49 protein-coding genes, 2 tRNA genes and 3 pseudogenes (2 of these 54 cut by a window edge) are annotated in these 56834 nt (G+C 61.7%); 35 read left to right on the plus strand and 19 right to left on the minus strand.

What is annotated here, in order from left to right:
- From parE to ACGLHT_RS03350, 5 genes are all read left to right on the plus strand, one after another.
- Window positions 1-120 carry the 3' portion of a DNA topoisomerase IV subunit B gene (gene parE, locus ACGLHT_RS03330; RefSeq protein WP_015272020.1) on the plus strand. The gene continues 1785 nt to the left of window position 1, outside the view, so the window shows 120 of its 1905 coding nt (coding positions 1786-1905); the start codon falls outside the window, past its left edge; it ends in the stop codon at window positions 118-120.
- Window positions 117-1103, plus strand: coding sequence for an esterase-like activity of phytase family protein (locus ACGLHT_RS03335; protein ID WP_025340841.1), 987 nt, complete (start codon window positions 117-119; stop codon window positions 1101-1103). Before parE ends, ACGLHT_RS03335 begins: the two co-directional genes overlap by 4 nt.
- Complete coding sequence (locus ACGLHT_RS03340) at window positions 1100-1618, plus strand: TIGR02281 family clan AA aspartic protease (protein ID WP_025340840.1); 519 nt, start codon at window positions 1100-1102, stop codon at window positions 1616-1618. Before ACGLHT_RS03335 ends, ACGLHT_RS03340 begins: the two co-directional genes overlap by 4 nt.
- 10 nt (window positions 1619-1628) lie before the next feature.
- Window positions 1629-3887, plus strand: a complete 2259-nt coding sequence (parC, locus tag ACGLHT_RS03345) for a DNA topoisomerase IV subunit A (protein WP_274078198.1) — start codon at window positions 1629-1631, stop codon at window positions 3885-3887.
- 172 nt (window positions 3888-4059) lie between these two features.
- Window positions 4060-4770 (plus strand): membrane integrity-associated transporter subunit PqiC, encoded by a 711-nt coding sequence (locus ACGLHT_RS03350; RefSeq protein WP_025340838.1) that lies wholly within the window; start codon window positions 4060-4062, stop codon window positions 4768-4770.
- Window positions 4771-4930: 160 nt separating this feature from the next.
- On the opposite strand, the gene ACGLHT_RS03355 is transcribed toward ACGLHT_RS03350, so the two are convergent.
- Window positions 4931-6388 carry an AhpA/YtjB family protein gene (locus tag ACGLHT_RS03355; protein ID WP_025340837.1) on the minus strand — a complete coding sequence of 486 codons (1458 nt, stop codon included), beginning with the start codon at window positions 6386-6388 and terminating at the stop codon, window positions 4931-4933.
- Window positions 6389-6523: 135 nt separating this feature from the next.
- On the opposite strand from ACGLHT_RS03355, the gene serB reads away from it, so the two are divergent.
- Window positions 6524-7738, plus strand: coding sequence for a phosphoserine phosphatase SerB (gene serB / locus ACGLHT_RS03360; RefSeq protein ID WP_025340836.1), 1215 nt, complete (start codon window positions 6524-6526; stop codon window positions 7736-7738).
- Between the two features lie 159 nt (window positions 7739-7897).
- On the opposite strand, the gene asd is transcribed toward serB, so the two are convergent.
- From asd to ACGLHT_RS03375, 3 genes are read right to left on the minus strand one after another with little or no spacing between them, the layout of a single operon-like run.
- On the minus strand, window positions 7898-8761 hold the full coding sequence (gene asd / locus ACGLHT_RS03365) for an archaetidylserine decarboxylase (RefSeq protein ID WP_085587903.1): 864 nt from the start codon (window positions 8759-8761) through the stop codon (window positions 7898-7900).
- Window positions 8762-8770: 9 nt separating this feature from the next.
- A complete protein-coding gene (locus ACGLHT_RS03370; protein ID WP_025340834.1) occupies window positions 8771-9580 on the minus strand; it encodes a rhodanese-like domain-containing protein in 810 nt (269 codons plus the stop codon).
- 44 nt (window positions 9581-9624) lie between these two features.
- On the minus strand, window positions 9625-11160 hold the full coding sequence (locus ACGLHT_RS03375) for an HDOD domain-containing protein (RefSeq protein ID WP_274119857.1): 1536 nt from the start codon (window positions 11158-11160) through the stop codon (window positions 9625-9627).
- Between the two features lie 130 nt (window positions 11161-11290).
- Between ACGLHT_RS03375 and motA the strand changes: the two genes are divergently transcribed.
- A complete protein-coding gene (gene motA, locus ACGLHT_RS03380) occupies window positions 11291-12109 on the plus strand; it encodes a flagellar motor stator protein MotA (protein WP_394518482.1) in 819 nt (272 codons plus the stop codon).
- 3 nt (window positions 12110-12112) lie between these two features.
- Complete coding sequence (gene motB, locus ACGLHT_RS03385) at window positions 12113-13126, plus strand: flagellar motor protein MotB (RefSeq protein WP_137162515.1); 1014 nt, start codon at window positions 12113-12115, stop codon at window positions 13124-13126.
- Between the two features lie 179 nt (window positions 13127-13305).
- Here motB and rsgA read toward each other — a convergent pair whose 3' ends face one another.
- Entirely contained in the window at window positions 13306-14337 is a 1032-nt protein-coding gene (rsgA, locus tag ACGLHT_RS03390; RefSeq protein ID WP_137162514.1) for a small ribosomal subunit biogenesis GTPase RsgA, read from the minus strand.
- Window positions 14338-14480: 143 nt separating this feature from the next.
- Here rsgA and orn point away from each other — a divergent pair, with 143 nt between their 5' ends.
- Window positions 14481-15023, plus strand: a complete 543-nt coding sequence (orn, locus tag ACGLHT_RS03395; RefSeq protein WP_025340831.1) for an oligoribonuclease — start codon at window positions 14481-14483, stop codon at window positions 15021-15023.
- A 99-nt stretch (window positions 15024-15122) separates the two neighbouring features.
- Window positions 15123-15734 carry a trimeric intracellular cation channel family protein gene (locus ACGLHT_RS03400; RefSeq protein ID WP_013974442.1) on the plus strand — a complete coding sequence of 204 codons (612 nt, stop codon included), beginning with the start codon at window positions 15123-15125 and terminating at the stop codon, window positions 15732-15734.
- Window positions 15735-15944: 210 nt separating this feature from the next.
- Here ACGLHT_RS03400 and queG read toward each other — a convergent pair whose 3' ends face one another.
- Complete coding sequence (gene queG, locus ACGLHT_RS03405) at window positions 15945-17009, minus strand: tRNA epoxyqueuosine(34) reductase QueG (protein WP_137162513.1); 1065 nt, start codon at window positions 17007-17009, stop codon at window positions 15945-15947.
- Window positions 17010-17074: 65 nt separating this feature from the next.
- Here queG and ACGLHT_RS03410 point away from each other — a divergent pair, with 65 nt between their 5' ends.
- The 13 genes and pseudogenes from ACGLHT_RS03410 to ACGLHT_RS03470 all read left to right on the plus strand — a co-directional run bounded on the left by ACGLHT_RS03410 (window position 17075) and on the right by ACGLHT_RS03470 (window position 31581).
- The gene (locus ACGLHT_RS03410) at window positions 17075-17935 is read left to right on the plus strand and encodes an NAD(P)H-hydrate dehydratase (protein ID WP_137162512.1); all 861 of its coding nucleotides are present in this window, start codon (window positions 17075-17077) and stop codon (window positions 17933-17935) included.
- Complete coding sequence (tsaE, locus tag ACGLHT_RS03415; RefSeq protein WP_025340827.1) at window positions 17923-18396, plus strand: tRNA (adenosine(37)-N6)-threonylcarbamoyltransferase complex ATPase subunit type 1 TsaE; 474 nt, start codon at window positions 17923-17925, stop codon at window positions 18394-18396. Before ACGLHT_RS03410 ends, tsaE begins: the two co-directional genes overlap by 13 nt.
- Window positions 18397-18407: 11 nt before the next feature.
- The gene (locus tag ACGLHT_RS03420) at window positions 18408-19838 is read left to right on the plus strand and encodes an N-acetylmuramoyl-L-alanine amidase (protein WP_075046528.1); all 1431 of its coding nucleotides are present in this window, start codon (window positions 18408-18410) and stop codon (window positions 19836-19838) included.
- The gene (gene mutL, locus ACGLHT_RS03425; protein WP_025340825.1) at window positions 19835-21730 is read left to right on the plus strand and encodes a DNA mismatch repair endonuclease MutL; all 1896 of its coding nucleotides are present in this window, start codon (window positions 19835-19837) and stop codon (window positions 21728-21730) included. Before ACGLHT_RS03420 ends, mutL begins: the two co-directional genes overlap by 4 nt.
- A gap of 1 nt (window position 21731) precedes the next feature.
- On the plus strand, window positions 21732-22703 hold the full coding sequence (gene miaA / locus ACGLHT_RS03430; RefSeq protein ID WP_013974436.1) for a tRNA (adenosine(37)-N6)-dimethylallyltransferase MiaA: 972 nt from the start codon (window positions 21732-21734) through the stop codon (window positions 22701-22703).
- 94 nt (window positions 22704-22797) lie between these two features.
- The gene (hfq, locus tag ACGLHT_RS03435; protein WP_003258160.1) at window positions 22798-23058 is read left to right on the plus strand and encodes an RNA chaperone Hfq; all 261 of its coding nucleotides are present in this window, start codon (window positions 22798-22800) and stop codon (window positions 23056-23058) included.
- Window positions 23059-23070: 12 nt separating this feature from the next.
- Window positions 23071-24372 carry a ribosome rescue GTPase HflX gene (hflX, locus tag ACGLHT_RS03440; RefSeq protein WP_015272005.1) on the plus strand — a complete coding sequence of 434 codons (1302 nt, stop codon included), beginning with the start codon at window positions 23071-23073 and terminating at the stop codon, window positions 24370-24372.
- Between the two features lie 96 nt (window positions 24373-24468).
- On the plus strand, window positions 24469-25650 hold the full coding sequence (gene hflK, locus ACGLHT_RS03445) for an FtsH protease activity modulator HflK (protein WP_025340824.1): 1182 nt from the start codon (window positions 24469-24471) through the stop codon (window positions 25648-25650).
- Window positions 25650-26519 (plus strand): protease modulator HflC, encoded by an 870-nt coding sequence (hflC, locus tag ACGLHT_RS03450; RefSeq protein ID WP_013974432.1) that lies wholly within the window; start codon window positions 25650-25652, stop codon window positions 26517-26519. Before hflK ends, hflC begins: the two co-directional genes overlap by 1 nt.
- A gap of 301 nt (window positions 26520-26820) precedes the next feature.
- Window positions 26821-28008: an ATP phosphoribosyltransferase regulatory subunit gene (locus tag ACGLHT_RS03455; RefSeq protein WP_013974431.1), complete on the plus strand. Its 1188-nt coding sequence runs from the start codon at window positions 26821-26823 to the stop codon at window positions 28006-28008.
- Between the two features lie 56 nt (window positions 28009-28064).
- Window positions 28065-29357 carry an adenylosuccinate synthase gene (locus ACGLHT_RS03460; RefSeq protein ID WP_137162510.1) on the plus strand — a complete coding sequence of 431 codons (1293 nt, stop codon included), beginning with the start codon at window positions 28065-28067 and terminating at the stop codon, window positions 29355-29357.
- A gap of 1177 nt (window positions 29358-30534) precedes the next feature.
- A pseudogene (locus tag ACGLHT_RS03465) lies at window positions 30535-30675 on the plus strand (hypothetical protein); the annotation flags it as partial.
- 201 nt (window positions 30676-30876) lie between these two features.
- Window positions 30877-31581 (plus strand): methyl-accepting chemotaxis protein, encoded by a 705-nt coding sequence (locus ACGLHT_RS03470; RefSeq protein WP_371053067.1) that lies wholly within the window; start codon window positions 30877-30879, stop codon window positions 31579-31581.
- A 173-nt stretch (window positions 31582-31754) separates the two neighbouring features.
- On the opposite strand, the gene ACGLHT_RS03475 is transcribed toward ACGLHT_RS03470, so the two are convergent.
- The 4 genes from ACGLHT_RS03475 to ACGLHT_RS03490 all read right to left on the minus strand — a co-directional run bounded on the left by ACGLHT_RS03475 (window position 31755) and on the right by ACGLHT_RS03490 (window position 34909).
- Window positions 31755-33320, minus strand: a complete 1566-nt coding sequence (locus ACGLHT_RS03475; RefSeq protein ID WP_013974423.1) for an iron ABC transporter permease — start codon at window positions 33318-33320, stop codon at window positions 31755-31757.
- Complete coding sequence (locus tag ACGLHT_RS03480; protein WP_274119858.1) at window positions 33320-34333, minus strand: extracellular solute-binding protein; 1014 nt, start codon at window positions 34331-34333, stop codon at window positions 33320-33322. The genes ACGLHT_RS03475 and ACGLHT_RS03480 overlap by 1 nt, the downstream gene beginning before the upstream one ends.
- A 314-nt stretch (window positions 34334-34647) precedes the next feature.
- Window positions 34648-34734, minus strand: a tRNA-Leu gene (locus tag ACGLHT_RS03485).
- 88 nt (window positions 34735-34822) lie between these two features.
- Window positions 34823-34909: transfer RNA gene (locus tag ACGLHT_RS03490), tRNA-Leu, on the minus strand.
- A gap of 271 nt (window positions 34910-35180) precedes the next feature.
- Between ACGLHT_RS03490 and rnr the strand changes: the two genes are divergently transcribed.
- The 7 genes from rnr to dnaB all read left to right on the plus strand — a co-directional run bounded on the left by rnr (window position 35181) and on the right by dnaB (window position 42365).
- Entirely contained in the window at window positions 35181-37757 is a 2577-nt protein-coding gene (gene rnr, locus ACGLHT_RS03495) for a ribonuclease R (protein ID WP_025340822.1), read from the plus strand.
- Window positions 37754-38500 carry a 23S rRNA (guanosine(2251)-2'-O)-methyltransferase RlmB gene (gene rlmB, locus ACGLHT_RS03500; RefSeq protein WP_003259007.1) on the plus strand — a complete coding sequence of 249 codons (747 nt, stop codon included), beginning with the start codon at window positions 37754-37756 and terminating at the stop codon, window positions 38498-38500. Before rnr ends, rlmB begins: the two co-directional genes overlap by 4 nt.
- Before the next feature lie 305 nt (window positions 38501-38805).
- Complete coding sequence (gene rpsF, locus ACGLHT_RS03505) at window positions 38806-39231, plus strand: 30S ribosomal protein S6 (protein ID WP_013974420.1); 426 nt, start codon at window positions 38806-38808, stop codon at window positions 39229-39231.
- Between the two features lie 28 nt (window positions 39232-39259).
- A complete protein-coding gene (gene rpsR / locus ACGLHT_RS03510) occupies window positions 39260-39490 on the plus strand; it encodes a 30S ribosomal protein S18 (RefSeq protein ID WP_003249563.1) in 231 nt (76 codons plus the stop codon).
- A 33-nt stretch (window positions 39491-39523) separates the two neighbouring features.
- Complete coding sequence (locus ACGLHT_RS03515) at window positions 39524-40387, plus strand: hypothetical protein (RefSeq protein WP_025340821.1); 864 nt, start codon at window positions 39524-39526, stop codon at window positions 40385-40387.
- A gap of 20 nt (window positions 40388-40407) precedes the next feature.
- Complete coding sequence (gene rplI / locus ACGLHT_RS03520; RefSeq protein WP_003249568.1) at window positions 40408-40854, plus strand: 50S ribosomal protein L9; 447 nt, start codon at window positions 40408-40410, stop codon at window positions 40852-40854.
- 113 nt (window positions 40855-40967) lie between these two features.
- Window positions 40968-42365 carry a replicative DNA helicase gene (gene dnaB, locus ACGLHT_RS03525; RefSeq protein ID WP_015271992.1) on the plus strand — a complete coding sequence of 466 codons (1398 nt, stop codon included), beginning with the start codon at window positions 40968-40970 and terminating at the stop codon, window positions 42363-42365.
- Window positions 42366-42555: 190 nt separating this feature from the next.
- On the opposite strand, the gene ACGLHT_RS03530 is transcribed toward dnaB, so the two are convergent.
- Window positions 42556-43482 (minus strand): RHS repeat-associated core domain-containing protein, encoded by a 927-nt coding sequence (locus ACGLHT_RS03530; protein WP_337993805.1) that lies wholly within the window; start codon window positions 43480-43482, stop codon window positions 42556-42558.
- A 134-nt stretch (window positions 43483-43616) separates the two neighbouring features.
- Here ACGLHT_RS03530 and ACGLHT_RS03535 point away from each other — a divergent pair.
- Window positions 43617-43862: pseudogene (locus tag ACGLHT_RS03535) on the plus strand (DnaB-like helicase C-terminal domain-containing protein); the annotation flags it as partial.
- Window positions 43863-43978: 116 nt separating this feature from the next.
- Here the strand turns inward: ACGLHT_RS03535 and ACGLHT_RS03540 are convergent.
- A complete protein-coding gene (locus ACGLHT_RS03540) occupies window positions 43979-45658 on the minus strand; it encodes an ATP-binding cassette domain-containing protein (RefSeq protein WP_249352796.1) in 1680 nt (559 codons plus the stop codon).
- A 1101-nt stretch (window positions 45659-46759) separates the two neighbouring features.
- Between ACGLHT_RS03540 and ACGLHT_RS03545 the strand changes: the two genes are divergently transcribed.
- Window positions 46760-49060: a YgiQ family radical SAM protein gene (locus ACGLHT_RS03545; RefSeq protein ID WP_025340820.1), complete on the plus strand. Its 2301-nt coding sequence runs from the start codon at window positions 46760-46762 to the stop codon at window positions 49058-49060.
- Window positions 49061-49214: 154 nt separating this feature from the next.
- On the opposite strand, the gene ACGLHT_RS03550 is transcribed toward ACGLHT_RS03545, so the two are convergent.
- The gene (locus ACGLHT_RS03550; protein ID WP_137162504.1) at window positions 49215-49802 is read right to left on the minus strand and encodes a TIGR00730 family Rossman fold protein; all 588 of its coding nucleotides are present in this window, start codon (window positions 49800-49802) and stop codon (window positions 49215-49217) included.
- A gap of 349 nt (window positions 49803-50151) precedes the next feature.
- Between ACGLHT_RS03550 and azu the strand changes: the two genes are divergently transcribed.
- A complete protein-coding gene (azu, locus tag ACGLHT_RS03555) occupies window positions 50152-50601 on the plus strand; it encodes an azurin (protein WP_015271990.1) in 450 nt (149 codons plus the stop codon).
- Window positions 50602-50681: 80 nt separating this feature from the next.
- On the opposite strand, the pseudogene nadE reads toward azu, so the two are convergent.
- A pseudogene (gene nadE, locus ACGLHT_RS03560) lies at window positions 50682-50993 on the minus strand (NAD(+) synthase); the annotation flags it as partial.
- A gap of 352 nt (window positions 50994-51345) precedes the next feature.
- On the opposite strand from nadE, the gene ACGLHT_RS03565 reads away from it, so the two are divergent.
- Window positions 51346-52977 (plus strand): NAD+ synthase, encoded by a 1632-nt coding sequence (locus tag ACGLHT_RS03565; protein WP_054572150.1) that lies wholly within the window; start codon window positions 51346-51348, stop codon window positions 52975-52977.
- Between the two features lie 67 nt (window positions 52978-53044).
- Here ACGLHT_RS03565 and ACGLHT_RS03570 read toward each other — a convergent pair whose 3' ends face one another.
- From ACGLHT_RS03570 to ACGLHT_RS03585, 4 genes are read right to left on the minus strand one after another with little or no spacing between them, the layout of a single operon-like run.
- The gene (locus tag ACGLHT_RS03570; protein WP_061202558.1) at window positions 53045-54739 is read right to left on the minus strand and encodes a DUF2326 domain-containing protein; all 1695 of its coding nucleotides are present in this window, start codon (window positions 54737-54739) and stop codon (window positions 53045-53047) included.
- Window positions 54730-54966, minus strand: coding sequence for an ABC-three component system middle component 6 (locus ACGLHT_RS03575; RefSeq protein ID WP_063977307.1), 237 nt, complete (start codon window positions 54964-54966; stop codon window positions 54730-54732). Before ACGLHT_RS03575 ends, ACGLHT_RS03570 begins: the two co-directional genes overlap by 10 nt.
- Window positions 54963-55553, minus strand: a complete 591-nt coding sequence (locus tag ACGLHT_RS03580) for a hypothetical protein (protein WP_063977308.1) — start codon at window positions 55551-55553, stop codon at window positions 54963-54965. The genes ACGLHT_RS03575 and ACGLHT_RS03580 overlap by 4 nt, the downstream gene beginning before the upstream one ends.
- On the minus strand, window positions 55550-55846 hold the full coding sequence (locus ACGLHT_RS03585; RefSeq protein ID WP_054572147.1) for a hypothetical protein: 297 nt from the start codon (window positions 55844-55846) through the stop codon (window positions 55550-55552). The genes ACGLHT_RS03580 and ACGLHT_RS03585 overlap by 4 nt, the downstream gene beginning before the upstream one ends.
- A 447-nt stretch (window positions 55847-56293) precedes the next feature.
- On the opposite strand from ACGLHT_RS03585, the gene ACGLHT_RS03590 reads away from it, so the two are divergent.
- Window positions 56294-56488: a hypothetical protein gene (locus ACGLHT_RS03590; RefSeq protein ID WP_054572146.1), complete on the plus strand. Its 195-nt coding sequence runs from the start codon at window positions 56294-56296 to the stop codon at window positions 56486-56488.
- A gap of 1 nt (window position 56489) precedes the next feature.
- On the opposite strand, the gene ACGLHT_RS03595 is transcribed toward ACGLHT_RS03590, so the two are convergent.
- Window positions 56490-56834, minus strand: partial view of a hypothetical protein gene (locus tag ACGLHT_RS03595; RefSeq protein WP_054572145.1) — the 3' portion only. 474 nt of this gene lie beyond the right edge of the window; 345 of the gene's 819 nt are visible here — the last part of the coding sequence; its start codon lies off the right edge, out of view — the gene reads right to left on this strand; its stop codon occupies window positions 56490-56492.

Raw genomic sequence — 56834 nt, forward strand, 5'->3', positions numbered from 1 at the left:
ACCCTGGACGATGTGCAGGCCACCTGCGAGCTGATGGACAAACTGCTGGCCAAGAAGCGCGCGGGTGACCGCAAGAGCTGGCTGGAAACCAAGGGTAACCTGGCCGAGGTCATGGTTTGATTCGGCGGCTTCTGGCTGCCTGTCTGGCGCTGGTTGCCCTGCCGAGCCTGGCGGGCAACTGGCCAGAGTTGAAGCTGAGCGCCGAGCACCCGATCGAAGGCATGCGCGGTGGCAACCTGTCTGGCCTGGTGGAATGCCGGGGCGGGCTGTGGGGCGTGTCCGACCGCGACGACGACCGTATCTACCGCTTCGACCAGCAAAACCCGACCTGGCGCGCGCAGCCGCTCACCTTCACCCCGCCAGCGGTGCCGGAAAGTGGCCTGCCGTGGGGTCTGAAGTCGCGCAACTGGGCGGCGTCGTATATTCGTGGCGGCGAGCTGGATTTCGAAGGCATCAGCTGTGACCAGGCGGGTAACCTGTACCTGGTCAGCGAGGCGCATGCCGCGGTGCTGCAACTGCCGCTGGAAGGCGAAGCGGACTGGTTGAAGATCGACCCGGCCATGGTTCGTCAGGCCCGTGCCAGCGGCATGCTGCTGAACTTCAACGCCTTGTTCGAAGGCCTGGCGATCAACCCGGCGGGCGACCGCCTGTGGCTGGCCGCCGAGCGCGAGCGGCGGGGCCTGGTGGCCATCGAGCGCCAGCAATCGGTGTGGACCTGCGGCCGCAGTTGCGTGCTGCTGAGCGAGGCTGGCGTCGAAATGCAGCCGGCGCAGATGCCCAATGCCCAGGCACTGTCGCGCGACTTCGCTGACCTTGCCTGGTTCGAAGGCAAGCTGTTCACCCTCGAACGCAACGCCTACCGGGTCTGCCGTCGGGATACTGACAGTGGCAAGGTCGAGCGCTGCTGGTCGTTCGCTGCCGATGCCCTGGTCGAGTCGCGCCGCTATCAACAGCCGTTCGGCCTGGCCGAGGCCCTGGTGATCGATGCCAAGGGCGCCTGGATCGGTGTGGACAACAACAACGGCGCCCGCGCCGATGGCGAGGCACGCCCGATCGTCTGGCGCTTCGATGCGCCGGAAGGCGGATGGAGCGCCAAGCCATGAGCCAGGCACCGGGCAAGCGGGCTGGCAAGGTATTGATGATCGTCGCCTGGGCGGCGGCGCTGTTCCTTGCCACGCGTTTCTTCGGCCAATGGGAAGACAGCCAGCGCAACCCCAATGCCCAGGTGCAGTCGTCGCATGGCGAAGGCTTTATCGAGGTGCGCCTGCTGGGCAACGGCCAGGGCCACTTCGTGATGGATGGCGCAATCAACGGCCAGGTGGTGCATTTCATGCTCGACACCGGTGCCACCGACGTGGCCATCCCCGAGGCGCTGGGCCGCGAGTTGGGCCTGGAGCGTGGCAGCCCGGTGCAGCTCAGTACCGCCAACGGCCGTACCGAAGGCTACCGCACGCGCCTGGCCAGCCTGCAACTGGGGGATATCCGCCTGCAGGACGTGCGCGCCATCGTGGTGCCGGGCCTGGATGGGCAGACCGTATTGCTGGGCATGAGTGCCCTGAAACAACTTGAATTTACCCAGCGCGGCGGCACCATGCTGCTGCGCCAGAACCTGAAATGACGAGGCCCGCATGAGCGACTCACTGGAACTCAGCCTGGACGGCGTGGAACGCCGCTCGCTGGCTGACTTCACCGAACAGGCCTACCTCAACTACTCCATGTACGTGATCATGGACCGCGCCCTGCCGCACATCGGCGATGGTCTGAAGCCGGTGCAGCGACGCATCGTCTACGCCATGAGCGAGTTGGGGCTCGATGCCGATGCCAAGCACAAGAAGTCGGCGCGTACCGTCGGTGACGTGCTCGGCAAGTTCCACCCCCACGGCGACTCGGCCTGCTACGAGGCCATGGTGCTGATGGCGCAGCCGTTCAGCTACCGCTATACCCTGGTCGACGGCCAGGGCAACTGGGGTGCGCCGGACGATCCGAAGTCGTTCGCTGCCATGCGTTATACCGAAGCGCGTCTTTCGCGCTACGCCGAAGTGCTGCTCAGCGAAGTCGGCCAGGGCACCGTGGACTGGGTGCCCAACTTCGACGGCACCCTGCAGGAGCCCGCCGTGCTGCCGGCGCGCCTGCCCAACATCCTGCTCAACGGCACCACTGGTATCGCTGTGGGCATGGCCACCGACGTGCCGCCGCACAACCTGCGTGAAGTGGCCACGGCCTGCGTGCGCCTGCTCGACGAGCCCAAGGCCACCATCGAGCAGCTGTGCGAGCACATTCAGGGGCCGGACTACCCGACCGAGGCCGAGATCGTCACGCCGCGGGCAGAAATCCTGAAGATGTACGAAAGCGGCCGCGGCTCCATCCGCATGCGCGCCGTGTACCGCGTCGAGGATGGCGACATCGTCGTCACCGCGCTGCCGCACCAGGTCTCCGGGGCCAAGGTGCTGGAGCAGATCGCCGCGCAGATGCAGGCCAAGAAGCTGCCGATGGTCGCCGACCTGCGTGACGAGTCGGACCACGAGAACCCGTGCCGCATCGTCATCATCCCGCGCTCCAACCGCGTGGATGCCGATGAACTGATGCAGCACCTGTTTGCCACCACCGACCTGGAAAGCAGCTACCGGGTCAACGTCAACATCATCGGCCTGGACGGCAGGCCACAGCTTAAGAACCTGCGAGCGCTGCTGCTGGAGTGGCTGGAGTTCCGTACCACTACCGTCCGTCGCCGCCTGCAGCACCGCCTGGACAAGGTGGAGAAGCGCCTGCACTTGTTGGAAGGTTTGCTGACCGCGTTCCTCAACCTGGATGAAGTTATCCACATCATCCGTACCGAGGACCAGCCCAAGCAAGCCCTGATCGCCCGTTTCGACCTGACCGAAATCCAGGCCGACTACATCCTCGAGACCCGCCTGCGGCAGCTGGCGCGCCTGGAAGAGATGAAGATCCGCGGCGAGCAGGATGAATTGCTGAAAGAGCAGGCCAAACTGCTCGCCCTGCTGGGCAGCGATGCCAAGCTGCGCAAACTGGTACGCAGCGAGCTGATCAAGGATGCCGAAAACTATGGCGACGACCGCCGCTCGCCGATCGTCGAGCGTGCCGAGGCCAAGGCGCTGTCGGAAAACGAACTGATGCCGACCGAGCCGGTCACCGTGGTGCTGTCTGAGAAGGGCTGGGTGCGCTGCGCCAAGGGCCACGACATCGATGCCACCGGCCTGTCGTACAAGGCCGGCGATGGCTTCAAGGCCGCCGCCGCCGGGCGCTCCAACCAGTTTGCCGTGCTCATCGACTCCACTGGCCGCAGCTACTCGCTGGCCGCTCACAGCCTGCCGTCGGCGCGTGGTCAGGGTGAACCGCTGACCGGTCGCCTGACGCCACCACCGGGGGCCACCTTCGAGTGCGTGCTGTTGCCGGACGACGATGCGCTGTACGTGGTGGCTTCGGACGCCGGCTATGGCTTCGTGGTCAAGGGTGAAGACCTGCAGGCCAAGAACAAGGCCGGCAAGGGCTTGCTCAGCCTGCCCAACGGTGCCAAGGTCATGACCCCGCGCCCGGTGGCCAACCGCGAGCAGGACTGGCTGGCGGCGGTGACCACCGAAGGCCGTCTGCTGGTGTTCAAGGTCAGCGACCTGCCTCAGCTGGGCAAAGGCAAGGGCAACAAGATCATCGGGGTGCCGGGCGACCGGGTAGCCAGCCGTGAAGAATTTGTTACCGATCTGGCTGTGATTGCCGATGGCGCGACACTTGTATTGCAAGCCGGCAAGCGTACCCTATCTCTGAAAGCGGACGACCTGGAGCATTACAAGGGCGAGCGCGGACGGCGCGGCAGCAAGCTGCCACGCGGGTTCCAGCGGGTCGATGGGTTGCAGGTGGAAGTGCCGGCGTAACCGGTTGAAATGTCTGGAACGGCAATTTCAGCGTCGTTCCGGGCAGAAATGCTGGAGTCGGACGGTTATTTCGCGGATGATATGGCCCTTGCGGTGCCGGCGTGGCCGTGTGCCCGTTTGAATCTATGTGTATCACTGCGGTTGGCCTTTTGGCGACCGCCTGGATGGGATGATGAAATTTCTGCGCCTTCCATTTGCGCTGTTGATGACTGGCCTGCTGGGCCTTGGCGGGTGCACCATGCACCAGCCGGTTGCCCTGTACCAGCTCGACAGTGGTGATCCTGGCCAGCCTTCGCAGAGTGCGGGCATGGCCGTGGTGCTCGGCCCGGTATCGGTTGCCGATTACCTGCAACGTGAAACCTTCCTGCAACGTCAGGCCGATGGCAGCCTGAGTTCGGCGACCGACGGTCGTTGGGCCGGCAGCCTTTCGTCGGATATCGACCAGCTGTTGGTGCGCCAACTCGCCTGGCGCCTGGACAGCCAGCGCGTGGTGCTGGCCCCGGCGGCGACCGGTTTCAACCCCGATGTACAAGTACTGCTGTCGATTACTCGCCTGGACTCGGGCAAGGACCAGCCGGCCGTCCTGGATGCCCAGTGGCGCTTGTTGGACCGCCGTGGTCATGTGCGTGACAATCGCATCGTTCACCTCGAGCAGCCACACGCGGGCAGCGAGGCGTCGCAGGTACAGGCCCAGGGCCAGTTGCTGCAGAAGCTGGCCGAACAGCTGAGCACTGCGGTCAAGCCGCTGGCCAACCAGCCGGCGATTGCCGAAGAGTCGCCAAAAAAGCCGGCTGCTCCGGTGCAGGTGAAAAAGACGCCGGAGAAATCCAAGATCCCGATGGCTGCGCCGATTCGAACCGATATGGAAGTCTACCGGTTCTGATCCAACTGCCAGATACGAAAAAGCCCGCAACGATGCGGGCTTTTTCGTATCTGCTGTTTTTGTACTGTCTGTGCTGGCCTCTTCGCGGGTAAACCCGCTCCCACAGGTTGGCGCAGGCCCCTGTGGGAGCGGGTTTACCCGCGAAGAGGCCAGCCCGGTATCAGGCCCGGCGTTCGTGCATCCGCGCCAACTGCCGCTCCAGCATCGACGGGTAGGGCTCCATCAGGCGCTCCACGCAGCAGGCGCCCTCGGGGCTGGCAATCGGGCGAATGCGGGCGCGCTGGCGAATCAGCGTGTCATCGCTGATCTGCCGCTCCACCAGCAACAGGTTGCGGCTGTGCTGCGACAGCGCCAGGGCGTCCTGGGCCTTTTCGGCCATCAGCAGGTCTACCAGCTCCAGCCCTTGCAGGTCGTTGCCCAGGGCCAGGCCCAGTTGCAGCTGCAGGGTGATGCCGCTGTCCGCCACCTCGATCTGCAGGGCATGGCCCAGGGCGCGCAACAGCTCGCCGCAGCAGATGGCGTTGGTCAGGTAGTCCTCGCCGCAGTCGCGGCTGTGGAACAGCACCAGGGTGCTGCCGTCGTTGAGTGTGTGGGTTTCGCCGTCGTAGAGCGAGGCGGCGTGCTCCAGGCAATCACGGTAGCGCTCGGTCAGTTCGGTCAGGCGCGTGCGCGGCAGGCGACGCAGCTGCTCCTGCGAACCCAGTTGCACGGCAAGCACGGCGCTGTACTGCGGCTCGTCGGATTCGACCACGGCGGCCTTGGGCGCGCTTTCGTCGTCCAGCAGGCCGGCGAAGGCTTCATCGTCATCCTCGTCCGCCTGGGCGGCCAGCTTGGCGCGCGGCGCGGCCTTGGCTGCCGGGGCGGCGTCGTGCAGGTCGTCGAACTGCTCGTCGTCCTCTTCTTCGGGCTCCGGCTCAGGTGGCGGCGGCGGGGCCAGGCGCGCGTGCAGCTGGCGGGCGATGTCGCCGATCTCGTCCTGGCGGTCGGTGGCCGGGGTATAGGGTTGCGGGTCGCGCAGCCACACCCGCAGCTGCAGCAGCGGCAGGGTGATGAAGCGGCCCTGGCGCAGGCTCAGGGTCAGTGCCAGCACCAGCAGGATGGCGGCAAGGATGCCCATGCTCTGCAGGCTGATCAGCATCGGCTGCTGGAACTGGCTCATGTCCAGGCTGATGCGCAGTTGCCCGGCGGTCACGTCCTGGAAGGTGATCTTGGTCTGGTACAGGCCTTCGGCCTCGCCCAGCAGGCTATTGCGCGGGCGCTGGCCGGCCTCGGCGAGGATACGGTTGTCCACGCTGTAGATCGCTGCATGGGCCACCAGTGGGTTTTTCACCAGGTTGCCGAGCAGCACGTTGAGGCTGAGGATGTCGTTGGCCACCAGCAGCTCGGTCGCCGAGGTGGCGGTCTGGGTGGTCAGGCTCTGACCCAGGGCATCGGCCTGCTCGTGCATGGCCTGCTTGAACTGCAGGCCCATCACGCAGGCGTAGATCACCAATGCCAGCGCCACCAGGAAAATGTTGGTGCAGGCGATGCGCAGTGCCAGCGGCACGCGACGTTGACTCAGGGCGCGATAGATCATCAGGAAGAAGTTGTCTGCTTTGACGGGCGTGGGCCGGTTCACTGAGCTCGGCTCTTAATGGCATGAAAGTGTGGGGCAGTATAGCGAGCCGGGTTTTGTCGGCAAAGTATCGTTGGCGCCCGACGGTCACGGAAAATCGGTAGAATGCGCATTTTTCATCGAAGTCGGAGCCAGGTTGTGCGCGAAATCGTCCTGATCAACATCACCGGTGAGGACCGTCCCGGTCTCACTGCGGCTATCACCGGCGTCCTGCTGCAGGGCGGTGTGAGCATCCTCGACATTGGCCTGGCAGTCATGCACGGTACCTTGTCGTTCGGCATCCTGGTCGATATCCCGGACAACGAAGTGGCCACCTCCCTGCTGCAGAGCGTGCAGGCCAAGGCCCACGAACTGAACCTGCAGGCCCGCTACACGCCGATTTCCGAGGCGGACTACCAGCACTGGGCCGATGGCCACGGCGAGGCGCGCCACATCGTCACCTTGCTCAGCCGCAAGATCACCCCCGAGCAGCTGCAGCGGGTGAGTGCGGTGATCAGCCAGTACGGCCTGACCATCGAGCGCATCGAGCGCCTGTCGGCCCGTGTGGCGCTGGATGCCGAGACCGACAAGGGCAAGGCGGCCATCGAGATTTCCGTGCGCGGCGTGCCGAGCGATGCCCAGGCGCTGCGTGCCGACTTCTTCGCCTTGGCTGAAGAGCTGAGCATCGACATCGCCTTCCAGAAGGACGACCTGTTCCGCCGCAACCGCCGCCTGGCGGTATTCGACATGGACTCGACGCTGATCGAAGCCGAAGTCATCGACGAACTGGCCAAGGCCGCTGGCGTGGGTGAGCAGGTGGCCGCGATCACCGAGCGCGCGATGCGTGGCGAGCTGGACTTCCGCGCCAGCTTCAAGGAGCGCATGGCGCTGCTCAAAGGCCTGGATGTGGGCGTGCTGGACGAGATCGGTGCGTCGCTGCGCCTGACCGAGGGTGCCGAGAACCTGTTTGCCGAGCTCAAGCGCCTGGGTTACAAGACGGCGATCCTGTCCGGTGGCTTCACTTACTTTGCCCGCCAGGTGCAGGCGCGCCTGGGCATCGACTATGTGTTCGCCAACGAGCTGGAAGTGGTCGATGGCAAGGTGACCGGCGTGGCTGTGGAACCGATCGTCGATGCCCAGCGCAAGGCCGAGCTGCTGCAGAAGCTGGCCAGCGAAGAAGGCTTGCAGCTGGAGCAGACCATTGCCGTGGGTGATGGTGCCAACGACCTGCCGATGCTGTCGCTGGCCGGCCTGGGCGTGGCGTTCCGCGCCAAGCCGCTGGTGCGCCAGTCGGCCAAGCAGGCGATTTCTACCCTGGGGCTGGATGGGGTGTTGTATCTGCTGGGCCTGCGGGACCGCGACGCGCGCGGCTGATCTGCAAATTTGGGGGCTGCTTCGCAGCCCTTCGCGGGCACGCCCGCTCCCACAGAGAGAGCTGCGCTTACCCTGTGGGAGCGGGCGTGCCCGCGAAGGGCCGCACAGCGGCCCCAATAAAAAGGCCCTGCAGTGCAGGGCCTTTTCATACTGCTCGAATCAAGCCTGCACAGGCACCGCCAACTGCTGCCCCATGCGCACCGCGGAACCAGCACCCAGGTTCTCCGCCCACTTCACCTGCTCCGGCCCGAACAGCACGATAGCAGTCGACCCAAGCTTGAAACGGCCCAGTTCGGCGCCTTTCTCCAGGTGGATCGGCGCGCGGCTGGCTTCGTCGTAGCGGAAGGTCTTCAGTTCACGCTTGGGTGGCGTCACCAGCCCGGCCCACACGGTTTCGATCGAAGCGACGATCATCGCGCCAACCAGCACCACGGCCATCGGCCCGCGCTCGGTATCGAACAGGCAGACCACACGCTCGTTGCGGGCGAACAGCTCGGGGACGTTCTCTGCGGTGGTCTGGTTGACCGAGAACAGGCGGCCCGGCACGTAGACCATTTCACGCAGGGTACCGGCCAGCGGCATGTGCACGCGGTGGTAATCCTTGGGCGACAGGTAGATGGTGGCGAACTCGCCGCCCATGAACGGCGCGGCCATGGCCGGGTCACCGCCCAGCAGCTCCTGCGCGCTGAAACCGTGGCCCTTGGCCTGGAAGATGCGGCCGTGCTCGATCGGGCCAAGCTGGCTGACGGCACCGTCGGCCGGGCACAGGATGGCGCCCGGGGTCTCGTCCAGCGGGCGGGCACCCGGCTTCAGGGCGCGGGTGAAGAATGCATTGAAGTGCTCGTAGGCGCTCAGGTCCTCGACCAGCGCTTCGCTCATGTTGACCTGGTAACGCTTGGCGAACCAGGCGGTGAAGGCGTTCTTGAACCAGCGCACGCGGCACTCGGCGATGCAGCCGGCCAGCCGCGACAGCAGGTGGTGCGGCAGCAGGTACTGGCTGATGATGAACAAACGGGATTTCATGCAGGTTCCTTAGACTTCTACAGGCGTGTCCGGGTGGTTGCCCCATTCGCTCCACGAGCCGGCGTAGGCCTTGACGCGCGGGTAGCCGAGGGCCTTGGCCACCAGGTAGGTGAAACCGGAGCGGCGGTGGGTCTGGCAGTGGGTGATCACTTCCTTGTCGGGGGTGATGCCCAGTTTCTGCAGGACTTCGGCGATGTCCTGGCGAATGCGCAGGTGGTCGTTGAGGTCCATGCCGGCGGTCCACTCGAAGTTGATCGCGCCGGGGATGTGGCCGCCCTTGGCTGCCAGCACTTTCTCGCCGCTGAATTCCTGCGGGCCACGGGCGTCCCAGATGACCAGGTCGTCGGCGCCCAGGCGGCTTTGCAGGTACTCGCGGGTGGCGGTGGGCGAACTGTCGATGCGCAGGTGCACCGGCGTGTTGCCGCTGGCGGGCACTTCTGTGGAGAGCTTGTCGGCGGGCCAGGCCTGGATGCCGCCATTGAGGTAGTGGTAACGCTTGTGGCCGATCACGTCGAGCAGCCAGATGAAGCGCCCGGCCCAGCCGCCGCCCTCATCGTCATACACCACATACACGGCATCGTCGCGGTGGCCGAGTTCGCTGAACAGTTTTTCCAGCTCGCCCAGGGCCGGCAGCAGGCCGGGGGCGGGGGGCTGGCCGAGCTGGGTACGCTTGCCTTCGACGAAGCGTGCGCCGGGGATATGCCCGCTGACATAGCGGTTGGCGCTGCTCAGGTCGACCAGGATCAGCTGTGGCGAATCCAGGCGCGGCAGCAGGTCCGCGGCTTCGATCACCAGGGGCAGGCCGGAAAAGTCAGTCATCCACGGTCTCCAGTGTGGAAAGAGGGGCGATTGTAGCGCAAGGCTCAGGCCTTGCGGTTGGCAAACACCGACAGCGCCCGTTCGGTGCACTGTGCGGTCTTGCCGAAGGCTTGCACGCTGATATCGGTCAGCGGCCGGCAGCCCTGGTCAGCCACCATCAGCATCAGCACCTGGTCCGTCACCGCCAGCGAGCGCAGCAGCACGTGCTCGCTGCGGAACAAGGCACGCAGCGGGGCCGGCAGCAGGGCCGAGAACTGGCTGTGGTTTTCCGGGGTGATACGCAATTGCCCGGCCTTGGCCAGCAGCTTTTGCAGCAGTTTGTTCTGCGCCACCGGCAGTACCAGCGCCCCGGCTTCCTTGGGCAGGCCGGCCATCTGCTGCACGCGCAGCTCGTCTTTGGCCTTGTCCAGGCTCAGCAGCAGGATCCGCTGCATGCCAGAGGCCAGAAGGGCCTCGATAACCTGCGTGGCCAGGTGCACGCTGTTGGTGAACGGGCTGGGCTGGACCAGAAGGTCCTGGCACAGCTTGCGCCAGCGCGCCAGTTCGTCGCTGGTGGGCGGTGGCGGAGCCAGCATGTCTGGGTGCGGGCGGCGCTGGTGCCAGGGCCAGATCAGCGCTTCGGCCGGGTGGAACAGGGCATGCTGGGCATGGCGGCGGGCGCTGGCCGCAGCCTGCTGGTGCACCTGCTGCTGCACGTCTTCCAGCGAGGTCTGCAGGTACAGTGCGGTCAACAGCTGCCAGCGCAGCAGGTGCGGGTTGTCCCAGCCCACCTGTGCCGCCAGGGCCAGGTTGTTGGCCAGCAGCACGGTGTTGGCCGGCTGGTTGAACCAGCGGCGCAGGCCTGGCTCGGCGTCCAGGCGGTGTTGCTGGCTGAGCAGGTCCGGGTCGCGGGCGATACTGAGCACCTGGGCCAGTTGTTCGCGTTCTTCCAGCAACAGGCGGTAACCCTGGGTCACCCATTGTGGCAGGCGCCAGTACTCCGCCATGGTCTGGCAAAGCTCCATGATGCGCACGCCAAACAGTTCTTCCTCGACATGGGCGGCGTCTTCGCCCTTGTGGATAACCCGCAGCTCCCAGGTATCGAGCAGCTTGGGGTAGGCCAGCGCCAGCGGCCAGAGCGGCGACAGGAACAACAGGCTGCCCCAGTGGATTTCCTGCCACAGCCGTGCCAGGCGGCTGGCGAACAGGCCGCTGGCCTGCTGCGAGGCGTGCTGGCTGATCAGCTGGAACTGGCACAGTACCGGTGGGATTTCTTCGACGGGCACAGCTGGCAGGCGTTTGAGCAGCTGTTCGCTGCGCTCCAGGCCCAGGCGGTTGAGGGCGACTTCCAGGCTTTCGGCAGGCTCTGCCAGGCTGGCATTGGTGGGGTGATTGGCTTCGCGCATCACCGACAGCACCAGTGCCGGGCTATCCTGCATCAGTTCGGCGATATCGCGCAGCGAGCGGCGGTTATCGTGGATGGCGGCCATGACCCGGTCGTAGCTGTGCTTCGGCACGGGGATGCGAACACTCTCGAGCAGCTTTACCCAGGCCTCTAGCGTACGTGGAGCCTGAGCGGGCACCTTGGTTTCAATTGGCATTTTGACATCAGTCCGAACTGGCTTTTCGCATTGAGTGGCTATAGTCTGGCGCAGTTCTGCCGATAAGTAGAAGAAGAGTTTTAAAGCTCCCGTCTCTTCCCCTGACCACGACAGCAAGTGCTTTGAACCTATGGCTAAAATTATCGGCATCATCGTCGTATTCGCGAGCGTGCTCGGCGGATACGTGCTTTCCCACGGCAAGATCGCGGCGCTGATCCAGCCGTTCGAAGTACTGATCATCGGCGGTGCGGCCTTTGGTGCATTCCTGCAGGCCAACCCTGGCCACATGACCATGCACGTCATCAAGAAGTCGATGAAGATGTTCGGCTCGCGCTTCACTCATGCCTTCTACCTGGAAGTGCTGGGCCTGGTGTACGAGATCCTCAACAAGAGCCGGCGCGAAGGCATGATGGCCATCGAGGCCGACATCGAGGATGCCGCCGCCAGCCCGATCTTCGCCAAGTACCCGACGGTGCTGGCCGATGAACGCATGACCGCGTTCGTTTGCGATTACCTGCGCATCATGTCCACCGGCAACATGGCCCCGCACGAACTCGAGGGCCTGTTCGACATGGAGCTGCTGAGCATGAAGGAAGAACTGGAGCACCCGTCCCATGCGGTGACCGGCATCGCCGACGGCATGCCCGGCTTCGGTATCGTTGCGGCGGTACTGGGTATCGTGGTGACCATGGCCTCGCTCGGCGACGGTGACCAGGCCTCCATCGGCCTCCATGTGGGTGCGGCACTGGTGGGTACCTTCTTCGGTATTCTGGCGGCCTACGGCTTCTTCGGCCCGTTGGCCAAGTGCCTGGAACACGATGCCAAGGAAGAGCTGAACCTCTACGAATCGATCAAGGCTTCGCTGGCGGTCGAGTTCGGGCGCAAGGTGCTGTACCCCAAGCACCGCCCAAGCTTCGCCGAACTGGAACAAGCGGTTCGCGGTCGCTGAGTCATGGAGAACAATCAGCCCATCATCGTCAAGCGCGTCAAGCGCTTTGGCGGCGGCCATCACGGCGGCGCCTGGAAAATCGCCTTCGCCGACTTCGCCACGGCGATGATGGCGTTCTTCCTGGTGCTGTGGCTGTTGTCCACGGCCACACCGGAACAGAAGATCGCCATTGCCGGCTACTTCAAGGACCCGATCGGCTTCTCGGAAAGCGGAACGCCCTACGTCATCGACCTGGGCGGCTCGCCTCAGCTGGCACCGGAAAAGACCATCAACCCCGAAGCCAAGTCGGAGCCGACGCCTGATACCAGCATCCAGCTGGACAAGGACCAGGTGGAGACCATGGCCGAGCAGGTCGAGCGTGAGCGCCTGGAGTTGCTGCTGCAGGAACTGCAGAACAAGGTGGAAGAGAACCCGCAGCTGCAGAAGTTCAAGGACCAGATCCTGTTCGAGATCACCCAGGACGGCCTGCGCATCCAGATCATGGACGCCGAGAACCGGCCGATGTTCGACATTGGCAGCGCGCGCCTGCAGCCGTACTTCGAGGACATCCTGCTGGCCATGGCCGACACCATCAAGGCGGTGCCGAACAAGATCAGCATCAGTGGCCACACCGACGCCAAGCCTTATGCCGGCAGTGGCGAGTTCGGCAACTGGGAACTGTCTGCCAACCGCGCCAACGCCGCGCGCCGTGCACTCGTGGCCGGCGGCTACCCGGATGACCAGGTGGCGCGGGTGGTGGGTTATGCCTCGTCGTCGCTGTTCGATCGCAAGGACCCGTTCAACCCGGTCAACCGCCGCATCGACATCATCGTGCTGACCAAAAAGGCCCAGCGCAATATCGAAGGCGAACAGGGCGCGCCGGAAGCATCGGCTGCCGAGCCTGCGCCGCCGGCCGCTGCGGCACCGGCGGCGCCAGGGGAGGCCGGGCAGGCCCCCATGCAGCCGCGTGAACTGCGCCAGAAGCTGAACATCTTCGAAGAGGGGACACTGAAGATGGATGAGGCCAAGGACCAGTAGGTTCTTGGGGCGCCCTGCACGGTCCTTGTAGGAGCGGCCTTGTGTCGCGATAGGGCCGCAAGGCGGCCCCCGGATCTCTGCATTTTGGCAAAGATTGCTGGGGCCGCTCTGCGGCCCTATCGCGACACAAGGCCGCTCCTACAGGCGTGTGCTGCAGCTGAACCTCGCGCCCACAGGGGTTAGTAAGCGTCTTCCGGCAAACTGGCAATGATAGAGCGGTAGCTGTTCATCCGTTGCTGCTTGATACGCCCCTCGTCCAGCGCCTTGAGCAGCGCACAGCCCGGTTCGCGATCATGCTTGCAGTCGCGGAAGCGGCAGGTGCCGAACAGGTCGCGGAACTCGATGAAACCATCCTCCACATCACTGCGGCTGACATGACCCAGGCCGAACTCGCGGATGCCCGGCGAGTCGATCAGGTCGCCACCATTGGGGAAGTGGTACAACCGCGCGGTGGTGGTGGTGTGGGTGCCCTGGCCAGACCACTCCGACAGGTCGCCGACACGGGTGCCAGCGTCCGGCAGCAAGCTGTTGACCAACGACGACTTGCCCACCCCTGACTGGCCGACAAACACGCTGATGTGGCCGTCGAGCATCTGTTGCAGGCGTTGCATGCCGTCACCCTGGTGGGCCGAGACCTCCAGCAGCGGGTAGCCCAGCTCGCGGTAAACCTCCAGCAGCGCATGCAGGCCCGGGCCGTTCTCGTCGTTGATCAGGTCAGCCTTGTTCAGCAGCAGCAGCGGGCGAATGCCGGCGTGCTCCGCCGCCACCAGATAACGGTCGATGAGGTTGGGGTGCGGCTCGGGCGCGGGGGCGAAGACGATCACGATAAGGTCGACGTTGGCCGCCACCGGTTTCAGCTGGCCGTGGTTGTTTGGCCGGCACAGCTCGGTACTGCGCGGCATCTGCGCGACGATCACGCCAATGCCCTGGTTGCCCGAGCGCCATACCACGCGGTCGCCGGTAACCAACGCCGGCAGGTTGGCGCGCAAGTGGCAGCGGAACACCTGGCCTGCGGCTTCGCCGTCCTGGGCTTCCACTTCTACCTGCACACCGAAGTGCGCAATCACCAGGCCCAGTTGCTCCGGCCCCAGGTCGCCACCCTCCAGCTCCTGCAGCACGTGCTGTTCGCGTTTGGCCGCACGCGCGGCGCGCTCGTTCTGGATTTTTTCGATGCGCCAGTTCTGGCGGCGATTGAGCTGGCGTTTGGCCATGAAGATTCCGTGCGTGGGGGCAGGTTGAAAACGGCAGGCAGTTTAGCACGCCAGGCGCCGGACCATTTGGCTTACCTTCGCGCCGTGAATGGGCGTGCCTTGGCCACTACGCTACTATGACGGCCTATACGAGGAGCCCCCGCATGCAAAACCCACAGAACCTGATCTGGATCGATTTGGAAATGACTGGCCTGGATCCGGACAGCGACGTCATCATCGAGATGGCCACCATCGTCACCGACAGCGAACTGAACACCCTGGCCGAAGGGCCGGTGATCGCCATCCACCACAGTGACGAAGTGCTGGCGCGCATGGACGAGTGGAACACCCGCACCCATGGCGCTTCGGGCCTGACCCAGCGCGTACGCGAGAGCAAGGTCGACATGGCCGCAGCCGAGGCGCAGACCATTGCCTTCCTCGAGCAGTGGGTACCGAAAGGCAAGTCGCCGATCTGCGGCAACAGCATCTGCCAGGACCGCCGCTTCCTCTACCGGCACATGCGCAACCTGGAAAACTACTTCCACTACCGCAACCTGGATGTCTCGACCCTGAAGGAGCTGGCTGCACGCTGGGCGCCTGATGTGCGTGACAGCTTCAAGAAGGGCAACACCCACCTGGCGCTGGACGACATCCGCGAATCCATCGCCGAACTGCGCCACTATCGCGAGCACTTCATCAAGGTGTGAGCCGAAAAGGCGCAGATATTGTATCTGCGCCCTCTTTTGGTGCCATGGGCAACTGGTTAGACTGCGCGCCTTCTCGCCCGCCCGCACGGACCCCGCACCATGTTGTTGATGCTCTACCTCATCGCCATCACCGCCGAAGCCATGACCGGCGCGTTGTCTGCTGGCCGCCGCGGCATGGACTGGTTCGGCGTGGTGCTGATCGCCTGCGTCACCGCCCTGGGTGGCGGCTCGGTGCGTGACGTGCTGCTCGGGCATTACCCGCTGACCTGGGTGAAGCACCCGGAGTACCTGGTGCTGACCAGTTGTGCGGCGCTGCTGACCATCTTCATCGCACCGATGATGCGCCGCCTGCGCTCGCTGTTCCTGGTGCTCGATGCCCTGGGGCTGGTGGCCTTTACCCTGATCGGCTGCATGACCGCACTGGAGATGGGGCAGGGCATGCTGGTGGCGTCGATCAGCGGGGTGATCACCGGGGTATTTGGCGGGATCTTGCGGGATATCTTCTGTAACGACATTCCCCTGGTGTTCCGCCGCGAGCTGTACGCCAGCGTGTCGTTTGCCGCGGCTTGGTTCTACCTGGGCTGCGTGTATTTCAAGGTGCCGGCGGAACAGGCGATGTTACTGACCTTGTTTGGCGGGTTCCTGGTGCGGTTGCTGGCGATTCGGTTCCATTGGGAAATGCCCAAGTTCCACTACAACGACCAGCAGTAACGCAGTTCCGGCACAACATGGCCCCTGTGGGAGATTGCCCAGCCCTTGGGGCTGCGCTGTCGCGCAGGGAACAATATTCGAGAGCGTGTCACCTTCCTTGTGGGAGCGGGCGTGCCCGCGAAGCGGCCAACGCGGTGTATGGCACCGGCTCCGCCGGTGTTCGCGGGCACGCCCGCTCCTACAAGGATTGCGCAGGCTCTGGGGCTACCGCTATTGAATGCCGTGCTGCGCCAGCGCCCACTCCACATGCTCCCTCACCAGCTCCGAGGCATCCTCGCGCCGCGCCTTCAGCGCTTCGATCACCGGGATCGTCGAAGGCGCATTGCCAAGCCCCACCGCCAGGTTGCGCAACCAGCGCTCATACCCGGCCCGGCGCAATGGCCCGCCTTCGGTCTTGCGCAGGAAGGTCCTTTCATCCCACAGGAACATCTCCGCCAGCTCGGCATTCTCCAGCCCGTGCCGTGGCTGGAAGTCCTGTTCCTGGCTGTGCCTGGCAAAGCGGTTCCACGGGCAGACGATCTGGCAGTCATCGCAACCGAACACCCGGTTGCCCATCTTCGAACGCAACTCGACGGGGATCGGCCCCCGCAATTCGATGGTCAGGTAGGAGATGCAGCGCCGTGCATCCAGCACATACGGCCCGACGAAAGCCTGGGTCGGGCAGATGTCCAGGCAGGCCTGGCAGCGCCCGCAGTGTTCGCTGGTGGTGGCTTCGTCCACCGGCAGCGGCAGGTCGACGAACAGCTCGGCGAGGAAGAAGTAGCTGCCCGCCTTGCGGTTGAGCAGCAGGGTGTTCTTGCCGATCCAGCCCAGCCCGGCCTGCTCGGCCAGGGCCTTTTCCAGCACCGGAGCGCTGTCGACGAAGGCGCGGTAGCCGAATGGCCCGATGGCCTCCTGAATGCGATCGGCCAGGAACTGCACGCGCTTGCGCACCAGCTTGTGGTAATCCCGGCCCAGGGCGTAGCGCGATACGTAGGCTTTTTCCGGCTGTGCCAGGCGCTGCGCCATCTGCGTGTCGCCGGGCAGGTAGTCCATGCGCAGCGATACCACGCGTACAGTGCCGGGGATCAGTTGCTCGGGGTGCGCGCGCTTGCTGCCGTGGGCGCCCAGGTAATCCATCTCGCCCTGGTAGCCGGCGTCGAGCCAGCGCTGCAGGTGGTGTTCGTGTTCGCCAAGGTCGACCCCGGCGATGCCGACATGGGCAAAACCGAGTTCTTGGCCCCAAATCTTGATCGATTGGGCCAGTTGGGCGAGGTCAGGCGTACAGGCGGACATGGATGGGCAAGGCAATACGGGCTCAGGTGCGTATAATTCTGCCAGACATTGGAGCCTTTGACCCCATGCCGCAGAACAAACACCCCGGCCATACCCCTCAATTGCTCAGCAGCGTGACTGTGGCGCACCTGCCGGCACGGCATGCGCATGCCCATAAAGGCGACTTCGGCCATGTACTGGTGGTCGGTGGTGACCTCGGTACCGGCGGCGCCGTGCTGCTCAGTGCCGAGGCCGCCCTGCGCTGTGGCGCGGGGCTGGTCAGCGTGGCGACCCGGCCCGAGCATGTGGCCGCCAGCCTGGCGCGCCTGCCCGAGGTCATGTGCCTGGGCGCCACTTCGGCCAACCAGCTGATGGGCGTGCTGGAGCGCGCTTCGGTGCTGGTGGTCGGCCCTGGCCTGGGCCAGGCAGCCTGGGGCCGCAGCCTGCTGTCGGCGGTGGCCAATGCCGAGCGCCCGCAGGTGTGGGACGCCGATGCCCTGAATTTGCTGGCGCGCACCCCGCTGGCCCTGCCCAGTGGCAGTATTCTTACCCCGCACCCCGGGGAGGCGGCGCGGCTGCTGGGCATTTCCACCGAGGCTGTGCAGGCGGACCGCGCGGGCGCCGCACGCAAGCTGGCGCGCCGTTACAACAGCGTCTGCGTGCTCAAGGGGGCCGGCACTCTGGTGGCCGACCCAGCCGGGCAGCTGCTGCTGTGCGAACGTGGCCACCCGGCCATGGCCGGTGCCGGCCTGGGCGATGTGCTGACCGGTGTATTGGCGGCGCTGCTGGCCCAGGGCCTGGATGCCTGGCATGCCGCGGGGCTGGGGGTATGGCTGCACGCCTGTGCCGGCGAGCGTCTGGGCGTTAAAGGTAGAGGCCTGGCTGCCAGCGATCTGGCGCCGGTCATTCGTGAGTTGTTGGAGGAGCATTCTGCGTGTCTGGCTTAAACCTGTTTCTGGCCGATGAAGCGGCCACGGTCGAATTCGGCGCACAACTGGCCGGGGTGACCGGCGGTCACGGCGTGATTTTTCTGGAAGGTGACCTGGGCGCGGGCAAAACCACGCTGTCGCGTGGCCTGATTCGTGGCCTGGGCCATACTGGTGCAGTGAAAAGCCCGACCTTCACCGTGGTCGAGCCTTACGAGATCGGTGAGGTGCGGGCGTTCCATTTCGACCTGTATCGCCTGGTCGATCCGGAAGAGCTGGAGTTCATGGGCATTCGTGACTATTTCGAGGGCGACCCGCTGTGCCTGTTCGAGTGGCCACAAAAGGGTGCGGGCGTTTTGCCAAAGCCCGACCTGACCATTACCATAAGCCCCCAAGCGGGCGGACGCTCGCTGATCCTTTCGCCGCAGGGGGCTCGCGGCGAGGCCTGGTGCGTGGCACTGGCCGAACACTATAAACAGTAAGTGGGGTAGGTATGCGCATACGCGCACTGGTCGCCATCGTTGGGCTGCTGCTGACAACGGTGACCGTTGACGCTCTGGCCGTCACTCAAGTCAAGAGCATGCGCCTGTGGCGCGCGCCAGACAACACGCGGCTGGTCTTCGACCTGTCTGGCCCCGTGCAGCACAGCGTCTTCACCCTGAGCGCACCTGATCGCCTGGTTATCGACATCAATGGCGCGACCTTGGCCGCGCCACTGAACGTGGCTACCTCCAATACGCCGATCAGCAGCGTGCGTTCGGCTCAGCGCACCCCGACCGACCTGCGCGTGGTGGTCGACCTGAAAAAGTCGGTCACCCCAAAAAGCTTCACCCTGGCGCCCAACGCCCAGTACGGCAACCGCCTGGTGGTCGACCTGTACGACCAGGAGGCTGACGCCATTGCGGCCAGCGCGCCGGCGCCGGCCCCGACTCCGGCACCAACGCCTGCAACCACGCCGGCAGTGCCGGTGACCCCGGCCCAGCCTGCCATCAAGCTGCCGCCGGTTCCCAACGGCAAGCGTGACATCGTGGTTGCCATCGACGCCGGTCACGGCGGCGAAGACCCGGGTGCGTCCGGCTCGCGTGGCCAGCATGAAAAAGACATCGTGCTGCAGATCGCCAAGGAACTGCAGCGCCAGATCAACAGCGAAAAAGGCTTCCGGGCCGAGCTGACCCGTACCGGCGACTACTTCATCCCGCTGCGCAAGCGCACGGAAATCGCTCGCAAGAAGGGCGCCGACCTGTTCATCTCGATCCACGCCGACGCCGCGCCGTCCCGCGCCGCCTTTGGCGCCTCGGTGTTCGCCCTGTCCGACCGCGGCGCTACCTCCGAGACCGCGCGCTGGCTGGCCGACACGGAAAACCGTTCCGACCTGATCGGTGGTGCCGGTAACGTCAGCCTCGACGACAAGGACCGCATGCTGGCCGGCGTGCTGCTCGACCTGTCGATGACCGCCACGCTCAGCTCCAGCCTCAATGTGGGGCAGAAGGTGCTGGGCAACATGGGCCGCATTACCTCGCTGCACAAGCAGCGGGTGGAACAGGCCGGCTTCATGGTGCTGAAGTCGCCGGATATTCCGTCGATCCTCGTTGAAACCGGGTTCATCTCGAACAACAACGAAGCCGCCAAGCTGGCCACCGCCAGCCATCAGCAGGCCCTGGCCCGTTCGATCCACACCGGTGTGCGCCAGTACTTCCAGCAGAACCCGCCGCCTGGCACCTACATCGCCTGGCTGCGCGACACCGGCAAGATCGCCGCTGGCCCGCGTGAGCACACGGTACGCCCTGGCGAGACCCTGGCGATGCTTGCCGTGCGCTACCAGGTCAGCGTGACCAGCCTGCGCAGCACCAACAGCCTCAAGACCGATGAGCTGAAGGTCGGCCAGCGCCTCGATATCCCCGCTACCACGTTGGCCTCGCAATGAGTGGCGGTTCGCGCATCCAGCTGCTCAGCCCGCGGCTGGCCAACCAGATTGCCGCGGGTGAGGTTGTCGAGCGGCCGGCCTCTGTCGCCAAGGAGTTGCTTGAGAACAGCCTGGACTCCGGCGCGCGGCGTATCGACGTGGAAGTGGAGCAGGGCGGCGTCAAGCTGCTGCGGGTGCGTGACGATGGCAGCGGCATTTCCGCCGACGACCTGCCGCTGGCCCTGGCCCGTCACGCCACCAGCAAGATCCGCGAGCTGGAAGACCTGGAAGGGGTATTGAGCCTGGGCTTCCGTGGTGAGGCCCTGGCCTCTATCAGCTCGGTGGCGCGCCTGACCCTGACCTCGCGTACCGCCAGCGCTACCGAGGCCTGGCAGGTGGAAACCGAAGGCCGCGACATGACCCCGCGGGTGCAGCCGGCGGCGCACCCGGTGGGTACTTCGGTGGAAGTGCGCGACCTGTTCTTCAATACCCCGGCCCGGCGCAAGTTCCTCAAGGCCGAGAAAACCGAATTCGATCACCTGCAGGAAGTGATACGGCGCCTGGCGCTGGCGCGCTTCGATGTCGGCTTCCACCTGCGCCACAACGGCAAGAGCATCCTCAGCCTACACGAGGCCCACGATGAAACCGCCCGTGCGCGGCGGGTGGGTGCCATCTGCGGCCCGGGTTTCATGGAGCAGGCGCTGCCGATCGACGTGGAGCGCAATGGCCTGCGCCTGTGGGGCTGGGTCGGCCTGCCGACCTTCTCGCGCAGCCAGGCAGACCTGCAGTATTTCTTCGTCAACGGCCGTGCGGTGCGCGACAAGCTGGTCGCCCACGCCGTGCGCCAGGCCTACCGCGATGTGCTGTTCAATGGTCGGCACCCGACCTTCGTGCTGTTCCTGGAGCTGGAGCCCAACGGCGTCGACGTCAACGTGCACCCGACCAAGCACGAAGTGCGTTTCCGCGAGGGGCGCTCGGTGCACGACTTCCTGTATGGCACCCTGCATCGCGCCCTGGCCGATGTGCGCCCGGAAGACCAGTTGGCGGCGCCTGCTGCCGTGCCCGAAGTGGTCCGCCCCACGGGCCAGCAGGCCGGTGAGTTCGGCCCCCAGGGCGAAATGCGCCTGGCCTCGCCGGTGCTCGAGCAGCCGCGTGCCCCGCAGCAGTCGTTTTCCAGTGGCGGCAGTGGCGCGGGTTACCAGTACCAGTACACCCCGCGCCCCTCGCAGCCGCTACCAGCCGCCGAGGCACAGGCGGTTTATCGCGAGTTTTACAAACCGCTGGATGAAGGCGCGGCGCCGACGGCGTTGCCCGAAAGCCAGGGTGACATTCCCCCGCTGGGCTACGCGCTGGCGCAGCTCAAGGGCATCTATATCCTGGCAGAGAACGCCATCGGCCTGGTGCTGGTAGACATGCATGCGGCCCATGAGCGCATCATGTACGAGCGCCTGAAGGTAGCCATGGCCAGCGAAGGCCTCAGCGGCCAGCCGCTGCTGGTGCCCGAGACCCTTGCCTTGAGCCAGCGCGAAGCAGACTGCGCCGAAGAGCACGCGCAGTGGTTCCAGCGGCTGGGCTTCGAACTGCAGCGGCTGGGCCCCGAGACCCTGGCCATCCGCCAGATCCCGGCTTTGCTCAAGCAGGCCGAGGCCAACCGCCTGGTGCAGGATGTACTCGCCGACCTGATGGAATACGGCACCAGCGACCGTATCCAGGCGCACCTCAACGAGCTGCTCGGCACCATGGCCTGCCACGGCGCCGTGCGCGCCAACCGGCGCCTGGCGATCCCCGAGATGAACGCCCTGCTGCGTGACATGGAAAACACCGAGCGCAGCGGCCAGTGCAACCATGGTCGCCCCACCTGGACCCAGATGGGTCTGGATGACCTGGACAAACTCTTCCTGCGCGGTCGATGAAATGAGCGGCAAGCCCCCTGCAATATTCCTGATGGGCCCGACGGCGGCCGGCAAGACCGACCTGGCCATCGAGCTGACCAAAGTACTGCCGTGCGAGCTGATCAGCGTCGATTCGGCGCTGGTCTACCGCGGCATGGACATCGGTTCGGCCAAGCCGTCGAAAGAAATCCTCGCCGCTCACCCGCACCGGCTGATCGACATTCGCGACCCGGCCGAGAGCTATTCGGCTGCGCAGTTCCGTGCCGATGCCCTGGAGGCCATGGCCGAGATCACCGCGCGCGGCAAGATCCCGCTGCTGGTGGGCGGCACCATGCTCTATTACAAGGCGTTGATCGATGGCCTGGCCGACATGCCGGCGGCCGATGCCGCGGTGCGTGCCGAGCTGGAAGCCCAGGCCGAGGCGCTGGGCCTGGCCGAGTTGCACCGCCAGTTGGCCGAGGTTGACCCTGAGTCGGCGGCGCGCATCCACCCCAACGACCCGCAGCGGTTGATCCGGGCGTTGGAGGTGTACCGGGTGAGTGGCGAGAGCATGACGGCACATCGACAGCGTCAATTCGCGGAAAGTCGCGGCGCAGACGCAGGCGCTGGCGGACATTTGCCCTATACTGTCGCGAGTTTGGCGATTGCTCCTACAGATCGTCACATTTTGCATCAGCGAATTGCGTTACGATTTTCACAGATGCTGGAACAGGGCTTCGTCGATGAGGTCCGATCGCTGCGAGCCAGAAGTGACTTGCACGCCGGGCTGCCGTCTATACGGGCAGTGGGGTATCGGCAGGTCTGGGATTACCTGGACGGCAAGCTGACTGAGAATGAGATGCGTGAACGCGGTATCATTGCCACCAGGCAGCTGGCCAAGCGGCAGTTCACCTGGTTGCGTGGCTGGCCCGAAGTACACTGGCTTGACAGCCTGGCCTGCGACAATCTGTCCCGCACCTTGAAATACCTTGGGGCCATCTCCATATTGAGCTGAGTCCCTGCTGATTGCCGTCTATTCTTGCGAAGGGGCGGCCTAATTTATCGATTTTCTTGATTTTCTATTATTTATCCTTACAGGAGTGCGGCATATGTCAAAAGGGCATTCGCTACAAGACCCTTACTTGAACACCTTGAGAAAAGAAAAGGTCCCGGTATCCATCTACCTGGTCAACGGCATCAAACTGCAGGGTTCGATCGAGTCCTTCGACCAGTTCGTGGTACTGCTGAAGAACACCGTCAGCCAGATGGTCTACAAGCACGCCATCTCGACCGTGGTTCCTGCCCGTCCGGTTCGTCTGCCAAGCCCGTCCGATTCCGAACACGGCGACAGCGAGCCAGGCAACGCCTGATAGGAGCCTGCATTGTTCTTTGAGCGCCACGGTGGTGGTGAGCGGGCGTTGCTCGTTCACTTGGAAGGTCAGAACCCTGAGGCGCGCGAAGACCCGCAGGAGTTCCAGGAGCTGGCATTGTCGGCCGGTGCCGACATCGTCTCGCTGGTCACGGTGGCAAGGCATCAGCCTTCCGCCAAATACCTGATTGGCAGTGGCAAGGTCGAAGAGTTGCACGACCTGGTCCATGCCGAACAGGTAGACCTGGTGATTTTCAATCACACCCTCACGCCCAGTCAGGAGCGCAACCTCGAACGTGTGTTCGAGTGTCGTGTGCTCGACCGTACCGGGCTGATCCTCGATATCTTCGCCCAACGGGCGCGTACCCATGAAGGCAAGCTGCAGGTCGAACTGGCCCAGCTCGAGCACATGAGCACGCGGCTGGTGCGCGGCTGGACCCACCTTGAGCGACAGAAGGGTGGTATCGGCCTGCGTGGCCCGGGTGAAACCCAGCTGGAAACCGACCGCCGCCTGTTGCGGGTGCGCATTCGCCAGATCAAATCACGCCTGGAGAAGGTGCGCAGCCAGCGCGAGCAGGCGCGGCGCGGGCGCAAGCGTGCGGACATCCCGTCGGTATCGCTGGTGGGTTATACCAACGCCGGCAAGTCCACGCTGTTCAACGCCCTGACCGAATCCGAGGTGTATGCCGCGGACCAGCTGTTCGCCACGCTCGACCCGACCCTGCGCCGGCTCGAGCTGAACGACCTGGGGCCGATCGTGCTGGCCGACACCGTGGGCTTCATTCGCCACCTGCCGCACAAGCTGGTCGAGGCATTTCGGGCTACGCTCGAAGAGTCGAGCAACTCCGACTTGTTGCTGCATGTGATCGACGCCCATGAGCCGGAGCGCATGGAGCAGATCGAGCAGGTGCTGGCGGTGTTGGGCGAGATTGGTGCCGAAGGGTTGCCGATCCTCGAGGTGTATAACAAACTCGACCTGCTCGAAGATGTCGAGCCGCAGATCCAGCGCAATGCCGATGGCAAGCCGGAACGGGTCTGGGTATCGGCACGCGATGGGCGTGGCCTGGAGCTGGTCGGCCAGGCGATTGCCGAGTTGCTGGGGGATGATCTGTTTGTCGGTACCCTGTGTCTGGAGCAGCGTTTTGCCCGCTTGCGCGCGCAATTCTTTGCCCTGGGTGCCGTGCAGAGTGAAGAGCATGATGAAGAAGGGCGCAGCCTGCTGAGCGTGCGACTGCCCATGGTCGAACTGAATCGCCTGGTCAGCCGCGAAGGCATGGAGCCGCAAGTGTTTGTCGAGCAACACACTTTGCAATAAATGCTCGTCGAGGTCGCCGGGCAGCAGTGACAGGCATTCTGTAGCATTGGACGGCGCGCCGTGGGCGCGTCTTTGCTTTATCAGATGGAGAGCGCTATGGCTTGGAACGAGCCGGGTGGCAACTCGAACAATCAGGATCCCTGGGGCGGTCGCCGGAATGGCGGTGGCGGCGGTGGTGACAAGAAAGGTCCACCGGACCTGGACGAGGCCTTCCGCAAATTGCAGGACAGCCTGAACGGCATGTTCGGCAGTGGCAAGAAACGTGGCGGCGGTGACCGCAATGTCGGCAAGGGCGGTGGCCTGGGCCTACTGGGCATCGGCCTGGCGGTGCTGGCTGCTATCTGGCTGTACAGCGCCGTGTACGTGGTCGACGAGCAGGAGCAGGCCGTGGTGCTGCGCTTCGGCAAGTACTATGAGACGGTCGGTCCCGGCCTGAACATCTACTTCCCGCCGATCGATCGCAAGTACATGGAGAACGTCACGCGCGAGCGTGCCTACACCAAGCAGGGCCAGATGCTGACCGAAGACGAGAACATCGTCGAGGTACCGCTGACCGTCCAGTACAAGATCAGCAACCTGCAGGACTTCGTGCTCAACGTCGACCAGCCTGAGGTCAGCCTGCAGCACGCGACCGACAGTGCCCTGCGCCACGTGGTGGGTTCCACCTCGATGGACCAGGTGCTGACCGAAGGCCGCGAGCAGATGGCCGTGGATATCCGCGAACGCCTGCAGCGCTTCCTCGACACCTACCGCACCGGTATCAGTGTTACCCAGGTCAACGTGCAGAGCGCGGCAGCCCCGCGTGAAGTGCAGGAAGCCTTCGACGACGTGATCCGTGCCCGCGAAGACGAGCAGCGTGCCCGCAACCAGGCCGAGTCCTACGCCAATGGCGTGGTGCCGGAAGCCCGTGGTCAGGCCCAGCGCATCATCGAGGACGCCAACGGTTACCGCGACGAAGTCATCGCCCGCGCCAAGGGTGAGGCCGACCGCTTCACCAAGCTGGTCGCCGAGTACCGCAAGGCACCTGATGTGACCCGTCAGCGTCTGTACCTGGAGACCATGCAAGAGGTCTACAGCAATTCGAGCAAGGTCATGGTGGCGACCAAGGACGGGCAGAACAACCTGCTCTACCTGCCGCTGGACAAGATGGTCGAAGGCAGCCGCAACCCGTCCGCGCCGACCGCCAGTGTGTCGCCATCGGTCAACGATGCGGCCGCGCGTGCGGCGCAGGACCTGCAACAGCAACAGCAGCCGCTGCGCACTAGGGAGAGCCGCTGATGAGCAACAGATCGCTGATCGCCCTGATCGCCGCCGTGGTCCTGGCCATCGTGGCCTGGAACAGCTTCTACATCGTGTCCCAGACCGAACGTGCGGTACTGCTGCGCTTCGGTAAGGTGGTCCAGGCGGATGTCCAGCCGGGCATGCACGTGAAGATTCCGTACGTGAACCAGGTGCGCAAGTTCGACGCCCGCCTGATGACCCTCGACGCCCCGACCCAGCGGTTCCTGACCCTGGAGAAGAAAGCGGTGATGGTCGACGCCTACGCCAAGTGGCGCGTCAAGGACGCCGAACGCTTCTACACCGCCACGTCCGGCATGAAGCAGATCGCCGACGAGCGTCTGTCGCGTCGTCTGGAAAGCGGCCTGCGTGACCAGTTCGGTAAACGTACCCTGCACGAAGTGGTTTCCGGTGAACGTGACGCGCTGATGGCTGACATCACTGCTTCGCTGAACCGCATGGCCGCCAAGGAGCTGGGTATCGAGGTGGTCGACGTGCGCGTCAAGGCCATCGACCTGCCGAAGGAAGTCAACCGCAGCGTGTTCGACCGCATGAGCACCGAGCGTGAGCGTGAAGCCCGTGAGCACCGCGCCAAGGGTAACGAGCTGGCTGAAGGTATCCGTGCCGATGCCGACCGTCAGCGCCGCGTATTGCTGGCTGAGGCCTATCGCGAAGCAGAGGAAACCCGCGGTGACGGCGACGCCCAGGCGGCCGCCATCTACGCCAAGGCCTACACCCAGGACGCTGATTTCTATGCGTTCTACCGTAGCCTGCAGGCGTACCGCGAGAGCTTCTCGAGCAAGAGCGACGTGCTGGTCCTGGACCCGAAGAACGAGTTCTTCCGCTTCCTGGACAAGAGCAGGCCGTGATGCTCAGGCCCTGATTTTCATGCAGCGGCGCCCCGCCTGGCAGCTAAAACACCAGGCGGGGTGCATCCTGAATGAAAAGGGGTGTATGATGAGGCAGCCGGGAAATTTCCCGGCTTTTTTGCGTCTGCAAGGTTGATTGGCAAACCGCCAGTTGACGGTTTGGTCAGGTCGCAAGGCAATTCGAGGGTGTCGGGTACGGTGGCTGCGCTGGGATCAGTGCTGCCCGCTGCTGTGCGCGATACCGGCTTTACTGACGGCTAGCCTGCTGGCAAGCCGCCCGGACCAGAGGGGAAATGGCGTAATGGCAACGGTAGACCGCTGGCTGCTGCCAGATGGCATCGAGGAAGTACTGCCACCTGAGGCTGCGCGTATCGAGATCGCGCGCCGCCAGGTGTTGGACCTGTTCCAGAGTTGGGGCTACGAACTGGTCGTCACCCCGCATATCGAGTACCTGGAGTCGCTGCTCACCGGCGCCGGCCAGGACCTGGATCAGCGCACCTTCAAGGTGGTGGACCCGCAGTCCGGCCGCCTGATGGGCTTCCGCGCCGACTTCACCCCGCAGGTGGCACGTATCGACGCCCACACCCTGCGCCGTGAAGGCCCGAGCCGCCTGTGCTATGCCGGCAGCGTGCTGCACGCCCAGCCGCGTGCCCTGTCCACCTCGCGCAGCCCGATCCAGCTGGGTGCCGAGCTGTACGGCGACGCCAGCCCCACCAGCGATGTCGAAGTCATCAGCCTGATGCTCGCCACGCTGCAACTGACCGATGTGCCGGATGTGCACATGGACCTCGGCCACGTCGGTATCTACCGCGGCCTGGCCCGTGCTGCCGGCCTGTCCGGCGCGGTCGAGCAGCAGCTATTCGACGCCCTGCAGCGCAAGGCCGTGGATGAAGTTCAGGTGCTGACCGCCGACCTGCCGAAGGACCTGGGCAACATGCTGCGCGCGCTGGTCGAGCTGTGCGGTGGCCGCGAAGTGCTGGCCGAAGCCCGCGTGCGCCTGGGCCGTGCCCCGGCCAGCGTGCTGGCGGCGCTGGACGACCTGCTGGCGATCGCCGATCGCCTGGCGTCGCGCTTCCCGGACCTGCCGCTGTACTTCGACCTCGGCGAGCTGCGCGGTTACCACTACCACACTGGCGTGGTGTTCGCCGTGTTCGTGCCGGGCGAAGGTCAATCGATCGCCCAGGGCGGGCGCTATGACGACATCGGCGCCGATTTCGGCCGGGCCCGCCCGGCCACCGGTTTCTCCACGGATTTGAAGACCCTGGTCACACTGGGGCGAGCGGAGGTCGTATTGCCAACTGGCGGCATCTGGATGCCGGACAGTGGCGACGCGGCCCTCTGGCAGCAAGTCTGCCAGTTGCGCAACGAGGGCCAGCGTGTGGTCCAGGCCCTGCCTGGCCAGCCGTTGAGTGCTGCTCTCGAGGCGGATTGTGATCGGCAATTGATTCAGCAAGACGGGCGCTGGCAGGTTCTGCCGCTGGCCCAGTGAGTTTCTGCGCCGGCAGTAGGCCGGCAACCAAGTTTGCGTGAATGAGGACCAATGTAATGGGTAAGAATGTCGTCGTCCTGGGCACCCAGTGGGGTGATGAGGGCAAAGGCAAGATCGTCGATCTGCTGACCGAACATGCTGCCGCCGTAGTGCGCTACCAGGGTGGCCACAACGCGGGTCACACCCTGGTGATCAACGGTGAAAAGACCGTTCTGCACCTGATTCCGTCCGGTATCCTGCGTGAAGGCGTACAGTGCCTGATCGGCAACGGTGTGGTCGTTGCCCCGGATGCCCTGATGCGTGAAATCACCAAGCTGGAAGAGAAGGGTGTACCGGTGCGCGAGCGCCTGCGCATCAGCCCGGCTGCGCCGCTGATCCTGTCGTACCACGTTGCCCTGGACCAGGCCCGTGAAAAAGCCCGTGGCGAAGCCAAGATCGGCACCACCGGCCGTGGTATCGGCCCAGCCTACGAAGACAAGGTCGCACGCCGCGGCCTGCGCGTGGGCGACCTGTTCCACCGCGAGCGTTTCGCTGCCAAGCTGGGCGAGCTGCTGGACTACCACAACTTCCAGCTGGTGAACTACTACAAAGAGCCGGCCATCGACTTCCAGCAGACCCTGGACGAATGCATGGCCTACGCCGAACAGCTCAAGCCGATGATGCTCGACGTCACCGCCGAGCTGCACAACCTGCGTCGCGCCGGCAAGGACATCATGTTCGAAGGTGCTCAGGGCTCGCTGCTGGACATCGACCACGGTACCTACCCGTACGTCACCAGCTCCAACACCACTGCTGGCGGTATCTCCACCGGTTCTGGCGTTGGCCCGATGTACCTGGACTACATCCTGGGTATCACCAAGGCCTACACCACTCGCGTAGGTTCCGGTCCGTTCCCGACCGAACTGTTCGACGAGACTGGCGCTACCCTGGCCAAGCGTGGTCATGAGTTCGGCTCCACCACCGGCCGTGCGCGCCGTTGCGGTTGGTTCGATGCCGTGATCCTGCGTCGCGCCATCGACGTCAACAGCATCTCGGGCATCTGCCTGACCAAGCTGGACGTACTGGATGGCCTGGAAACCATCAACATCTGCGTTGGCTACAAGAACGAGAACGGTGCCGTCATCGAAGCGCCTTCCGATGCCGACAGCTACATCGGCCTGGAGCCGGTGTACGAAGAGATGCCAGGCTGGAGCGAGTCGACCCTGGGCGTGAAAACCCTGGAAGAACTGCCAGCCAACGCTCGCGCCTACATCAAGCGCATCGAAGAGCTGATCGGCGCGCCGATCGACATCATCTCCACCGGCCCGGACCGCAACGAGACCATCGTTCTGCGTCATCCGTTCGCCTGATCTGCCTTCCAGGCTGATCTGACGCCGTGGCCCTGAAAGGGGCTGCGGCGTTTTCATTTGTGGGGTATGCCTGTCCCGGCCCTATCGCCGGCAAGCCAGCTCCCACAGTTACACCACAAGACATGTGGAGTACCTGTGGGAGCGGGCAAGCCCGCGAAGAGGCCAGTGCAGGAATACCCATTGCTGAACCTTGGCACTTATCCCTGCTGACCCCGGCACAACCCTTGCTGTAAGAAGTTTCTGAAGATGCCATCAAAATAGTGGCGCCAGAAAACACGAGGGTTACACCGTGTCTGCCATCCTCTCACTGTTACGAAGCCGCCTTTTGCGGCCTGTGTTTGTTGCCCTTGGTATCGCTCTTTTGGTGCAGGTGCTGGTCGCCGTTGCGCTTACCCGAAGCACGGTCACCGCCTTGGAAGCCGACCTGGGCGAACGCCTGGGCAATGACAGCCGCCAGCTCGCCAGTGAGCTGGAGCAAGCCGGGCAAGACGTGCGCTCAGGCCTCGACGGCCTCTCCAGCAGCACCCGCCAGCGCCTTAGCGCAGGTTTGTCGGCGCGCCTGCAAAGCGAGCAGCAGCAGCTGCGCAGCACGTTGGAAAAGAACCTCAAGGACTCTGCCAACGATATGGCCGAGCTGCTGGCGTCGGTCGCACCGCGGGCGATATGGGACAACGACGTGCCGGTGCTCTCCGACTTCGCTCGGCGTGCGCAGCGCAACCCTAACGTGCTGTTCGTGGTCTACGACGACGCCCAGGGCCAGCACCTGACTCGCTACCTGAACCGGCAAAACCCGATCAACCAGGCATTGATGGACAAGGGCCAGGGCGAACGTGCGCTGGACAAGGTGATCGACGCGGCCCGGCGCGACCCGGCGGTGTACTTCGTCGAGGCCTCGATCAACCCCAACGGTGCAGAAATCGGCAAGGTGGTGATGGGCGTTTCCACCGCCGGCATCGACCAGGAGCTCAAGGCCCTCGACCAGCGCTTCGCCGCCCTGATCGCCAGCGGCGAGCAACTGGTCGGCGACAGCCTGGTCGGTGCTGCAGCCGACAGTGGCAAGACCTTGCGCGAGCGCCTGGAAAAGGCGCAGGGCAGCGCAGTCGCGATGCAGGCCAATACCGCACAGACCGTGCGTGATGCTGCCGCCGAACTGCGCTGGCGTATCGGCCTGGGCCTGATGCTGGTCGGCCTGGGTGTGCTGGTGGTGGTGGCTGTGGTACTTGGTCGCCGAGTGCTGAGCAAGCTGCGCCTGCTGATTACCGCCCTCGATGACCTGGCGGCTGGCGAAGGCGACCTGACCAAGCGTGTGCCCCTCGACAGCCGCGACGAAATTGGCGACATGGCTTCGGCGGTGAACCGCTTTGTCGACAAGCTGCAACCCATCGTGCGCGAGGCGGGCGAGGTGGCGCAGCGCACCGGCGTTGAGATTGGCGCGATGGCCCAGCGCAATGCCGGTGCCGATGCTGCCGCTGCACTGCAACGCGACGAAGTGGCGGCCAGCCTGCGCGACCTGTCGAGCATGGCCGACGAGGCCCAGGCTGAAAGCCACGCGATGCAGGCAGCCCTGCAGCAGGTGGTGGATATCCGCCAGGCAACTGACGAAAACAGCCGCACATCGACCCAGCTAGCCGGTTTGATCGAAAACCTGGCCGGGCAGGTGGAGGCCGGCTCCCAGGTGATCGAGCGCCTGGCCAAGCAGAGCGAGCAGATCGAAGTGGTGCTGACGGTTATCCACGGCATCGCCGAGCAGACCAACCTGCTGGCCTTGAACGCGGCCATCGAAGCTGCCCGTGCTGGCGAAACCGGGCGCGGGTTTGCCGTGGTGGCCGATGAGGTGCGGGCGTTGGCGAGCAAGACGCAAAGTTCCACGGGAGATATCCAGGCGCATATCGCCGCGCTGCAGAAGGGGGCCAAGGAGGCCGTGGCCACCATCAGCCAGGCCGGGCTCAAGGCCAGCGAAGGGCTGCTGGTGCTGCGTGACAACGAGCGCCGCCAGCAGTCGGTGCAGGCAGCGGTGGAGCAGGTGCACGCGGCCATCGGCCTGGCCACCCGGGCGGCCGAGCAGCAGGCGAGCGGGGCGCAGGCAGTGCGCGGACGGGTGGAAACCATACACGCCCAGGCCGAACGCTCGGCCGAGGTGGTGATGCAGACCACCGCCAGCAGCAAGGTGCTGGATGACCTGGCGGCACAGCTGCGTGCCAGCCTGGGCCAATTCAGAGCCTGACCCGATCATTGTGGGAGCGGGCGTGCCCGCGAAGCAGGCGACACGGTGGATGGCACCGGCTTCGCCGGTGTTCGCGGGCATGCCCGCTCCCACATCGATCGCGACACAGGGCCCTTACCTCTGTGGGCAGCAGGGCTGCGCGGTATCTGTGGGAGCGGGCAAGTCCGCGAAGGTTACGCCTTGTTCAGATACATCCGCGTAGTCAGCAGATACACCGGCAACCCCGACACTACGATCAGCAACGCCGCATAAGGAGCTGCCGCCGCGAACTCGACGTTGGCCGTGTGCGCCCACACCTCGGTGGCCAGGGTGGTCATGCCGGTCGGGCTGAGCAGCAAGGTAGCTGTCAGTTCCTTCATGGCATCCAGGAACACCAGGGCAAAGGCTGCCGCCATGGCCGGGAAGATGATCGGCAGGGTCACCCGGCAGAACGCGGCAAAGCTGCTCGCGCCCAAGGTCCGTGCCGCTTCCTCCAGGGTAGGTGAAGCCTTGTTCAGTGCGGTGCGCACCGGCGACTGCGCCAGCGGCAGGAACAGTAGCGCATAGGCCAGCAGCAACAGTGCCGTGGTCTGGTACAGCGCCGGCACGTAATGCAGGGCGAAGAATACCAGGGTCAGGGCAATCACCAGGCCGGGCAGGGCGTGCAACAGGTATGGCAGGCGCTCGGCCCAGATTGCCAGGCGGCCCTTGTAGCGCACCACCAGGAAGCTGATTGGCAGGGCTAGCAACACGCAGAAACCGGCCCCCCCCAGCGACACCGACAACGAGGTGAACAGCGCCTTGGAAATGGCTGCCACAGGGAATGCCGCCGATGAACCCACGCTCAACCAGTAGCCGAGCATGGCCAGCGGAATACCGCTGCCCAACACCGCCAGGCCTACGCAGAACAGTTGCGCCAGCACTGCCCAGCCACGCAGCCGCACCGGTTGTGCTCGCCGCGCCACACCCTGGCCGATGCGCACGTGACGGGCCTTGCCACGTACCCGCAGTTCAAGCCACAGCATCACCAGGCACATCGCCAACAGTACGGCGGACAGCATGGCCGCGTTGGCATTGCTGAACTCCAGTTCGAACTGCTGGTAAATCGCCGTGGTGAAGGTTTGCAAGCCGAGGATCGACAAGGCGCCGAACTCCACCAGCATGTGCAGGGCGATCAGCAGCGCGCCGCCCAGCATCGATGGCCATAGCAGCGGCAGGGTGACCTTGATGAATACGCCCCAGCGGCTGCAGCCCAGCGTACGTGCCGATTCCTCCAGCGAGGTATCGAGGTTGCGCAGGGTCGCGGCTACCGGCAGGAACACCAGTGGGTACTTGGACAGGGCCATGACCATGATCGCCCCGCCCAGCCCTTCGAAGTCCGAGCTCAGCGACACCCAGGTGAAGCTGCTGACGAACGACGGCACGGCGAACGGCAGGCACAGCACCACGCCCCACAGCCGACGGCCGGCCAGGTTGCTGCGCTCAAGCAGCCAGGCCAGGGCCAGGCCGACCACCATGCAGGTCAGCGTCACCCCGACCATCAGCATCAGGGTGTTGCGCATCAGCCCCCAGACAAACGGCCGCCACAGCAGGTGCAAGGCTTCGCGCCAGCCAGCCTCCCAGGCTTTCATGGCAACGTACAGCAAGGGCAGCAAGCTCATCGCTACCAGGAACAGCACAGGCAGCACCACCCAGACAGAGGGGCGCTTGCGGCGCGGTACGAAGCGTACCGGCACCGGCTCGGACAGGGCGGCAGTCATCAGAGCAGGCCGACCTCGCGCTCAAGCTCGATCGCTTCCTCGGCATTGCCCAGGTCGGCTGGTGAGATCTTCGGTGGGCGCAGGTCTTCGAACGGCTTCAGGCCACGGTCGGAGACCATGCCTTTGTGCAGCGGGTACTCGGCGGTGGTCTGGGTGATCACGCGCTGGCCTTCTTCGCTGGCCATCCAGTTGAGCAGGGCCTGGGCTTCTTTCGGGTGCTTGCTGGCCTTGACCACGGCTGCGCCGGAAATGGTGACCAGGTTGCCGGCATCGCCATCGGCCAGGTAGTAGAGCTTGGTGTCCAGCTTGCCGCGCTCGCGCTCCAGCGCATACCAGTAGTAGTTGTTCACCAGTACCGCAGCCACTTCGCCTTTTTCCACGGCTTTGAGGGCGACCATGTTGTTGGTGTAGGTCTTGCCGAATGCCTTCAGGCCGGTCAGCCATTCTTCGGTGGCTTCTCGCCCGTGCATCTTCAGCATGGCTACGGCCTGTTCCTGGAAGGCGCCGCTGGTGGGCACATAGCCGACGCGGCCTTCCCACTCGGGGTTGGCAAAGTCCATCACTGTGGTCGGCAGGTCTTTCTCGTCGACCTTCTTCGGGTTGAACACGACGATGCGCGTACGGGCGGTGATGCCCATCCAGGTGCCGTTGGCGCCAACGTACTCCTTGGGCACCATGTTCGCGGTGGCGTCGTCGATCTTCGCCAACAGGCCCAGTTCGCCCAGGTTGTTCAGGGGAGGGGACTCTTCGGTATAGATGATGTCGGCCGGCGAGCGCTCGCCTTCCTCGATGATCTGGCTGGCCAGCTGGTTGCTGCTGCCCTTGCGGATATCGATGTGGATGCCGGTCTTGGCCTCGTAGGCCTTGGCGATGGCCTCGCCGATTTCCTTGTGCTGACCGTTGTACATGGTCAGGGTGACCGGTGCGTCTGCCATGGCGGCCGGAGCGCCGATGGCCAGGCTCAGCACGGCGGCGGCCAAGGTACGCATCAGCGGTTGCGGGCGGATCGTCATGCGGGTACTTCCTCGCTTACGGCTACATATTTGGAAACAATGGTAAACGAAATCGTTTCTCAAGTGGCCGGGTGACGAGAAATTCATGGTCAGACCATGGTGCAAGAGGCTGAAGGTGTGTTGGCTGTGCTGGCCTCTTCGCGGGTAAACCCGCTCCCGCAGGGGCATCACAGGTCTTGAGGGGAGTGAAATACCTGTGGGAGCGGCTTTAGCCGCGAAGAGGCCGGCAAAGGTTTGCACCTATGACCGAAAGAGGAGGGATACAAAAATCGCAGGCAAGAAAAAACCCACTAGCAAGCTAGTGGGTTTTTGTATGGTGCCCAGGAGAAGACTCGAACTTCCACGACCGTTAAGTCACTGATACCTGAAACCAGCGCGTCTACCAATTCCGCCACCTGGGCAAAGCTTTACATCATCTGGAGAAGGCGACTATCGTTCGCTTTCACACAGTAGTAACAGATCCTTGGTCATCTGTTACTTGAAAATATTTGGTGCCCAGGAGAAGACTCGAACTTCCACGGCCGTTAAGCCACTGATACCTGAAACCAGCGCGTCTACCAATTCCGCCACCTGGGCACACATTCGAGATTACTTGATGCTTTACAGCGCCGCTCATCTCTACTACAACTTCGGGGTTGTCCGTCGTTGTGGTGCGCACTATACGGACGGTCCGGGGGGCTGTAAACCCCCCAAGCAAAAAAAATTTCAAAAAATTCAACTTGTTGATTCCGCAGGCCTATTCCTGCTCGCCGGAGGCGCCGGTGGGGCTGTCCAAGGCTGACATTTCCGGTTTCAATACGCCTATGCCAGAATTCATATCTATATACCCCAAGGTGAACCCCTTCTGATGGCCGATTGGCAATCCCTCGATCCCGAGGCCGCTCGCGAAGCGGAAAAATACGACAACCCCATTCCCAGCCGTGAGCTGATCCTGCAGCGCCTCGCCGACCGTGGCGAACCGGCCGCACGCGAGGAGCTGGCGGCCGAGTTCGGTCTTTACGACGAAGACCAGATCGAAGCCCTGCGCCGCCGCCTGCGTGCAATGGAGCGCGATGGCCAGCTTATCTATACCCGGCGCGGCACTTATGCCCCGGTAGACAAGCTGGACCTGATCTGCGGCCGCGTCTCCGGTCACCGCGACGGCTTCGGCTTCCTTATTCCGGACGACGGCAGCGAAGACCTGTTCCTCAGCCCGTCGCAAATGCGCCTGGTGTTCGACGGCGACCGCGGCCTGGCCCGCGTATCTGGCGTCGACCGCCGTGGCCGCCGTGAAGGCGTGCTGGTCGAAATCATCTCCCGTGCCCACGAAAGCGTGGTCGGCCGTTACTTCGAAGAAGGCGGTATCGGCTACGTGACCCCGGACAACCCAAAGATCCAGCAGGAAGTGCTGGTCACCGCCGGGCGCAACGGCGGTGCCAAGATCGGCCAGTTCGTCGAGATCAAGATCACCCACTGGCCGACCCCGCGCTTCCAGCCGCAAGGCGATGTGGTCGAGGTCATCGGCAACTACATGGCGCCGGGCATGGAAATCGACGTTGCCCTGCGCAGCTACGATATCCCGCATGTCTGGCCCAAAGACGTGATCAAGGAAGCGCGCAAGTTCCGCTCCGAAGTCGAAGAGAAGGACAAGGAGAAGCGCGTCGACCTGCGCCACCTGCCGTTCGTCACCATCGACGGCGAGGACGCCCGTGACTTCGACGACGCCGTCTATTGCGAGCCGCTGGGCAAGCTGCGCCTGTTCTCCGGTGGCTGGCGCCTGTATGTGGCCATTGCCGATGTGTCCAGCTACGTGCGCCTGGGTTCGGCCCTGGACGTCGAGGCCCAGCAGCGCGGCAACTCGGTGTACTTCCCCGAGCGCGTGGTACCGATGCTCCCCGAAGAGCTGTCCAACGGACTGTGCTCGCTGAACCCGCATGTCGATCGCCTGGCCATGGTCTGCGAAATGACCATGAACAAAGCCGGCCAGATGGTCGACTACCAGTTCTACGAAGGCGTCATCCACTCCCACGCCCGCCTGACCTACAACAAGGTCAGCAGCATGCTCGAGCACTCCCGCACCCGTGAGGGCAAGGCGCTGCGCGAGGAGTACAAGGCAGTCGTGCCGGACCTGAAGAACCTGTACAACCTGTACAAGGTGCTGGTGGAGGCCCGTCACACCCGTGGCGCGATCGACTTCGAGACCCAGGAAACCCGCATCATCTTCGGTGACGAGCGCAAGATCGCGGAAATCCGCCCGACCGTGCGCAACGACGCCCACAAGCTGATCGAGGAATGCATGCTGGCGGCCAACGTGGCCACCGCCGAATTTCTGCAGAAGCATGGCGTGCCGGCCCTGTACCGCGTGCACGACGGCCCGCCGCCGGAGCGTCTGGAAAAGCTGCGCGCCTTCCTGGGCGAACTGGGCCTGACCCTGCACAAGGGCAAGGACCCGTCGCCGAAGGATTACCAGGCACTGCTGGCGAGCATCGCCGGGCGCCCGGACTTCCACCTGATCCAGACCGTGATGCTGCGCTCGTTGAGCCAGGCGGTGTACAGCACCGACAACAACGGCCACTTCGGCCTGAACTACGAGGCGTACACCCACTTCACCTCGCCGATCCGTCGCTACCCGGACCTGCTGGTGCACCGCGCCATCCGCAGCATCATCCGTTCCAGGGTCGAAACCCCGCACGTCAAGCGTGCCGGCGCCATGAGCATCCCCAAGGCGCGCATCTACCCGTACGACGAGAACACCCTCGAGCAGCTTGGCGAGCAGTGCTCGATGACCGAGCGCCGGGCCGACGAAGCCACCCGTGACGTGGTCAACTGGCTCAAGTGCGAGTTCATGAAGGACCGCGTGGGCGAGACTTTCCCGGGTGTGATCACCGCGGTGACCGGTTTCGGCCTGTTCGTCGAGCTGACCGATATCTATGTGGAAGGCCTGGTGCACGTCAGTGCGCTGCCGGGCGACTACTACCACTTCGACCCGGTGCACCACCGCCTGTCTGGCGAGCGTACCGGGCGCAGCTTCCGCCTGGGCGACACGATCGAGGTCAAGGTCATGCGCGTCGACCTCGACGAGCGCAAGATCGACTTCGAAGTGTCGGAAAAGACCCTCGCCGCCCCGATCGGCCGCAAGCAACGTGGCGCCGCACCGGCTGCCGGCCAGGCCGAGCAGGCCCCGGTCGAGGCCAAGGCCACGCCGAAGCCGCGCAGCCGCAAGAGCGAGACCGCCGAGGCGTACTTCCCGAAAGACGCTGTGCAGCGTAACGCCGAAGTACGCAAGAGCCGCGAAATGAAGAAGGCGCTGATGAGCGAGGCGCGCAGTGGCGGCCATGCCAGCAGCAAGTCGGACAAGGGTGGCAAGGCATCCGGCAAGCCGACCAAGCACCGTAAAGGCCCGTCGAAGTCCGGCGCGCCACGCAAGAGCAAGAGCAAGTCATGAGTCAGCTGGAAAAGATCTACGGCGTGCACGCCGTGCAGGCATTGCTGCAGCACCATCCGAAGCGGGTCAAGCAGATCTGGCTGTCGGAAGGGCGTAGCGAGCCACGCCTGCAGGCGCTGCTGGCGCTGGCCGCGGAAAATCGCGTGGCGGTCGGCCAGGCCGAGCGCCGTGAGATGGATGCCTGGGTAGAGGGCGTGCATCAGGGTGTGGTCGCCGAGGTGAGCCCGAGCCAGGTCTGGGGCGAGTTGATGCTGGAGGAGTTGCTCGAGCGCACCGAAACACCACCGCTGATCCTCGTGCTGGATGGAGTGACCGACCCGCACAACCTTGGCGCCTGCCTGCGTACCGCCGATGCCGCCGGTGCCACGGCAGTGGTGGTGCCCAAGGACAAGTCCGCAACCCTGACGCCGGTCGTGCGCAAGGTGGCTTGTGGCGCTGCGGAGGTGATCCCGCTGGTGGCCGTGACCAACCTGGCGCGCACCCTGGAAAAACTGCAGCAGCGTGGCCTGTGGGTGGTAGGTACCGCCGGCGAGGCCGAGCAGGAAATCTACCAGCAGGACCTGACCGGGCCGCTGGTGATGATCATGGGCGCGGAAGGCAAGGGCATGCGCCGGCTGACCCGCGAGCATTGCGATTTCCTGGTGAAGTTGCCGATGGGCGGTAGTGTCAGCAGCCTGAACGTGTCGGTGGCGACTGGCGTGTGCCTGTTCGAGGCTGTGCGTCAGCGTCAGGCCAAGCGCTGATCTTCAGCCTGTACCGGCCTCTTCGCGGGTAAACCCGCTCCCACAGGGATCGCACAAGGCCTAAGCCCTGTGGGGTATCTGTGGGAGCGGGTTTACCCGCGAAAGGGCCGGCAGTCTGTAATGTGTTTCAGGCTGTTCAAATATTCACCAATCACCTTGCTTGTACGCCTCGCCTTCTCTACAATTGCGCCCCTTGCCGAGCTGGCAGGCGCGCATGTGCCTCCCCTCCGTGCAAGACATACAGTGTCATTCACTCCTTGTCTGACCAGATTCGCTGGCAGACTACTAACCCGTAAGGAGCATTCATGCGTCATTACGAAATCATCTTCCTGGTTCACCCGGACCAGAGCGAGCAAGTCGGCGGCATGGTTGAGCGTTACACCAAGCTGATCGAAGAAGATGGTGGCAAGATCCACCGCCTGGAAGACTGGGGCCGTCGTCAACTGGCCTACGCAATCAACAATGTTCACAAGGCTCACTACGTGATGCTGAACGTTGAGTGCACCGGCAAGGCCCTGGCCGAGCTGGAAGACAACTTCCGCTACAACGATGCCGTTATCCGTAACCTGGTCATCCGTCGCGACGAAGCCGTTACCGGCCAGTCCGAGATGCTGAAGGCTGAAGAAAACCGCAGCGAGCGCCGTGAGCGTCGTGAGCGTCCTGAGCATGCTGAATCCGCCGACGGCGACGACAGCAATGACAGCGACTCCAGCGATAACGCTGACGAGTAATCCACGGACCTTTAGAGGAGCCTATTAAATGGCACGTTTCTTCCGTCGTCGTAAATTCTGCCGCTTCACTGCTGAAGACGTGAAAGAGATCGACTTCAAAGATCTCAACACCCTGAAAGCTTACGTATCCGAAACCGGCAAGATCGTTCCAAGCCGTATCACCGGTACCAAAGCTCGTTATCAGCGTCAGCTGGCTACCGCTATCAAGCGCGCCCGCTTCCTGGCCCTGCTGCCCTACACCGACAGCCACGGCCGCTGAGACCGGGTCGTCGACAAGCAGTAAGGGATTAGCATGCGAGCGTTAGCAAGTTTCATCATGCGCGGTCGTGTGCAGGCCACCCTGGTGGTGGTCATCAGCGCGGTACTGCCGCTGCTGTTCTGGTTGAGTGCCGCTGCCGGCAGCCTTGTGCTGCTGCGGCGTGGGTTCAAGGATGCTACAACGGTCATCGCCGGCGGCCTGCTGGCCGGGCTGGCCGTGTGGGTCATGGGCGATCCCATCACCTTTCTGGTGATCGCGGGTGCCCTGGGCCTGGCTGCGCTGTTGCGCGCCGAGCATCCCTGGAGCCGGGTTTTGCTGGTCAGTGCCGTGTTCGCCGTGGCTTTCAGCCTCGTGCTCGATCTGGCGCTGGCGCAAACCTTCGATGTGCTGGCCAAGGCGTTTGCCGAAGCCATGCCGAAAATCGAGGGGCAACCGGTGCTCTCCGGTGAGCTGATCCGCCCTGTGCTGGTCGCTTCCACAGCAGTGACGGTGCAATTGTTCAGTGTGCTGGCCCTGGTGCTGGCGCGCTACTGGCAGGCAGCGTTGTACAACCCTGGAGGCTTCGGTCGCGAGTTTCGCGCGCTGAGGTTGCCGAAACAGACCATGGCGGTCTTGGTGGCAGTGATGGTGGTGGCCCCGTTCATCGGGCCGCAGTTCATCGTCCTGGCATCGGCGTCGAGCCTGGTACTGGTGCTGGCCGGCATCGCCTTGATGCACGGGCTGGTGGCGCAGGGGCGACTGGCCGGTTTCTGGCTGGTGGGCATGTACGTGACGTTGCCGCTGATCATGCAGCTGATTTATCCGTTGCTGGTGGTTTTGGCCATTGTCGACAGCCTGATTGATTTTCGCGGTCGCAAGTCCCCCAAGGGGAATGACTCCGCGAACGGTGAAGGTTAAAAGTTAAGAGGTTTTACCAAATGGAACTGATCCTGCTGGAAAAAGTCGCTAACCTGGGCAACCTGGGCGACAAAGTAAAAGTTAAGGCTGGTTACGGCCGTAACTTCCTGCTGCCATTCGGCAAGGCCACCGTTGCCAACGCCGCCAACCTGGCTGCGTTCGAAGAGCGTCGCGCCGAGCTGGAAAAAGCAGCTGCTGACAAGAAAGCTTCGGCTGAAAGCCGCGCTGCCCAACTGGCCGAGCTGGAAGTGACCATCACTGCCACCGCTGGCGACGAAGGCAAGCTGTTCGGTTCGATCGGCACCCACGACATCGCTGACGCCCTGACCGCCTCCGGCGTTGAAGTGGCCAAGGCTGAAGTTCGTCTGCCGAACGGCACCATCCGTCAGGTTGGCGAATACGACGTAGCCGTGCACCTGCACAGCGACGTTGAAGCCACCGTACGCGTGGTCGTCGTAGCTGCCTAAGCTGCGCTGACTGGCTGGCTCCTTGTGGGTCAGGCGGTTAACATCGGGCACGGTCCTGTTTTCGACAGGCCGTGCCCTTTGTCTTTTTCATCCTCCAGAATTCTTTCGTGGCCATGAACGAGATCACCACCTCCGAACAGCTAGACCTGCAAACCGCAGCCCTGAAGGTGCCGCCGCATTCCATCGAGGCCGAACAGGCCGTGCTCGGTGGCCTGATGCTGGACAACAATGCCTGGGAGCGGGTGCTGGACCAGGTATCGGATGGCGACTTCTACCGGCATGACCACCGCCTGATCTTCCGTGCCGTGCACAAGTTGGCCGACGCCAACCAGCCATTCGACGTGGTGACCCTGCACGAGCAGTTGGACAAGGAAGGCCTTTCTTCGCAAGTCGGTGGGTTGGCGTACCTGGCCGAGCTGGCCAAGAACACCCCGTCGGTAGCCAACATCAAGGCCTACGCCGCGATCATTCGCGAGCGCGCCACCCTGCGCCAGCTGATCAGCATCAGTACCGATATCGCCGACAACGCGTTCAACCCGCAAGGGCGCAACGCCGAAGAGATTCTCGACGACGCCGAGCGGCAGATCTTCCAGATCGCCGAGGCCCGCCCGAAAACCGGCGGCCCGGTGGGGGTCAACGAACTGTTGACCATGGCCATCGACCGCATCGACACGCTGTTCAACTCCGACAGTGACATCACCGGCGTGTCCACCGGCTTCACCGACCTCGACGAGAAGACCAGCGGCCTGCAGCCAGCCGACCTGATCATCGTCGCGGGCCGTCCGTCGATGGGTAAGACCACCTTCGCCATGAACCTGGTGGAAAACGCCGTACTGCGTACCGACAAGGCGGTGCTGGTGTTCTCCCTCGAGATGCCAGGTGAATCGCTGATCATGCGTATGCTTTCGTCCCTGGGCCGTATCGACCAGACCAAGGTGCGTTCCGGCCAGCTGGACGACGACGACTGGCCGCGCCTGACCTCGGCGGTGAACCTGCTCAACGACCGCAAGCTGTTCATCGACGATACCGCCGGCATCAGCCCCTCGGAAATGCGCGCCCGTACCCGCCGCCTGGCCCGTGAGCATGGCGAAATCGCCATGATCATGGTCGACTACCTGCAGCTGATGCAGATCCCGGGTTCGGCCGGCGACAACCGGACCAACGAAATTTCCGAGATCTCCCGCTCGCTCAAGGCCCTGGCCAAGGAATTCAACTGCCCGGTCATCGCCCTGTCGCAGCTGAACCGCTCCCTGGAACAGCGCCCGAACAAACGCCCAGTGAACTCCGACTTGCGTGAATCCGGTGCGATCGAGCAGGACGCCGACGTGATCATGTTCGTGTACCGCGACGAGGTGTACCACCCCGAGACCGAGCACAAGGGCGTGGCGGAAATCATCATCGGTAAACAGCGTAACGGCCCCATTGGCTTCGTGCGCCTGGCGTTTATCGGCAAGTACACCCGCTTCGAGAACCTGGCGCCGGGTATGTACAACTTCGATGATGATGAATAAGCCATTGCCCTACGTAGGAAGGAGGCTTTGTGTAACGATCGAACGCAAAGCCTTAGAAGTGCTCTGTCGCCTGACTGCGGCCGCTTCGTGACATAAGGTCGCTCCAGGAGTCGCGTCGTCTTTCAAACTTCAAACGACTGCGGAGCCTGTTTCTATCTGGCTGACAATCCGCAAGTTATCAACGCCAGTTTCAGGGCTCTTTTGCTTTTTGGGGGTTTCGAATATTGCCCTGCCTCGTTTTCGTTGATGTCACTCCATAGAAATAATCAAATAAGGGTATTCTGAGCAGGCGATCTACATACTGTCCGTTTTTGTCAGCCACACCATAGACGTTGACGCCCTTATGGTAGCCAGAGGATTGGGCGCCGGTTAGTTCGGCCATATCTTCAGCCAGGGACCGACCTTGAGGGCTTTCGGGGGCGGCGGAATTGCAAGTTAGGAAATGCGTTTGTCTGGATTTCATTTTAATCCCTTCTTGCTCAAGTCTGGCATAAAGGTTTGATGCTGAGTATTTGTACTGGTCTCCTATGACATAGCCAGAGTCTCCGTGGCCGCTGATGTAAAGTGTGCTGAGCTTTCCGTCTTTTCGCGGTGGTCCAGAATAAGCGGTTAAGCCGTCGTGTTGCCACGCTATACTGCCTTTATAAATTTTCTTCGTGAAAAGCTTGATTAAGAAATTTCTTGGGTTGATAGTGAATTCACCACTTGGGTCACTATTGTTGATCGGGTCGTTTAAGGCGAATGCATAGTGGTTAAGGCCGCCTTTCGAAAACGGGCTTAGAGCGTCTGGGCTTGTGAATCGCATTAGTGAAGGACTATAAAGCCTACGGCCATTTCCGAGTAGGTAGCCGTTGCTGATCGAGTCTTCCCGTTCGCCTTTAAAACCCCATCCAATGTCAGAGGGGGGGCTGAATCCAAACGCGCTAAGATGGCAAGGTACAAAATACCCCAAACACATTACCAAGGATGTGGAATTAAATAAGTCAACGCCTATGAGTCGTTGGGTGTTTTGAGTATCTTTTATCGATAGGTTGATTGCTTGGGCTCTGAAAATGGAATCGCTTGTGGAGGTGTGCAGAATATGGGATAAGGCGTTATTGCAATAAAATAGGCGCATTTTTACCCTCGCTCGTTACCGTTGGTAGCGGAGTCTTCATATTAACCATATTTCAAAAAGTGGCGTCGTGGTACTGACAAAAATGCTAGGGAGATAAAATCGACAACGCTGAATCACTCGCTGAGTAACATGCGAACGAACGCCCGGTGAACTCCGACTAGCGTGAATCCGGCGCAATCGAGTAGGACCCCGACGTGATCATGTTTGTGTGCCGCGACGAGGTGTACCACCCCGAGACCGAGCACAAAGACGTGGCGGAAATCATCATCGGTAAGCAGCGTAACGGCCCCATCGGCTTTGTGCGCCTGGCGTTTATCGGCAAGTACACCCGCTTCGAGAACCTTGCGCCGGGTATGTACAACTTCGACGATGACGAGTAACGCCCGTTTCATGAAGTTGCGCATGATTCACTGAGTTAGCAGAAACCCTGTGGGAGCGGCTTTAGCCGTGAAGAATCCACCGCGTTAGCCGGCACCGGCTGCGCCGGTGTTCGCGGCTAAAGCCGCTCCCGCAGGGTGTGCGGATCGCCGGCTAGCTCAGCGTTATGAGCGATCTTTGCTTTCACTTGGCTGACTATCCGTCCCTCGCTCATGGTGATCACCCGATCAAAACGTGACAGGGCATTCTGATCATGCGTCACGCATATCAGCCCCCTCCCTCGGAATGTTTCGAACAGCAGATCCCAGGTACGCGCAGCCGATCCGGCATCAAGCCCAGCTGTGGGTTCGTCAAAGAAATTGAATTCGCCTGGCTGATTTAGGAGGCGTAGCAACGTCAGCCTGCGTGCTTCTCCACCCGAAATGGATTCTGCGCGTGCATCCAGATCAAGTTCGTACCAGTCTTTGCTCAGGCCCAGTCGTTCAAGCCATCGTTCGATTTGAGCGCGATCATGAGCATGCTCGAACAGCACTGCGCGGGGCAGTGGGCCGGGTAGGAAGTGCGTATCCTGAGGGCAGAGTCGTAAACGGCTGAACTGCTCACAAGCGTCGAGCGCAGCCAGGCACCTGCCGTGCAAGTGAACATGCCTACGCAACTGGAATACCGTTCCTGCCAGCGCATGCAGAAGTGTCGACTTACCACACCCGCTGGGCCCAACCAGCGCGACCCGTTCTCCCGCACGTAGCACCAAGGGCTCATCGATCTGCAGTTGCAGCGCGTTTCGAGCGCTGAGTTGGCAGGGGGTAATGCGAAGCCCTGCGTTTTCATTTTGGGGCTCTGTCTCTATGGAAAGTGTCGGGCCGAACACAGGGAGTTGAAGCCAGTGTTCGAGCTTGCGTTTGTCGAGCCGGAACTGGTCGAGTACTCGCCAGGCTTCCGCCAGTTGTGCAACGCCTGCGAGCAATCCACTCACCAGAGTAAAGAGGGCAACAAGCTCGCCCAGGCTTAAATGCGGTGTTGCCTGAGATTGATCATGGATACCCCACAAGAGCAAACCACCACTGCCCAGGCCAATGAACAGAGTACGCAGTCCTTGAAGCCATCCGCCACTGTAGGCAACCCCTACCGCTGAGTCGGCATAGCCCGACAGTGTCTGGTTGACGGGAATCATTGCTGCATCCTCAGCCTTCTCCAGCTTGACCGTTGACGCGCTGGCGAAGGTATCTACCCATTGTTCCGCCAGTTCGTCTTCCCGCGAGTTGACTGCCTCGATCTGGGGGCGACGCCAGCGCACCAGGCGATCGTTTGCCCACAGATACGCCAAGCTCAAGGGGACGAGGCCGATCAATACCGAGGTAGCCCCGAGGTATGCGAACAGCGTGACCAGCACCACAGCTTCAGCCAGCACCGGCCATGCCGAGCCAATCAGAAAACCTAACCACCGCTCTTGTGCCGTTATTCCTCTATCCAGAACCTTTACCAGTGTTCCTCCATGGAGTTGTCCATAGGCCTCGAAGCGTTTGTCCAGCAATGCTCGGCACCAGCGGATGGATAGTTGCTTCACGCGTTCTTGGCAGAGCCGCGCTAGGCACCAGGCTTGCAAAGGGGTCAGTGAGGCTTGTAATGCGACAAGGCATATGAAGGCTCCGAGCAAAAGCTGGGGAGGCGAGGCCGAGGTGGACAGGTTGTCAATAATGTCAGCCAGGATCAGGGCAGGTACGACGGTCGCGATTTTCAGTACTAATGTTGCGCTCAGGGCGGCGAAGATGCCTGGATAGATATGCATATGACTTTGCATGCGCTCTGCAGGAGATGAAATGCCGGGCCTGATTGGCTGGAGAGGGCCTGGAGCGGAGTGGCGCTGGAAGGTTGTATCTTTCAACAAGTTCGGATGGTTGTCTGCCTGCCAAGCTTTTGGAAATGTATCCGGGTGGCGCTCGATCTGACAGGCGCCGCCACACATCAAATGCAAGTGATGTTGTGGCTGTCCTTTCGGAATCAGACGAGATTACGCCATGCTCAAGATTGTCCTCGATCCCCCCTCGATCCCCCTTTCCTTGAATACAACCCAGTCCATGGGCAGTTGCCTACGATAAGACTTCATCGATATGTCGCCTGATCGGGCCCTTTCGCGGGCACGCCCGCTCCCACAGGTACGGTGCAGGTCTTGAAGCCTGTGGTGATCCTGTGGGAGCGGGCATGCCCGCGAAGAGGCCGACCCAGGCATCAGAGAAATTCCAGGGGATTGAACAATGACAACAGAAGACCCCGGTTCACCGTTGGCGAGACCACTTTCTACCAGGGCGAGCACGGTACCCATCCGCTGTTCCGCATCGAACCCGGCATCCCGTGCAGGGACCGTCAGAGTTGATGGGTTATGACCATCACCGGGCTGATGGATGATGCTGAGTTGGGTATGAAGCAATGAGGGCTTGGCTTCAGTTTGCATGAAGGCCTCCAGGTGTTCGCCGTAGCAGTTTCTGCGCCTGTGATATCGAGCGCCGCCCGCGCGGCGCTTCGCGGGGCAAGCCCGCTCCCACATTTGTTGCGACGTGACCATGCCTGTCGGGCCATGGTTGCCCGCTTTGTTGGTTTGACGATATCTCCATGTTGGCGCGGCTGCCGCCCCGCATTTCTTCAGTCATGCGCCAAGACCGACAACCATGGCCTCACAGGCATGGTCACGTTGCAACAAATGTGGGAGCGGGCTTGTCCCGCGAAGCGCCGCGCGAGCGGCGCTCGATTGGCGCACCACCGCAAACACAAAGCCAGGCACTTGGCGACCCATCCCCAACCGTCGCCCACCCCACCAATCCCCACGAATCCAGTCGGATTTGGTCAAAATTTGTGCTATCCTCCGCGCCCGCGATTTCCCTGCACACCAGAACCGGTCACTGACATGCAAGCAGCCAAACCACTCTACGACTATCCCAAGTACTGGGCCGAATGCTTCGGGCCAGCACCTTTCCTGCCGATGAGCAGGGAGGAGATGGATCTGCTCGGCTGGGATTCCTGCGACATCATCATCGTGACCGGTGATGCCTACGTCGACCACCCGTCGTTCGGCATGGCCATCATCGGCCGCCTGCTGGAGGCCCAGGGCTTCCGCGTGGGCATCATCGCCCAGCCGAACTGGCAGTCGAAAGACGACTTCATGAAGCTCGGCGAGCCGAACCTGTTCTTCGGCGTGGCCGCGGGCAACATGGACTCGATGATCAACCGCTACACCGCGGACAAGAAGATCCGTTCCGACGACGCCTACACCCCTGGTGGCCTGGCCGGCAGCCGTCCGGACCGCGCCAGCCTGGTGTACAGCCAGCGCTGCAAGGAAGCCTACAAGCATGTGCCGATCGTGCTCGGCGGCATCGAGGCCTCGCTGCGCCGCATCGCCCACTACGACTACTGGCAGGACAAGGTCCGCCACTCGATCCTGATCGACGCCAGCGCCGACATACTGCTGTTCGGCAACGCCGAGCGCGCGGTGGTCGAGGTGGCCCAGCGCCTGTCCAACGGCGAGAAGATCGAGACCATCACCGATGTGCGCGGCACTGCTTTCGTGCGTCGTGACACGCCTCAGGGCTGGTACGAGATCGATTCGACCCGCATCGACCGCCCGGGCCGCGTCGACAAGATCATCAACCCGTACGTGAATACCCAGGACACCCAGGCCTGTGCCATCGAGCAGGCCAAGGGCGACCAGGAGGACCCGAACGAAGCCAAGGTCGTGCAGATTCTCGACAGCCCGAGCATGACCCGGGAAAAGTCGGTGATCCGCCTGCCGTCGTTCGAGAAGGTGCGTAACGACCCGGTACTCTATGCCCATGCCAACCGGGTGCTGCACCTGGAGACCAACCCGGGCAACGCCCGCGCCCTGGTGCAGAAGCATGGCGAAGTGGATGTGTGGTTCAACCCGCCACCCATCCCCATGAGCACCGAGGAAATGGACTACGTGTTCGGCATGCCCTATGCCCGTGTGCCGCACCCGGCCTACGGCAAGGAGCGCATCCCGGCCTACGAGATGATCCGTTTCTCGGTGAACATCATGCGTGGCTGCTTCGGTGGCTGCACCTTCTGCTCGATCACCGAGCACGAAGGCCGCATCATCCAGAACCGCTCGCACGAGTCGATCCTGCACGAAATCGAAGAGATGCGTGACAAGGTGCCGGGCTTCACCGGCGTGGTCTCCGACCTTGGCGGCCCGACTGCCAACATGTACCGCATCGCTTGCAAGAGCCATGACATCGAGAAGCACTGCCGCAAGCCGTCGTGCGTATTCCCGGGCATCTGCGAAAACCTCAACACCGACCACAGCTCGCTGATCGAGCTGTACCGCAAGGCTCGTGCCCTGCCGGGTGTGAAGAAGATCCTGATTGCCTCTGGCCTGCGTTATGACCTGGCGGTGGAGTCGCCGGAGTACGTCAAGGAACTGGTCACCCACCATGTCGGCGGTTACCTGAAGATTGCCCCGGAGCACACCGAGCGTGGCCCGCTGGACAAGATGATGAAGCCGGGCATCGGCACCTATGACCGCTTCAAGCGCATGTTCGAGAAGTTCTCGAAAGAGGCGGGCAAGGAGCAGTACCTGATCCCGTACTTCATCGCCGCGCACCCGGGCACCACCGACGAAGACATGATGAACCTGGCCCTGTGGCTGAAGGGCAACGGCTTCCGTGCCGACCAGGTGCAGGCGTTCTACCCGTCGCCGATGGCCTCGGCCACTGCCATGTACCACTCGGGCAAGAACCCGCTGCGCAAGGTGACCTACAAGAGCGAAGGTGTGGATATCGTCAAGAGCGAGGAGCAGCGCCGCCTGCACAAGGCGTTCTTGCGTTACCACGACCCGAAGGGCTGGCCGATGCTGCGTGAGGCGTTGCAGCGCATGGGCCGCGCCGACCTGATCGGGCCGGGCAAGCACCAGCTGATCCCGCTGCACCAGCCGCAGACCGATACCTACCAGAGTGCACGCCGCAAGAACTCGACCCCTGCGGGTAGCCACAAAGTGGGCAAGGAGCAGAAGGTTCTTACCCAGCACACCGGCCTGCCGCCGCGTGGCAGTGATGGCAGCAAACCGTGGGACAAGCGTGAAAAAGCCAAGGCCGAAGCGTTTGCGCGTAACCAGCAGGCGGCCAAGGAGCGCAAGGAAGCGGCCAAGGGTGGCAAGGGCAACAAGAAGCCGCGTCAGCCGGTGATCCCGCGTTAACTGGGCGATTCTTGGGGCTGCTTTGCAGCCCATCGCGACACAAGGCCGCTCCTACAATGACCGTGCAAACCCGCCAATTCCGGGGGGCTCACGGTCGGTGTAGGAGCGGCCTTGTGTCGCGATGGACCGCAAAGCGGTCCCAAAAATCTCAGCTTCAGTCAGGCTTCTTGTCGACCCACTTCGGCGCCACCGGCGCAACAAAGCTGTCCATCCCGTCCAGCAGCTCATCAGGCTGCTGCCCCAGCAGCAACATAGCCCGATGCTGCGGCCGCACGAAGCCTTCTTCGACGATATGGTCGAGGAACCCGCCCAACTTCTCGTAGAAGCCGTTCACATCCAGCAGCCCCAGCGGCTTGGCGTGATAGCCCAATTGGCCCCAGGTCCATACCTCGAACAACTCCTCCAGCGTACCCAGCCCACCGGGCAGGGCGATGAAGGCATCGCTCAGCTCGGCCATGCGTGCCTTGCGCGCGTGCATGCCGTCGACCACTTCCAGGCGGCTGAGGCCCTTGTGGCCGATTTCGGCATTCATCAGGCTCTCGGGGATGATCCCGATCACTTCGCCACCGGCCGCCATGGCCGCGTCGGCGACGGTGCCCATCAGGCCGACCGCGCCACCGCCATAGACCAGGGTCAGGCCGCGACGGGCAATCGCCTGGCCCAGCGCGATGGCTGCTTTACGGTAGGCGGGGTTGGCACCAATGCTGGCGCCGCAGAACACACAAACGGAACGTACGGGCATTGCTCATCTCCAGTCACTCAGGCTGACAGGGTAAGGCCCATGTCCTACAGTTCCAAGGCTGGTTTCACTCCGGTCGGGAGAATTCGCAGATGGCGCCGGTCGCTCCATGGGCGTAGGCCGCCAGCAGGCTGTTCATCAGGCTACCAAGGGTCATTTCGTATTGCTCCTAAATGAGAGGTTGTCCCATCGTCCAATAAAAGGGCATGATGTGCCCTTAGATTGGTTGTATACAATCCATTGAACAATTCTACTGGCTGGCCTCTTGACAGCCCCTTGACCCATATCAGCAAGGGGCTGAACGGTTTCAGGCAGTCTCGCAATTGATAAAACCCTGCCAAGGAGATTCATGATGTTTGCGAAAGCTGTAGCGGTATCCCTGCTGACCCTCGCCAGCGCCTCTGTCTTCGCAGCCGAGTGCTCGGTGACTGTCGACTCCACCGACCAGATGTCCTACAACACCAAGGAAATCACCGTCGACAAGAGCTGCAAGGAATTCACCGTCAAACTGACCCACTCCGGCAACCTGCCGAAGAACGTCATGGGCCATAACCTGGTGATCAGCAAGACTGCCGACATGCAGGGCATTGCCACCGAAGGCATGAGCCAGGGTCTGGAAAAGGACTACATCAAAGCTGACAACGCCGCGATCATCGCTCACACCAAGATGATTGGTGCTCCTGAGAAGGAGACCGAGGTGAAGTTCGACGCTACCAAGCTGGAAGCCGGTGGCGACTACAGCTTCTTCTGCACCTTCCCGGGCCACATCTCGATGATGAAGGGCAAGGTCGTCGTCAAGTAATCAAAGGCTGACGGTGAATCCTGTGGGAGCGGGTTCGGCGCCCCGATGAACCCGCTCCCACAGGTCTTTCTACAGCCTGATCAAGGGGCGAACGGCAGTTCGCGCTTGTGCTGGGTCTTGCGGTAGGTGGCGACGATGATATCGAACGCTTCCTGGTCAACCGGCTGCCCATGCAGGAAGGCATCGATCTGCTGGTAGGTCACGCCATGGGAGGCTTCGTCCGGCTTGCCCGGCGCCAGGTCTTCCAGGTCCGCAGTCGGCACCTTCTCCACCAGTGACTCCGGCGCACCGAAGCTGCGCGCAATCGCCCGCACCTGGTTCTTCACCAGCCCGCTCAGCGGCGCCAGGTCGCAGGCACCATCACCGAACTTGGTAAAGAACCCCATCACCTTCCTCCCCCCGAAATAGTGCCCAATCCAGCGCAGTGACTGAGTGAGTGACTATTTTTGCTCTTGTGCAGAATCTGTATCTGCACAGTCTGGGGATTCTGGACTGCGCCCTCTCCCAGACCTTCTTCCGATTTCGCTAGATGGGGCTGAGCTTGGTTAGGGCATAATGTCCTAGTTCGCAAGATGCCCGCGACCCTCCGGGTAGTCCTGACCCAGGTTCAATGAGCCGTAATGGCTAGCAGTAATCCGATAGCCCCGCGCTCAGCATGGAGCTTCAGATGGTGCTTCCTTGATCGCAGATGTCAGGACAGTGTTGCATCTTGCCGATCTCGATCTAGGCATTTCTGGAGGAACCATGGAGCAACGTTTGAGAGTGGTAATGGCCCAGCTGAACATCCGCGTCGGGGATGTATACGGCAACGTTGAGAAGGTCATCGAAGCCGCTCATAAGGCCCGCGACGACCTCAAAGCCCAGGTCATCGTTTTCCCAGAGCTGACCCTTTGCGGTTACCCACCAGAGGATCTGCTCCTTCGCTCCAGCATGCAGAGCCGGATCGAAAAAGCCCTGCAGCATATCAAGGACGCTGTCCAAGGCATCGTCACTGTAATCGGCTTCCCTTGGGTCGAGGATGGAGCGCGCTACAACAGCTGCGCCGTGATTTCGGACGGCAAGGAGCTCGCCCGCTATAACAAGCAGCGCCTGCCTAACTATCGTGTTTTCGATGAGAAGCGGTACTTTGAGCCGGGCAGCGGCCCATGCGTAGTTAACCTCTTCGGCGTACCGGTCGGTATCACTATCTGTGAGGACATCTGGTTCTCCGAGCCGCTCAAGCAGGCTTGTGATGCCGGTGCCCAGATCATGCTGACCCTGAATGCCTCGCCGTTCCATCGTGGAAAGCAGGCTGAACGTGAAGAGCTATTGGCGACGCGTGCCAGCGAATGCTCAATCCCCATGGTCTACGTGAACCAGGTTGGTGGCCAAGACGAACTGGTGTTCGACGGCAACAGCTTCGTAGTGGATGGCGACGGAAAGGTTACTCAGCGCGCCCCTGCTTTCGAGGAGGGGCTCTTCGTCTCGGAGTTTGAGATCAAGGAAGGCGTTTTGGTGCCCGTTCCGGCTCAGACCACCGAGCTTCTCAGCATTGAGGCCAGCGTCTACCAGGCACTGGTAGCTGGCGTTAAGGACTATGTGCAGCGCAACGGGTTCAAAGGTGTTGTGCTAGGCCTTTCGGGTGGCATCGACTCGGCGTTGGTGCTCGCTGTTGCTGTGGATGCCTTGGGTGCAGAAAACGTTGAAGCTGTGATGATGCCGTATCACTACACGGCCCAGATGAGCCAGGACGACGCGAAAGAGGAAGCCGACATCTTGGGTGTGAAGTACAGCGTCCTGCCCATCGCATCCATGGTAGAAGCCTTCCTGACCACGCTTGCGCCAATGTTCGAAGGTTTGGGCAAAGACACCACCGAGGAAAACCTCCAGGCCCGGTGTCGCGGCACCATGCTCATGGCCATTTCCAACAAGAAGCGGTATCTCGTTCTCACGACCGGCAACAAGAGTGAGATGGCGGTCGGCTATGCGACCTTGTATGGTGATATGGCGGGTGGCTACGACGTCTTGAAGGACGTACCGAAGACCTTGGTATTCCGCCTCTGCGAATACCGCAACACCCTGGGCTACGTAATTCCGCAGCGCGTCATTGATCGTCCACCATCTGCAGAGCTTGCTCCTGACCAGAAGGACGAAGATTCCTTGCCTCCATACCCTGTCCTTGATGAGATCCTTCGCTTGTACATCGAGCAGGACTTGTCTGCCGATGCCATTACCGAGAAGGGCTTCGATCAGGAGGTTGTGAGGAAGGTAATTCGCTTGGTCGACCTGAACGAATACAAGCGGCGCCAGGCCGCTGTGGGCCCTCGTGTCACCGAGCGCGGCTTCGGTCGTGACCGGCGTTACCCTATCACTTCTGGCTGGAGTATCGGTGATTAATAGCTGAGGCAGCTGATCTATGTACAAGGGGCGCTATTGCGTCCCTTTTCTATAAAGGATGGTCTCGCTAAAGTTTGAAAAATTTTTCTTCTTTGGTCAGTTCGAGAATGGTATTGGCTTCAAGGAACTTTTTATCAAAGCCACCAAGTTTGTCGTTTAAAATTGCTGCGATAGTTTGTATTTTCTTTTCGTTGGCAAAATCAAATAATTTTATTAGCTTGTCTTCGTCTACAACTTCAAGATAGTCTTGGGCGGTAAAAGCAGGAAGCCTGGATTTGAATTTATTCACGAAGTACACATAGGACATGTCGAAAGCCATTGCTGCGGCCCTCGGAACTCCGTCGCCAGTGTTCAGTTCTTCGTTTGTAATCTTGAAATCTGCCTTGCCATCTCGGCCTGCAGAAACTGTCAGTTCGTTGTGATGAGTTACGAATAATCTTTTAGTGATGTCGACATATGCTTCATTGAAGACTTTAAGCTTGGAGTTTAAGTCAGAGTAGTGCACTGCAATACTCCGCTTTACGCCGTCAACTGTAGTGAGTAGATCTTTGATTCGCTTGTTGGACACCTCTACCTCGCTTATGACGTAAGCAAGCCTGCCTCGAGCCTCCCGTAAATCCTGCATTTGCTTTTCGACCAGGATCAGTCCGCTGACATGGCTGTCTCTGGAAAGATCTTTCACCTTACTCTGTTCATCTGATATGAGTCGTGCCAAACTCATTCTCAGAGTGTCAAGTTCATCCGCTGTCTCAGCCGACATTTCTTCGACGTATGCGGCCTTGCGGCTCATTATCGAATTATGGAATTCAATAGTTTCTTCAAGTGTCTTGCTGAGGTTTGGAACTAGCGACTTGGCCTCATTGTAGAGAGAGGTAATTTCCCCTACGTTTAGCTCCACCAAGTTATTTTTGTATCGTTCGATTGTTTTGTTATTATAATAAAGTTTTGTTTCAAGCTTGACGATACGAGAAGTCAATGCTGCCACGCTTCTTCGGGATTCCCGGAGTTCTGCGATGGCATAACTTTGAGATTCAAATATGTCGTACTCATCTTCTTTGATTTGAAGTTCAGAAATCTTCAGGTCGATTAGTTGGATTTCTTCCTGGCGATTCGCCAAAGGGAGGCCGCCGAGAAGTGTTCGGATACGATTATCTTCTAGTTGTATTTGCTGCTCAATTAGGTTGATCTGGCGAACGGAATCAATGAATTCAAAGTCAAACAGATATGCATAAATCAGGTCGTAATCATTGTCGCTAGTGTACGTGTGTAGGTACGCAAGCGTGTTGTTGCTTGTGGTTCTGTTCGTTCGGAAGAACTTGCTTCGTATTGAGTTGAAGCTAGGCTGCTCTCGTGTATATCCAAATATACGAGGGAGTTCGCGAGTGAAGCCAGCATTGCTCTTGTAGACGACGCCATCAATGGTGCTAATGATTTTGATGCTCTCACGTAGGGATCCCATTTTTCTTGAGAGCACACGCGTGATTTGGTGATTAATGGAGGCGACTCTTAGAGTTAACTCAAACTTAACGTCGCCTTTGGTAAGATAGTCTTTAACCTTTTCGTTGACCTTGTTGTTGTCAGGATCTTTCCAAAGAGGCTCAGACTTTCCGCCCAAGCAGAATGCTAGTGCACGAAGTGATGTGCTTTTACCAATCTGGTTCCCAGTTTCGCCCAGGTTGGTAATAATGTTAATTCCGTCCTTGAATTGGATGGTACGTATTTCTTCGCTTCCATCAAATACAGATAATTTAATCAGTTGCATAAAGAAATATCACCTTGCTTCGTTAGCTCTACACATCCAGTGATGTAGAGCCAGTCGAGCGCGTACAGAATGTAAGCAAAAGAAACACGCTCAAATCTATCTTGATATTTTTCGAAAAGTGCTAGTGGGCTCATGGAGCCAAATTCGCTAGACTTTAAGACCATCAGTAAGCGTCCACCGACTATGTAAAGGCTTTTAAGCGGTGAGCTTGTATTCTGAATGATCATGCAGGAGGCTCCAATATCTTACAGTGAATGAAGCCATAGCAAACTATTAACTGTCCGGCCCATTCTATAAGCTCAGATTCAACGCCTTGAAAGACAGTGTTAGTTCCAACTATAAGCTCGGAGACCTTCTTTACAAGCTCATCCGATCCCAGCCGTATTACATTCAGCTTTTGCTCAGGGGAAGCTGGTCGCTCAGCCTGCCTCATGAACAATTCTCGCCTGGCGGTTTTATACTTCTGATTTATAGCGTAAAGAAATCTTTTCTGTGCGCCAGGATCTTCGTCATCGATAGTTGAGATAAGGCTTTCAATGAGATCCATGTAGCCGACATTGTCAATGATTAACTCCGAATACACCGAGACCCTGTTGTACTCAATTTTTTCATCGACCTCAGGGTAATCTATCTCGACGTCTGGGATCTCATCATACGGGGTATGAGTCGACACAATTTTCATTAGTAACGGATTGAGCAGAGATGAGATGGCCGCAGAAGTTGCGGCTATCGTGACAGGCCCACTGCCGGTGCTGACTACTGTTAACCCGCCGTTCGATGCCGTAGCTTCAATATCTGGCGTTAATAGGCTCATTTTTTATGTACAGTAACATTGCCGCGACCCGTGGAGACAACCGTAGTTGAGCTATGATCTGAGGTAGCGGAAATCGTCGGTTTTCTGCTGAATGCCTGCAAAATGATCAGCAAGAAAAAGCAAAATACAGTAGCTGCAAGGGAGTACAGGAACAGCTTGTAGATGGATTCGCTTGGGAGGCCCTTGAGCAAGTCAGACTTAAACCAACCGGCGTGCATCGAGTAGAACATCGCAGCTCCCACTGCAGCAAAGCCGCCTCCAGCGGTGGCGATTACCTTCAAGAAGCCGAACATTCCTTTCTCCATGGTGGTCGGTCACTCGGCAGTGAGTGCCAGCAACGTGATATTACAGATTTCGCTTACCGCTCCACAAGGGCGCTCCCGCCCCGAACCCTCGGCATAGGCAGGATCCTGCAGCCTTTGAGACCAGGGTCTGCGTGCGCGGATATCCGGCCTTGGAACCCTCCTGAGGGCTGCGTTCGAGGTTCAGCAGAGCACGGGGCGGCTTGAGTCAAGGGCAGCCGTTCGCTTTACCAGGGAAGCTACAGAGGGCAGCTACCGGCAGGAGAGGTGGGGCTCAGCACATCGCGCTGCTGACATGCTGGAGCACCTGGCCTATAGCTTTTTCGGCGAGATCACTAAAAGCCGAGCGCAATCGTCTACAGCAGCTACACTGCATTGTTAGATTCACATTACATTGCAACTGGGTGACGTAAACCAATTACCATTAAGGGGTGTAGTATGCGCGAGTGTCTCGTTAATAAAATGATTGCCCACCTCAAGTTTGAGATCAATTACTTGCAGGCTGAGGCATTGTCGGCTAGCTCAGATCGCGACGAAGAGCGGTGCCGTGAAGCTCTGCGCCTCCAAAGCAACGCCATCGAATATTTGTTCAGAGCAGTCGATGCTAAACGCAAAATTGCATTGCAGCGTTGAATCAGTAGGGCCTTAGCATTTTGCGGCCATCCTTGTTGAGGCGTAGGATATTATTGGCTACGAAAAAATTCGTAAGCACTGCGGACAGGTACTTCCAGTTCTCGGCGACGTCTCCCCGAAAGAAACCTGCGTTGTGCATTCGCCATTCAGCATGGGTGCGGACGGCTCCAATGAAGTCGGCAGAATTAGTAACGCCAAGGTGGATATCACCCAAGTCTACGCCTGGGTTTTGATAAAGTAGGCCTTGTGCTATGGCAATGATGAGTGGGGCATCTATCTCCGCCTGCACTGTAGGAAGCGGCGCAAGGTATTCAGTAAGCAACCTACCTAGACAATCGAAAGACGA

Source organism: Pseudomonas sp. PsB (assembly GCF_043658375.1).
Taxonomy (GTDB): domain Bacteria; phylum Pseudomonadota; class Gammaproteobacteria; order Pseudomonadales; family Pseudomonadaceae; genus Aquipseudomonas; species Aquipseudomonas putida_Z.

Excerpts from the sequence above, each read along its gene's own strand:
- rplI (WP_003249568.1), top strand. The coding sequence starts at position 40,408 with ATGGAACTGATCCTGCTGGAAAAAGTCGCTAACCTGGGCAACCTGGGC.
- ACGLHT_RS03585 (WP_054572147.1), bottom strand. The coding sequence starts at position 55,846 with ATGTTCGGCTTCTTGAAGGTAATCGCCACCGCTGGAGGCGGCTTTGCT.
- ACGLHT_RS03470 (WP_371053067.1), top strand. The coding sequence starts at position 30,877 with ATGGCCGACGAGGCCCAGGCTGAAAGCCACGCGATGCAGGCAGCCCTG.
- rnr (WP_025340822.1), top strand. The coding sequence starts at position 35,181 with ATGGCCGATTGGCAATCCCTCGATCCCGAGGCCGCTCGCGAAGCGGAA.
- ACGLHT_RS03545 (WP_025340820.1), top strand. The coding sequence starts at position 46,760 with ATGCAAGCAGCCAAACCACTCTACGACTATCCCAAGTACTGGGCCGAA.
- ACGLHT_RS03550 (WP_137162504.1), bottom strand. The coding sequence starts at position 49,802 with ATGCCCGTACGTTCCGTTTGTGTGTTCTGCGGCGCCAGCATTGGTGCC.
- ACGLHT_RS03540 (WP_249352796.1), bottom strand. The coding sequence starts at position 45,658 with ATGCAAAGTCATATGCATATCTATCCAGGCATCTTCGCCGCCCTGAGC.
- queG (WP_137162513.1), bottom strand. The coding sequence starts at position 17,009 with ATGTCCGCCTGTACGCCTGACCTCGCCCAACTGGCCCAATCGATCAAG.
- azu (WP_015271990.1), top strand. The coding sequence starts at position 50,152 with ATGTTTGCGAAAGCTGTAGCGGTATCCCTGCTGACCCTCGCCAGCGCC.
- ACGLHT_RS03530 (WP_337993805.1), bottom strand. The coding sequence starts at position 43,482 with ATGCGCCTATTTTATTGCAATAACGCCTTATCCCATATTCTGCACACC.
- ACGLHT_RS03475 (WP_013974423.1), bottom strand. The coding sequence starts at position 33,320 with ATGACTGCCGCCCTGTCCGAGCCGGTGCCGGTACGCTTCGTACCGCGC.
- rlmB (WP_003259007.1), top strand. The coding sequence starts at position 37,754 with ATGAGTCAGCTGGAAAAGATCTACGGCGTGCACGCCGTGCAGGCATTG.
- ACGLHT_RS03570 (WP_061202558.1), bottom strand. The coding sequence starts at position 54,739 with ATGCAACTGATTAAATTATCTGTATTTGATGGAAGCGAAGAAATACGT.
- parC (WP_274078198.1), top strand. The coding sequence starts at position 1,629 with ATGAGCGACTCACTGGAACTCAGCCTGGACGGCGTGGAACGCCGCTCG.
- hfq (WP_003258160.1), top strand. The coding sequence starts at position 22,798 with ATGTCAAAAGGGCATTCGCTACAAGACCCTTACTTGAACACCTTGAGA.
- rpsF (WP_013974420.1), top strand. The coding sequence starts at position 38,806 with ATGCGTCATTACGAAATCATCTTCCTGGTTCACCCGGACCAGAGCGAG.
- ACGLHT_RS03400 (WP_013974442.1), top strand. The coding sequence starts at position 15,123 with ATGTTGTTGATGCTCTACCTCATCGCCATCACCGCCGAAGCCATGACC.
- dnaB (WP_015271992.1), top strand. The coding sequence starts at position 40,968 with ATGAACGAGATCACCACCTCCGAACAGCTAGACCTGCAAACCGCAGCC.
- ACGLHT_RS03375 (WP_274119857.1), bottom strand. The coding sequence starts at position 11,160 with ATGCCAATTGAAACCAAGGTGCCCGCTCAGGCTCCACGTACGCTAGAG.
- ACGLHT_RS03480 (WP_274119858.1), bottom strand. The coding sequence starts at position 34,333 with ATGACGATCCGCCCGCAACCGCTGATGCGTACCTTGGCCGCCGCCGTG.
- hflK (WP_025340824.1), top strand. The coding sequence starts at position 24,469 with ATGGCTTGGAACGAGCCGGGTGGCAACTCGAACAATCAGGATCCCTGG.
- mutL (WP_025340825.1), top strand. The coding sequence starts at position 19,835 with ATGAGTGGCGGTTCGCGCATCCAGCTGCTCAGCCCGCGGCTGGCCAAC.
- ACGLHT_RS03515 (WP_025340821.1), top strand. The coding sequence starts at position 39,524 with ATGCGAGCGTTAGCAAGTTTCATCATGCGCGGTCGTGTGCAGGCCACC.
- ACGLHT_RS03370 (WP_025340834.1), bottom strand. The coding sequence starts at position 9,580 with ATGACTGACTTTTCCGGCCTGCCCCTGGTGATCGAAGCCGCGGACCTG.
- ACGLHT_RS03455 (WP_013974431.1), top strand. The coding sequence starts at position 26,821 with ATGGCAACGGTAGACCGCTGGCTGCTGCCAGATGGCATCGAGGAAGTA.
- miaA (WP_013974436.1), top strand. The coding sequence starts at position 21,732 with ATGAGCGGCAAGCCCCCTGCAATATTCCTGATGGGCCCGACGGCGGCC.
- hflC (WP_013974432.1), top strand. The coding sequence starts at position 25,650 with ATGAGCAACAGATCGCTGATCGCCCTGATCGCCGCCGTGGTCCTGGCC.
- ACGLHT_RS03565 (WP_054572150.1), top strand. The coding sequence starts at position 51,346 with ATGGAGCAACGTTTGAGAGTGGTAATGGCCCAGCTGAACATCCGCGTC.
- ACGLHT_RS03340 (WP_025340840.1), top strand. The coding sequence starts at position 1,100 with ATGAGCCAGGCACCGGGCAAGCGGGCTGGCAAGGTATTGATGATCGTC.
- ACGLHT_RS03420 (WP_075046528.1), top strand. The coding sequence starts at position 18,408 with ATGCGCATACGCGCACTGGTCGCCATCGTTGGGCTGCTGCTGACAACG.
- rsgA (WP_137162514.1), bottom strand. The coding sequence starts at position 14,337 with ATGGCCAAACGCCAGCTCAATCGCCGCCAGAACTGGCGCATCGAAAAA.
- ACGLHT_RS03350 (WP_025340838.1), top strand. The coding sequence starts at position 4,060 with ATGAAATTTCTGCGCCTTCCATTTGCGCTGTTGATGACTGGCCTGCTG.
- ACGLHT_RS03575 (WP_063977307.1), bottom strand. The coding sequence starts at position 54,966 with ATGATCATTCAGAATACAAGCTCACCGCTTAAAAGCCTTTACATAGTC.
- motB (WP_137162515.1), top strand. The coding sequence starts at position 12,113 with ATGGAGAACAATCAGCCCATCATCGTCAAGCGCGTCAAGCGCTTTGGC.
- ACGLHT_RS03580 (WP_063977308.1), bottom strand. The coding sequence starts at position 55,553 with ATGAGCCTATTAACGCCAGATATTGAAGCTACGGCATCGAACGGCGGG.
- motA (WP_394518482.1), top strand. The coding sequence starts at position 11,291 with ATGGCTAAAATTATCGGCATCATCGTCGTATTCGCGAGCGTGCTCGGC.
- rpsR (WP_003249563.1), top strand. The coding sequence starts at position 39,260 with ATGGCACGTTTCTTCCGTCGTCGTAAATTCTGCCGCTTCACTGCTGAA.
- orn (WP_025340831.1), top strand. The coding sequence starts at position 14,481 with ATGCAAAACCCACAGAACCTGATCTGGATCGATTTGGAAATGACTGGC.
- ACGLHT_RS03590 (WP_054572146.1), top strand. The coding sequence starts at position 56,294 with ATGCGCGAGTGTCTCGTTAATAAAATGATTGCCCACCTCAAGTTTGAG.
- ACGLHT_RS03460 (WP_137162510.1), top strand. The coding sequence starts at position 28,065 with ATGGGTAAGAATGTCGTCGTCCTGGGCACCCAGTGGGGTGATGAGGGC.
- asd (WP_085587903.1), bottom strand. The coding sequence starts at position 8,761 with ATGAAATCCCGTTTGTTCATCATCAGCCAGTACCTGCTGCCGCACCAC.
- ACGLHT_RS03410 (WP_137162512.1), top strand. The coding sequence starts at position 17,075 with ATGCCGCAGAACAAACACCCCGGCCATACCCCTCAATTGCTCAGCAGC.